Here is a 55,635-nt window from a genome sequence, read left to right on the forward strand (position 1 = left end):
GTGGCTCCCCCCACCCCGCTCGCGACGCCGGTGGACCCCGTGGCGCCGGTGGATCCCGCCGCGCCGCCCGTGGCGCCCGCTGTGCCCGTCGACGTCGCCTTGGGGTCGAACTCGTCGGTGGCCTCGTTGAGCGCGCCGCCTTGGACGATCGGCTTGTTCCGGCTGTACGGATACGACGGGTACAGCTCTTCTATCTGCTTGGCGCTCAACCGGCTCGACGCCAGTGCGCGGTCCACCTCGTCCTGCATATTGCCGCGCAGGTCCCAGGCCATGGCCTTGAGCCAGGCGACCGAGTCGACCGGGGTCCACTTCTCGGGCTTGTATCCGTCGTTCTTGAAGTCCAGCGCCGCGTATTCCACCGACAGCGCCTTGCCCTCGTGATCCTTGAGGTAGGCGTTGACGCCGTCGGAGTAGGCCCGCAGATACTTCTTCGTCGACGGCGACAGCTTGGTGTCGTATTCCTGCTGCGCCACCCGGCGCCAGCCCATGGTGCGCAGGAACGCGTCGGTCTCCACCTGGCCGGAACCGAACATCTCGGAGAGCCGACCGGCCGTCATGTGACGGCGGACGTCCATCTCCCAGAAGCGGTCCTGGGCCTGGACGAAGCCCTGGGCGCGGAACAGGTCCTCGGGTGAGTCGCCGTAGATCTGGGGTATGCCATTACCGTCGCGCTTGACCTGGACGGGATCGGAAAGCCCCTTGAGCTGCAGCGACCCCGTGGTCTCCGGGAAAGAGGCCCGCACGGTACTGATACTCCAGTACGTGCCGAAGCCGAGACCCCCCACGAGCAGCAGCACGACTGCGATCACGATCAGGCGGAGACGTCGGCCCTTCTTCTTGGGAGAAGAGCCGGTTTTGTTGGCGGGCATCGCTGTCCTTCGAGGGGCAGGGTGATCCTGGAGTGCTGGAGCAACCATAGGCGCAGGGCTGTCACCGCCCCTACGCGGAGTCATGACTGACGCCGTCCACCGGCCACCGGACCGGGCCTCCCGCACGTCGCCCGCACCTCCGCGGGCGGCCCGTGTGGAAGGCCCGCGTCAAGAACCCGTAAAATGTTAGGTAAGGCAATGAAGTTCCGGTCGGCCGGGAACCGTTCATCTCGTCCCCGAAGGTCCTCCCGCCGCTCATGTGAGAAAGGTTCGGCCCCTGACTGTCCACCACCTCAATGAACTGCTGCTGGTCTGCTCTCTCGTCCTGCTCGTCGCGGTGGCGGCCGTAAGGATCTCCTCGCGCAGCGGGCTGCCCACCCTGCTGCTGTACCTGGGGATGGGCGTCGCCCTCGGCTCGGACGGGCTCGGCGTCACTTTCAACAACGCCGAACTGACGCAGGTCATCGGCTACGCCGCGCTGGTGGTGATCCTGGCCGAGGGCGGCCTGGGCACCAAGTGGCGCGAAATCAAACCCGCGCTGCCGACGGCCGCCGTGCTGTCGACCGCGGGCGTCGCGGTGAGCGTGGGGGTCACCGCGGCGGCGGCGCACCATGTGGTGGGGCTGGACTGGCGGCAGGCGCTGATCATCGGCGCGGTGGTGTCCTCCACGGACGCGGCCGCGGTCTTCTCCGTGCTGCGCAAGGTGCCGCTGCCCAAGCGGCTCACCGGCATCCTGGAGGCCGAATCGGGCTTCAACGACGCCCCGGTGGTGATCCTGGTCGTCGCCTTCTCCAGCCAGGGTCCGATCGACCACTGGTACGTCGTGATCGGCGAGATTGCCCTGGAGCTGGCGATCGGCGCCGTCGTCGGACTGGCGATCGGCTGGCTCGGCTCGTACGGCCTGCGCCGGGTGGCACTCCCCGCCTCGGGTCTGTACCCGATCGCGGTGATGGCCATCGCGGTCGTCGCGTACGCGGGCGGGGCGCTGGCACACGGCTCCGGCTTCCTCGCCGTCTACCTCGCCGCGCTCGTCATGGGCAACGCGAAGCTGCCCCACTGGCCGGCCACCCGCGGTTTCGCCGAGGGGCTCGGCTGGATCGCCCAGATCGGCATGTTCGTCCTGCTCGGACTGCTGGTGACGCCGCACGAACTGGCCGACGACATCTGGCCGGCCATCGTCGTCGGCCTGGTGCTGACCGTGGTCGCCCGGCCGGTGTCGGTGATGGTCAGCACGATGCCGTTCCGGGTGGCGTGGCGGGAGAAGGCCCTGTTGTCCTGGGCCGGGCTGCGCGGCGCGGTGCCCATCGTGCTCGCCACCATCCCCATGGTCGGCGCGGTGCCCGACAGTCGCCGGGTCTTCAACATCGTCTTCGTCCTGGTGATCGTCTACACCTTGGTCCAAGGGCCGACGCTGCCCTGGCTGGCCACCCGGCTGCGGCTGGAGGAGACCGAGGGCACCTCGGACCTGGGCATCGAATCGGCGCCGCTGGAGCGGCTGCGCGGGCATCTGCTGTCGGTGTCGATCCCCAAGGACTCCCGGATGCACGGGGTGGAGGTCGCCGAGCTGCGGCTGCCGCCCGGGGCCGCGGTCACCCTCGTCGTCCGGGACGGCTCCAGCTTCGTCCCCCTGCCCTCGACCGTGCTGCGGCGCGGCGACGAGCTCCTGGTCGTGGCCACCGACCCGGTGCGGGACGCGGCCGAGCAGCGGCTGCGGGCGGTCGGCCGGGGCGGCAAGCTGGCGGGCTGGCTGGGCACCGGGGCGGCTGGCGGCGATGGCTGAGGACAATGGCTGACGGCGTGGCGTAGGTCACCGTATGCCGTACCGCAGTGGACTGGCGGGCCGGAATACTGCACTATGGAGCGTCGTTAGCACTCAATGAGTGAGAGTGCCAGGAGGAAGTACGTGCCGACCTACCAGTACCAGTGCACCGAGTGCGGCGAGGGCCTCGAGGCGGTGCAGAAGTTCACCGACGACGCGCTCACGGAATGCCCCCAGTGCCAGGGGCGCCTGAAGAAGGTGTTCTCCGCGGTCGGCATCGTCTTCAAGGGCTCCGGCTTCTACCGGAACGACAGCCGCTCCTCGTCCAGTGGTTCGAGCGGCAGCTCGGCGAAGCCCGCCGCGAAGAGCGACAGCGGCTCGTCGTCGGACAAGACCTCGTCGTCTTCGTCCTCCTCGGACACCTCCTCGGGGTCGTCTTCTTCCTCTTCTTCTTCGTCGGCGTCTTCTTCGTCGTCGTCATCGTCGAGCAGCACCAGCTCGGCCGCCTGACCTCGTACGCATCGCGCCCCCGCCCACTTCCCGAGGGAAGCGGGCGGGGGCGCGATGTGTTCCGGCGTCGCCGGCCGGGGCTGGCTAGGGTGATCGCATGGCCGAGACGAGCAGCGCACACGCAGACATAGGCGTCATCGGAGGGTCGGGGTTCTACGCCTTCCTCGACGACGTGACCGAGATCACCATGGAGACTCCCTATGGGGATCCGAGCGATTCGCTCTTCCTCGGCGACATCGCGGGGCGGCGGGTCGCCTTCCTGCCCCGGCACGGCCGCAAGCACCATCTGCCGCCGCACCGGATCAACTACCGCGCCAACCTGTGGGCCCTGCGCGCGGCCGGGGTGCGGCAGGTGTTCGGGCCGTGCGCCGTGGGCGGACTGCGGCCGGAGTACGGGCCGGGGACGCTGCTGGTGCCGGACCAGCTGGTGGACCGCACCAAGGCACGCACCCAGACCTTCTTCGACGGTGAGCCGCTTCCGGACGGGCAGGTGCCGAACGTGGTGCACACGACCTTCGCCGACCCGTACTGCCCGGTGGGACGGCGGGCCGCGGTGGCGGCGGCACGCGGACGCGGCTGGGAGCCGGTGGACGGCGGGACGATGTGCGTGGTCGAGGGGCCTCGCTTCTCCACGCGGGCGGAATCGCGCTGGCACGCCGCCCAGGGCTGGTCGGTGGTCGGGATGACCGGACATCCGGAAGCGGTGCTCGCCCGCGAACTGGAGCTGTGCTACACGTCGTTGACGCTGGTCACCGACCTGGACGCGGGGGTGGAGACGGGTGAGGGCGTCTCGCACGCCGAGGTGCTGAAGGTGTTCGGCGAGAACGTCGGGCGGCTGCGCGAGGTGCTCTTCGACGCGGTGAGCGGCCTTCCGGACAACGCCGACCGGGACTGCCTGTGCGCGCACGGGCACGAGGGCTGGGAACTGGGGATAGAGCTGCCGTAGCGGGCGGGCTGGGACGGGTGCGCGCTCGTGTGGGGGACGGAGTTGTCCACAAGGCGGCGGCCGTCCACAGGCCCCGGCGGGATCAGGCGGGGCCGGGCATGGTGAGGGGCCAGAAGCTCCCGGCTCCTCACGGCAGGCGGTGTTGTGCCATGTCCCACCTGTTCTCCCCGTCCCCCGCGTCCTCGTTCCCGACTCCGTCCCCCGCGTCCCCGTCCCCCGCGTCCTCGTCCCCCACATCCCCGCTCCGCGCGCCTTCTCCGCCGTCCCGCGCCACTCCCCCGGCCCGCGCGGTGCCGCCCTTCGGCCCGGTGCGGGTGGCGCGCGACGGGGGATACCGGCTGCGGCGGTCCGTGCGGCGACGGCGGCGCTCCATGGCGGCCGGGCTGGCGCTGACGGCCGCCGCGCTCGCCGCCGCGGCATCGTCCGGTCAGGGCTCCGCGCGCCCGGAGCCCTCCCCCGCCACCGCGGCCGGGAGCCGGTACGAGCCGTCGCGCCCCGCCACGGTGTCCGCGCCGGTCCGGATCGCCGACACGGCGGCGGTGCGGCTGCTGCACCCCGGCGACCGGGTGGACGTGCTGGCCGCGCCCGCGTCCGGCGCCGTCCGGCACCACGGCTCCGGCGCCCCGGCGCGGGTGGTCGCGCGCGGGGTCCGGGTGGCCTCCGTCCCCGGCCTCCGGGGCGGTGATCCGCCGGCGGCCGAGGTGGACGAGCCGGATGCCGGGGCGCTGGTGGTGCTCACGGTGCCGCGTCCGGCCGCCGCCGCACTCGCCGGGGCCGAGGCCACCTCACGTCTGGCGGTGGCCCTGTGCCGCTCCTGACACGCATGCCTCACCTCATGGGCCGAATCGACGCCGGTGTAGGTTGCGGAACCGTCCGCTCCTGCACCGTGGCGGCGAGAGAAAGGCAGTGGGTTGAGCACAGAGAAGGTGCCCGAGGAGAAGCAGAGCGTCATGGAGGGCTTCAAAGCCTTCCTGATGCGCGGCAATGTGATCGACCTCGCGGTCGCGGTGGTCGTCGGGGCCGCCTTCACCGCCGTCGTGAACTCCATAGTGAAGGGCTTGATCAATCCCATAGTCGGCGCCTTCGGCACGAAGGACCTGGAGAAGTACCGCTCCTGCCTCGAGGCGCCCTGCGAGACGAACGCGGCGGGCGAGGTGGTGAAGGGCATCCCGATCCTCTGGGGCAGCGTGCTGTCCGCCGTGCTGACCTTCCTCATCACCGCGGCGGTGGTGTACTTCCTGATGGTGTTGCCGATGTCGCGCTATCTGGCGCGCAAGGCCGCCCGGGAGCAGCAGGCGGAGGAGGAGCAGGCCGAGACGGAGGCCGAGGAGATCATGCTGCTCCGCGAGATCCGGGACGAGCTGGTGGCCCGCCGCGAAGGCGGCCCCAGCACCTGATCGAGCGCCTGCTCGGTCAGATGTGGTGGGGCGGCTTCTCGTCGAGGAAGCGGGCCAGATCCGCGGCGCTGTCGGCGCTGTGTCCGCCGGGGGTCCGCTCGCCCCACCCGCGGTCGGTGTCGTCCGAGGACGGCTGCGCCAGAGGGTCGTCGAAGGTCAGCGCGGCGGCCGGATCGCGCGGTCCAGGGGCAGGGGCGGTGCTCATGGCTCAAGAGTACGGCCGCGGCAGCGGTTCGGTGTACCGGCCGAGCTCGTCGTGCCACCACAGGTCCCGGCCCGGCTTCCAGGACACCGGGCGGCCGAGGCGATGCACGACCAGCACGTTCCGGATGCCGGGGCAGCCGGTGAGCGCCCGGTCGACGAGCTGCTTGAGCGGGTGCTGCTCGCCGCAGCGCTGTTCCCCGTCCGCGGTGATGACGATCTTGGCGTCCATCTCCCTGATCCGGTCGCGCAGTTCGTGCGGGCGCAGTCCCACCGGCAGGCTGCCGCGTACGACGTCGAGGCGGCCGCAGGCGAGGGTGGCGATCACGGATTCGGGCACGAGCGGCAGATGGACCGCCACCCGGTCACCGGCCCGGACCCCGAGCCGGGTGAGGGCGGCGGCGGCCCTGGCGGCCTGGTCGAGCAGTTCGGCGTGGGTCAGCTCCTCGGTGCAGTCGGGCTCGCTGATCCACCGGAGGGCCACCCGGGAGGTCTGCCGCGTGGCGGCGGCCAGGGTCGGGAGCTCCTCCGTCCGGGAGGCACGAGGCACGGCGGTATTCCTTGAGGCGGGGACGAACGGCATACCGCACAGCCTGCTGGCACGTCATCAACATCTGATGAACGACCGCTATACGAGGCGGAGATGGCCCGGCGCACGCCGCCCGGAGGCGCTCGCGAGAGCCCTCGTTCCGGGGCCGGTCACGCCTCGGTGCCCGACCATGACACGAGCCACCGTGCTACGCATGGCGTTCATGGATGCCGAGCGAACCACCCATGACTCCCCGCACCCCGGCCGGGCCGACGCACTGACGGATGTACCCGGGCTGCGCGTCGGCCATGCGCAGCGCACCGGAGGCGGATGGCTGACGGGAACGACCGTCGTGCTGGCCCCGGAGGGCGGCGCGGTCGCCGCCGTCGATGTGCGCGGCGGGGGCCCGGGGACCCGGGAGACCGACGCCCTCGATCCGCGCAATCTCGTCCAGCGCGTGGACGCCGTCGTGCTGACCGGCGGCAGCGCCTTCGGCCTGGACAGCGCCTCCGGGGTGGCCGGCTGGCTGGAGGAACACGGCCGCGGCTTCCGGGTGGGCCCCGACCCGGCGCAGGTCGTCCCGGTCGTCCCGGCGGCCGCCCTCTTCGACCTCGGCCGGGGCGGCCACTGGCGGGCCCGGCCGGGTGCCGACCTGGGCCGGGAGGCCGCCGAGGCGGCGGCCCGCTCGGAGCCGGGCGCGCCGGTGGCGCAGGGCAACACGGGTGCGGGTGCGGGCGCGGTGGCCGGTGGACTCAAGGGCGGCATGGGATCGGCGTCGCTGGTGCTGCCGTCCGGTGTCACGGTGGCCGCGCTGGTGGCGGTCAACGCGGTCGGATCGGTGGTCGACCCGCGGACCGGAGCGCTGTACGGGCAGGGGTATGGGCCGTCCGGTGACGCCGGGGCCCACCTCCCCGGTGGCGAGGAGCGCGCGGAGGCGGCGCGCCGCCTGGCCGCCGCGCGGGCCGAGTCGGAGCGGCGTCAGGCCGCGTCGGTGCGGCCTCCGCTGAACACGACTCTGGCCGTGGTCGCCACCGACGCCGCGCTCACCCGGGCCCAGGCGCACAAGCTCGCGGGCACGGCGCACGACGGTCTGGCCCGGGCGATCCGGCCGGTGCATCTGATGTCCGACGGTGACACCGTCTTCGCCCTGGCCACCGGTGATCGCCCGCTGGTGCCGGAGGAGAGCGGGGACGGTACGGAGGATCCGGCGTTCGGGGTGCACCGGGAGGCCGGGGCGCTGAACGAGGTGCTGGCGGCGGGGGCGGACGCGCTCACCCGGGCCGTGGTCAAGGCGGTGCTGGCGGCGGAGGGCGTGGACGGCCCGGGCGGGGTCTTCCCCGCGTACCGGGATCTGTTCGGCGGACCGTTCTGAGCGGACGGCTGTCGGGTGGGTGAGAGGGTCCCGAGTCGGGCCGAGAAGGGCTGGGAGGAAGGGGGATCACCATGGATGCGGATCTGCTGGTTGTCGGCGGCGGTCCGGCGGGCTGTGCGGCCGTCGTGATGGCGGCGAGCCTCGGGATGCGGTCCGTCCTCGTCGAGTCGGGCGACGTGCTGTGCGGTGCGCTGCGGCGTATCCCGGTGGTGAGCAACGTCCTGGGCTTCACCACCGGCCCGGGGATGGCGACGGCGATCGAGGCCGACGTGGAGCGGTGTGACCTCTGCCGGGTCGCACTCGGGCGGCGGGCCACGCGGATCGGCGCGTTCGAGGACCGGGTGGAGGTGACGGTCGAAGGCCCGGGGGCGGCCGGGGCGCGGCTGACCGCGCCGTATGCCGTCGTCGCCACCGGGGTGGGGCCGCTGGCGCCCGCCGCCGGCGGATGGCTCGCGGGAGCGGAGGGCCGGGAGCTGCCCCAGCTGTGGGAGGCGGAGGCCGCGGAGATCACCGGCCGCACGGTTCTGGTCCTCGGCGCGGACCGCCCACTGGGCACCCTCACCCGCGCCCATCCGGGCCTGCGAACCCGGTTCCTGGTCGCCCATCCGCCCGAGGACACCTACAAGACCGAGGAGCTCGGGCAGGACGCCCGGGTGGAGCTGGTGGCCGTGCGGCGGCTGGAGCTGGGGCCGCCGTCCGCGCCGCAGCGGGCCGAGGCGCTGACTGTCGGGGGCGGGCGGCGTGCCCTCACGGCCGACCTGGTGTTCCTCAATCTGGGCAGCGCCCCGGCGCCGCCCGCCGGGTCCCTCGTCACCGGCGGGTCCGGTTACTGTCCGCCCGGGCGTCAGCCCCCGCGCATCCGTACGGCCGGTGATCTGCGCTCCGCCCGCTTCCAGCGGATCACGATCGCGATGGGATCAGGCGGCGAGGCCGCGCTCAGCGCCTACTACGCTGCGCGGGGCCTCGCCACGGATGGGATGGGGGATGGCTGAGATGGGGTCAGACCGCGACCGCCACCTTCTCCTCGTCCCCGGCGGCGCCCTTCGCGGAGGCGTCACCACCGGCCGTGGCCGTGGCACCGGCCTCCGACTTCTTCCGCAGCCCCTTGAGGAAGACCACCAGCCCGGCCGTCACCGCCGTGCCCGCCACGATGGCCAGCAGATAGAGGAACGGCTGGCCGATCAGCGGGACCACGAAGATGCCGCCGTGCGGGGCGCGCAGCGTGCAGCCGAAGGCCATCGACAGCGCACCGGTGATCGCGCCGCCCACCATCGAGGAGGGGATCACCCGCAGCGGGTCGGCCGCCGCGAACGGAATGGCGCCCTCGCTGATGAAGGAGGCGCCCAGCACCCAGGCGGCCTTGCCGTTGTCCCGCTCGGTCTTGGTGAACAGCTTTCCGCGCACGGTGGTGGCCAGCGCCATCGCCAGCGGCGGGACCATACCGGCCGCCATCACCGCGGCCATGATCTTGAGGCTGCCGTCGCTCGGGTTGGACACCGCGATGCCGCCGGTGGCGAAGGCGTACGCGACCTTGTTGACCGGGCCGCCGAGGTCGAAGCACATCATCAGGCCGAGGATCACGCCGAGGCCGATGGCGTTGGCGCCGGAGAGCCCGTTGAGCCAGTCGGTCATCGCCCCCTGGGCGGAGGCGATGGGCTTGCCGATCACCACGAACATCAGGAAGCCGACGATCGCCGAGGAGATCAGCGGGATCACCACGACCGGCATGATGCCGCGCAGCGCCGCCGGGACCTTGAACCGCTGGATGCCCATGACGACCGCGCCCGCGATCAGACCCGCGGCCAGACCGCCCAGGAAGCCCGCCTTGATCGTGGTGGCGATGAAGCCGCCGACGAAACCGGGCACGAGCCCGGGCCGGTCGGCCATGCCGTAGGCAATGTATCCGGCCAGGACCGGCACCAGGAAGGTGAAGGCCGCACCGCCGATCTGGAAGAGCAGCGCCGCCCAGCTGGCGGTCTCGGTCCACACGAAGTGGTCCGCGACCGACTTGGCGTTGGCGATCTCGTAGCCGCCGATCGCGAAGGCGAGCGCGATGAGCAGACCGCCCGCGGCGACGAACGGGACCATGTAGCTGACGCCCGTCATCAGCCACTTGCGCAGCCGGGTACCGAAGTGGTCGCCGCCCGCGTCCATCGGGGCGGAGCCGTCCGAGGTGTCATCGGCCGCGTCCGCCGGTGCGCTCGTCTCGCCGCGCGCCGCCTTGTCGCGCGCCTCGGCCACCAGCTCGGCCGGGCGGTTGATGCCCGCCTTGACCCCGACGTCCACCGTCGGCTTCCCGGCGAACCGCTCCTTGTCCCGGACCTCCACATCGTGCGCGAAGATCACCGCGTCGGCGGCGGCGATGGTGGCGGCGGGCAGCTTCTCGAACCCGGCCGAGCCCTGGGTCTCCACGACCAGCTCGACACCGGCCTCACGGGCGGCGTTCTCCAGCGACTCGGCGGCCATGTAGGTGTGCGCGATGCCGGTGGGGCACGAGGTGACGGCGACGATCCGGAAGGGCGCCGCCGCGGCCGCCGGTGCGGGCGCGGCCCCGACGGCCTCGGAGGCCCCGGTCGGCTCCGCCGGGCCGTTCGCCGCGTCCTTCGGCTCCTCGGCCGAGGGCTCATTCGCGGCGCTGTCCGGGGCCGCGGAGGGTTCCTCGTCACCGCGGATCAGGGCGGCCGCCCGGGCCGGGTCGTCGGCGGCCCGCAGGGCGCCGGTGAACTCGGCGTTCATCAAAGAACGGGCGAGGCTGGACAGGATCGTCAGGTGATCGCTGTCGGCACCCGCGGGGGCCGCGATCAGGAAGATCAGGTCGGCCGGTCCGTCCGGCGCGCCGAAGTCGATCCGGGGCGCGCTGCGCCCGAAGGCCAGCGTCGGCTCGGTGACATGCTCGCTGCGGCAGTGGGGTATGCCGATGCCGCCGTCCAGGCCGGTCGGCATCTGCTCCTCACGGGCCGCCACGTCGGCGAGGAAGCCGTCGAGGTCGGTGACCCGGCCCGTCGCGACCATGCGCTCGGCGAGCGACCGGGCGGCGGCTTCCTTGGTGTCGGCGGACAGGTCAAGGTCGACCAGATCCGCGGTGATCAGCTCACTCATCTCGCGGCTCCCTTGGGTGCGATACCGCCCTGGGGCAGGCGGGCGGAGGGGGTAGGGACTGGGGGTGGGAGTGGGTCGGGCCGGTCACGCGGGCTCCTTGAGCACGCGATCCAGCGGGACGTCCGACGTCGTGGTGACGGCGGACGGGTCCAGGTCGGCCGGGGTCGGCATCGCACTGCCCGGCAGTTGTACGGCGGCCGCGCCATGGGCCACGGCCGAGGCGAGCGCGGCGGCTCCGGTGCCGCCCGCGGCGAGGAATCCGGCGAGCGAGGCATCGCCCGCACCGACATTACTGCGCACGGTCGCGACCTTGGCCGTACCGAAGTAGGCACCGGTTCCGTCGACCAGCAGCTGGCCATCGGCGCCGAGGCTGGCCAGGACGGCGCGGGCACCCAGCTCGCGCAGTTCCTCGGCGGCCTTGACCGCCTCGCCCACGGTGGCGATCGGGCGGCCGACGGCCTGGGCGAGTTCCTCGGCGTTGGGCTTCACCACATCGGGGCGCTCGCGCAGGGCCGCGGTCAGGGAGGGTCCTGAGGTGTCCAGGGCGATCCTGGCGCCCGCCCGGTGGGCCCGGGCGACCAGCTCGGCGTACCACTCGGGGGCGAGGCCGCGCGGAAGGCTGCCGCAGCAGGCGATCCAGTCGGCGTCGGCGACCCGGGTCCGCACCGCCTCCAGCAGGGCCTCGGCCTCGGTGTCGCTCAGCTCGGGCCCGCTCGCGTTGAGCTTGGTGAGGGTGCCGTCCGGCTCGGCGACGGAGATGTTGACCCGGGTCGAGCCGCGCACCGGCACGCCCGCCGCCTCGATGCCCAGTTCCTCGAGCAGCCGCGCCAGCAGCGCGCCCTCGGGTCCGCCGAGCGGCAGCACCGCCACGGTGCGGTGTCCGGCGGCGGCCACGGCGCGCGAGACGTTGACGCCCTTGCCGCCGGGGTCGACCCGGTCGGTGGTGGCCCGCAGCACGGCGCCGCGCTCCAGCGCCGGGATCTCGTACGTACGGTCCAGGCTGGGATTGGGGGTGACGGTGAGGATCATGCGCGTACTACTTCCGTGCCCTGCTTTTCGATGGCGAGGGCGTCCTGTGGGGTGAGACCGGCGTCCGTGATCAACAGGTCGACATCGTCGAGGCCGCCGAAGCGGGCGAAGTGCTCCTGGCCGTACTTGCCGGAGTCGGCGAGCAGCACGACCCGGCGGGCGGAGCCGATCATGGCGCGCTTGACGGCGGCCTCCGCGAGGTCGGGGGTGGTCAGCCCGCTGTCCGGGGAGAAGCCGTTGGTGGCGAGGAAGACCACATCGGCCCTGATCTCGCCGTAGCCGCGCAGTGCCCAGGCGTCGACGGCGGCCCGGGTGCGGTGGCGGACCCGGCCGCCGACCAGGTGCAGGGCGATGCCGGGGTGGTCGGCGAGGCGGGCCGCGATCGGCAGCGCGTGGGTGACCACGGTGAGCCCGGCTTCCAGGGGGATGGCGGCGGCGAACCGGGCCGCCGTCGACCCGGCGTCGATGATCACGCTGCCGTCGGCGGGGAGTTCGGCGAGGGCGGCACGCGCGATGCGGTCCTTCTCGTCGGCGGCGGTGCTCTCGCGCTCGGCGAGGTCGGGCTCGAAATCGAGACGTCCTGCCGGGATCGCGCCCCCGTGCACGCGGCGCACCAGACCGGCCCGGTCGAGGGCCCGCAGATCACGCCGTACGGTCTCGGCGGTGACCTGGAACTCCTCGGCGAGGGACAGGACATCCACCCGTCCGCTGTCGCGGGCGAGCCGGAGGATCTCCTGCTGACGCTCCGGTGCGTACATGTGGGTTTACGTCCCTTCCATGCCCGAACCTGTGATTTCGCGGCCAGATTACGTCGCCACTTCCGGAAAGTAAACAGACTCGGGCACGAAACAAACCCGACCGGACAGACTCGGGCCAGATTCGAAAGCCTGGGCCAGATTCCCGGCGCGCCCCGCCAGGATCAGACATGTCCGAGGGCATCACAGCACATCTGGGCATCCCTCATCTTCATCGCATTCTTCGCGTACGGGAGCGGACGTGACACTCGACGGCAAGGCGGCCCTGATCACCGAAGGCAGCCGCGGCATCGGCCGGGCCATCGCCCTCCGGCTCGCCGAGGACGGCGCCGATGTCGCCCTGACCTACCACCATCAGGCCGGCCGTGCGGCGGACCTCGTCGAACGGATCAAGGCGCTGGGCCGCCGGGCCCTGGCCGTCCGGGCGGACAGCGCGGGCCCGGTGGCGGTGCGGGCCCGGCGGCGGTGCGGGCCCGGTGGCGGTGCGGGCGGCCGTGGCCGGGGCCGCCGCCGAGTTCGGGCGCCTGGACATCGTGGTCAACACCCGCGGGCGTGGAAGCGTTCGGCCCGATCACCGAGCTGTCACTGGAGGACGTGGACCGCGTCTTGGATGCCAACGTCCGGGCACCCTTCCTGACCGCCTAGTAGGCGGCCGCGCGGGATCACCGTCAACCTGATCCACCCCGGCCCGATCGACACCGGCATGAACCCCGCCGACGGCGAGAGCGCCGTCCTGCAAAGCGGCTTGACCGCGCTCGGCCGCTACGGACTGCCGTCGGAGGTGGCCGCGACCGTCGCCCATCTCGCGGGCGAGAGCGGCCACTACATCAGCGGGGCGTCGATTCGCCGTGGACGGCGGCTTCGCCGCCTGAGCAGCCTGACGCGAGCCGCACCGCGAGCCGTCTGATCAGTAGCCACCCGACCGCGAGCCACCGACCGCGAGCCGTCCGATCAGGCGAGGAAGAGCCCCGGCGCTCGGGGGAGGCGCCGGGGCTTGGTCTATGGGGTCTGTGACGTACGGTCGGGTCCATGCGGCGCGGCAGCTCAGGCCGCGGCGTCGAAGCCGGTCTGACGGGCCATCTTCTTCAGTTCCAGCAGCGCGTGCTTCTCGATCTGACGGATGCGCTCACGCGTGAGCCCATGCTGCTTGCCGACCTCGGTGAGCGTGCGCTCCCGTCCGTCGTCGATGCCGTACCGCGCCTTGATGATGGAGGCGGTCCGGTCATCGAGGCGGCCGATGAGGTCTTCCAGCTCCTCGCTGCGCAGCAGCGTCATCACCGACTGCTCGGGCGAGACGGCCGAGGTGTCCTCCAGCAGGTCGCCGAACTGGGTCTCGCCCTCGTCGTCGACCGACATGTTGAGGCTCACCGGGTCGCGCGCCCAGTCCAGCACGTCCGAGACCCGCTCCGGCGTGGAGCCCAGCTCCTCGGCGATCTCCGAGTGCTCCGGGTCGCGGCCGTGCTCACGGTTGAACTCACGCTGCACCCGGCGGATCCGGCCCAGCTCCTCGACCAGGTGGACGGGCAGCCGGATCGTGCGGGACTGATCGGCGATCGAGCGCGTGATGGCCTGGCGGATCCACCACGTGGCATACGTCGAGAACTTGAAGCCCTTGGTGTAGTCGAACTTCTCCACAGCGCGCACCAGGCCCGCGTTGCCCTCCTGGATCAGGTCGAGCAAGGGCAGACCACTGCGCGGATAACGGCGGGCCACGGCCACGACCAGGCGCAGATTCGAGCGGATGAAGACATCCTTCGCGCGGGCGCCCTCGGCGGCGATGGCCTTGAGCTCCTCTCGGCTCGCGCCGGCGGCTCCGGCGTCCTCGACCTCTCCGTCCAGAATCTGCTGGGCATATACACCCGCCTCGACAGCCTGGGACAGCTCGACCTCCTTCGCCGCGTCCAGCAACGGGGTACGAGCGATCTCGTCGAGATACATGCCGACCAGGTCGCGATCGGCGATCTCCCCGCCTGTGGCGCGAACACTGTTGGCCCCCTCAGCACCACCGGTGGTGGCCTGATTGCGGGCGACGGCACGGGTTGCCATGCGTGCTCCCTTACAGATGGATCGGGCGCGGACTATGAACGGACCTTCCCTGGGCGGGTGCCCCGTCCGATGGAAACAACGACTGGAATCCGGACAGAATTCCCAAGCCGCGCCCACCTTTTTACGATCATGCAGTACCCTGTGCCGCCACAGGGGGTTCAGTGCGAGGCGACAGCGTCGAGAAACGCAGGTCAGGGGCGCCGATCGCGCCGGAGCGGCCGCCTTCCCCCGCCTTCCCACCTCGCCTCCCCTCCCACAAGACGGATCCCATGGCCTTCTGGTTGCCCGGACCGGTTGCCGGAGGCCCGGGGCGGGTGTGCGCTTGAGGGGAGGAGGTCCTGCCATGAGTCCTGTCATGAAGGCGTCCCCGGCCCGGGGGCGCCACCGGCCGCATCTCCCCGCCACCCGGCTCCACGCCTCCGCGTCCTGGGTGGTCCCCGTCGTGCTGGGTGTCCTCAGCGGCGGCTACGCGATGTTCATCGGTCACAACCAGGGCGCGACGGTGCTCGCCGCCGGGCTCCTCGGCCTGGTCGGGGCCGTCGTCGTCGGCGTGGCCTGCTATCTGGTCGGGCGGATCCAGGGACGGCTGCTGCCGGAGGTCAGGGCGGGGCTGTACGGAGCGCTCCTCGGCTGCGTGATCGGCTTCCTGTACTGCCTGAGCGGGGCGACCGTGGCCCGGGCGTCCGTCATCGCCCTCGCGGTGGCGCTGGCGATGGCGGCGGCGTCGTTCTACGTCTTCCACGCCCGGGAGGAATGAGCGGACCGAACGGGCGGAGCGCCGGGCGGAGCCGCCCGCCCGGCCTCAGCCGAGCTGCAGCGACCGCTTCGCCAGCCCCATCCAGAAGCCGTCGATCACGCTCCGCTGGCTGTCCAGCTCCGACTCCGCCGCGCCCAGCGTGACGAACAGCGGGGCGAAGTGCTCGGTGCGCGGGTGGGCGAGGGAGCCGCTGGGGGATGCGTGCTCGAAGTCCAGCAAGGCGTCGATGTCCTGCCCGGCGAGGGCGCGCCGCCCCCAGTCGTCGAACTCGGTCGACCAGCCGGGCGGCGTCGGGCCGGCGTGGCGCAGCGCGGCCAGGTTGTGGGTGAAGAAGCCGCTGCCGACGATCAGCACCCCCTCGTCGCGCAGCGGGGCGAGCTTGCGGCCGATGTCCATCAGCTTCCGCGGGTCCAGGGTCGGCATCGAGACCTGGAGGACGGGAATGTCGGCGTCCGGGTACATCTCGACGAGCGGTACGTAGGCGCCGTGATCGAGCCCCCGGCCGGGGATGTCCTGGACGGGAGTGCCCGCGGTACGCAGCGTCTTGCGGACGCGCTCGGCCAGCTCGGGCGCGCCGGGCGCGGCGTAGCGGACCCGGTAGTAGTGCTCGGGGAAGCCCCAGAAGTCGTAGACCAGCGGAACCGTTTCGGTGGCGCCGATGGCGAGCGGGGCTTCCTCCCAGTGCGCGGAGATCATCAAAATGGCGGTGGGACGGGGCAGGTCCGCCGCCCAGGCGGCGAGCTGTCCGGGCCAGACCGGATCATCGGCGAGCGGCGGAGCACCATGGCTGAGATAGAGGGCGGGCATGCGCGACACGGCGGCGGCTCCTCGGCCAGACGAACATCAGAAAGCTTGAAGTCTCAAGCAACAGTCGACTTCACGGTATAGCACACTTGTTTAAAATTCAAGAAGTAGTCTTTACACTGAACGATGTGGACGCCATGAACTCCCCCGCAGACGCAGACACAGACGCAGAAACAGACACCGGAACAGGCACCGACACCGACGAGCCCCGCTGGCTGAACGATGACGAGCAGCGCGCCTGGCTCGCGTACGTCCAGGCCAGGATGTTGCTGGAAGACCATCTCGACCGTCAGCTGCAGCGCGACGCGGGCATGCCGCACATCTACTACAGCCTCCTGGTGAAGCTCTCCTGGGCGCCGCGCCACCAGATGCGGATGACGGAACTGGCCGAGGCCGCCAAGATCACCCGTTCCCGGCTCTCCCACGCCATCACCCGCATGGAGAAGGACGGCTGGGTGCGGCGCGAGGACTGCCCCTCCGACAAGCGCGGGCAGAACGCGGTCCTCACCGAGAAGGGATTCGACGTCCTCAAGCAGACCGCGCCCGGCCATGTCCACGCCGTCCGCTCGGCGATCTTCGACCGGCTCACCTCGGAGCAGATCGCCCAGTTCGGCGACGTCTGCCAGATCATCGCCGACGGGCTCCAGCCCGAGGGCGCCGATCTCCCCTGGCTGCGCTGACCCAAAGGCGCACCTGGGCCCCGCTCCACCGGGCGAATGCCGGGGAGCGGGGCCCATGCGTCCGTACGCGTCGTCAGTGCGCCATGACCGGCACGGCGTCCTCCACCGCCCCGTCGGCCGAACCGGCGATCGCGCCGCCGCCGTCCTGCCTCCCGGCGCTGATCAGCGTCGTGGCGATCGCCGCGGCCAGCAGCAGGATGGCGACCGCCCAGGCGATGGCCGCGGTGTAGCCGTGCACCATCGACTGCAGCTGCAGCAGCTTCGGCGACGAGGCCGTGGCCATGTGGCCCTTGGCGTAGGCCGTGGTGGCGCTGGCGGCGATGGTGTTGAGCAGCGCGGTGCCGATCGCACCGCCCACCTGCTGCGAGGTGTTGACCATCGCGGAGGCGACGCCCGCGTCACGCGGCTCGACACCATGGGTGGCCAGGCTCATCGCGGGCATGAACGCCGTGCCCATGCCGAGGCCGAGCAGCATGATCGCGGGCAGGATCAGCGCCGGGTACGAGCTGTCCAGGTCGATCTGGGTCAGCAGCAGCATGCCGGACGCGGCGACCAGGAAGCCCGGGCCCATCAGCAGCCGCGGCGGAACCCGGGTCATCAGCCGGGCGCCGATCTGCGTCGATCCGGTGATCATGCCCGCGACCATCGGCAGGAAGGCCAGACCGGTCTGGACCGGGCTGTACCCCTTGACGATCTGCATGTAGTAGGTGAGGAAGAGGAACAGACCGAACATGCCGATGATGGCGAGGCCCAGCGAGGCGTAGACCCCGCCGCGGTTGCGGTCGGTGACGACGCGCAGCGGCAGCAGCGGCGTCTTGACCCGGGACTCGACGATCACGAAGGCGGTCAGCAGCACGGCGGCCGCGACGTACAGCGCGACGGTCGGGCCCGCGGTCCAGCCGTCGGACTCGGCGCGGGTGAAGGCGTAGACCAGCGCGACCAGGCCCGAGGTGGCCAGCAGCACACCGGGGACGTCCAGCTTGGAGGGGTTACGGCTCTCGCTGGGCTCGCGGATCACGGAGATCGCGCCGACCGCGGCGACGATGGCGAACGGGATGTTGACGAAGAACGTCCAGCGCCAGTCCAGGTATTCGGTGAGGACACCGCCGAGGATGAGGCCCACGGCACCGCCGCCGCCCGCGATGGCGCCGAAGACACCGAACGCCTTGGCCCGCTCCTTGGGGTCGGTGAACATCACGGCGAGCAGCGAGAGCGCGGAGGGCGCGAGCAGCGCGCCGAAGACGCCCTGCAGGGCGCGGGCGCCGAGCAGCATGCCGCTGCCCACCGCGGCGCCGCCGAGCGCCGAGGCCGCGGCGAAGCCGATGAGCCCGATGATGAAGGTCTGCTTACGGCCCCACAGGTCCGCGATCCGGCCGCCGAACAGCAGCAGGCCGCCGAAGGCGAGGGCGTAGGCGGTGATGACCCACTGCTTGTTGCCGTCGGAGATGTGCAGGTCGGCCTGGGCCGAGGGCAGGGCGATGTTCACGATGGTCGCGTCGAGGACGACCATCAGCTGCGCGAGGGCGATGAATATCAGCGCTTTCCAGCGCCGGGGGTCGGCGTATGGGGCCTTGTTCAGGGCCGTTTCAGGCATGGGTGGGCCTACCTAGCGGTGCGGAGAGTGATAAACGGGACGTTTGACACCCGGCTCGGGCCGGGCGGAGTCAGGGAATGAGCAGAAGGAATGAGAGCCGGGACGAGGTGAAAGCTGACGATGTGCGGCGTCGCACACAAGGAAGACCGGTGGACGCGCGGAAGTAAGCGGTGTTCGGTGAGCGGCCGGGTGCGAGCTACGTCACGGCCGGTGCTGCAGATCCTCCAAGGTGACGGCAGAACCGGGAAGTTCGGAGCGCGCCGGGGCCGACAGACCGTCCAGGAACAGCTGCAGATGCCGGTGCACGAAGGCGTCGAAGTCCACACAGCCGCTGCCGGGCAGCGGCCGGGTGAGCTGGGTGAGCGCGACCATGAGATCGCCGACGTCGATGTCGGCGCGCAGGCGGCCGGCCGCTCGGGCGGCCCCCATCAGGGCGTCGATACCGGCGTCCAGACGGTCGCGGGCGGCGATGTGGTCAGGGTGCTCCTTGTCGATGCCGTCGGAGAGCAGGGGGCACAGCGCGCCGATCCGCTCGTCCGCGGCCGCGTGGACGAAGCGCCCCAGCGCCAGGAAGGCGTCGGGCTCCTCGGCCAGGGCCGATTCGGCTTGTTCGGCGACGCGGGACATCACCGACAGGGTCACCTGATGGATCAGTTCACGGCGGTCCGCGAAGTGCCGGTAAATGGTGGCATTGCCGACTCCCGCCCGTCGAGCGATTTCATCGAGCGGGACCTCGGCCCCGTACTCGACGAGCACCTCGCGGGCGGCGCCGACGATCCGCTCCCGGTTGCGCAGGGCGTCGGCGCGCAGTCGGGGCGGTGCGTGCCGTGCGCGCTCCGCGGCCTGTGCGGCGGTGGCTCCGGTCATGACAGCTCCCCTTTCTGTGTCCGATCGTCCCGGCATCGGATGATTCGAGGCGAACGATTCGAGGTTCAATATTTCCGGGGAGTCAGTCCCCGTTTGTTCGGTCACCGGTTTAAACGGGGAACCAGTCCTCGGAATTTCACAGTCCGCAGGTGACCCGCGTCACACCTGATGCGTGCCCGTTTCGCCCGCCCGGCCCAGTCGATTCGCCCGCCCGGACGCACCCCACGGGCGCCCCGGCACGCTCCGGCACACCGTGGGCGGCGATGAAGCAGACCCCCGAGGGCCCCCGCCCTCGAATACGCAGGCTCCGCCGAGGCAGCGCGTTCATCGCCGCGACCGTGCTCACGGTCGCGGTGGTCGCCCCGGCGGCGATGCCGCGTCCGGGGAAACCGGCCGCCGCCGAGCGGGCCCCGGCGCCGGTGACCACGGCGAAGGCCGGATCACTGGCACCCTGCTCCCTCGCCCCCGAACCCGGGCTGCAGATGTCCGAGGGCATCCCCACCAACCGCGGCTACAGCCGCAGTACGGGAACGGTCGACGCCCTCAACCTGATGATCGACTTTCCGGATGTGCGCGGCAAGGGCACGGCCCGCGAGCGCTTCGAGGAGTTCTTCCCGCAGACCTCACGGTGGTTCGCCCGCAGTTCCTACGGACGGCTCGACTACCGGCCCGCGATGCCGATCGGCCACTGGCTGCGCATGCCGCACTCGTTCCGCTCGTACGGCATAAAGCGCGGCAGCCCCTTCGAACCCGGCTACCGCAAGCTGGTCGCCGACATAGCGAGGACGGCCGACGCGAAGGTGGACTTCCGCCGCTACGACCTGGTGAACGTCCTGGTCACGCCGAACGCCGGGCCGCCCGCCGCGCATGCGGTGCTCTCCGTGACGTACGCCGACAACCAGCGCGCCCCGGTCGCGGACGGGGTTCCGCTGGCCAATGTCTCCTTTGTCTACAGCCGTCAGGACGACGGCTCCGGTTCCCTCCGGAAGACCGGCTTCCGGGTCCTTCCGCACGAGAACGGCCATGTCTTCGGACTCCCCGATCTCTACACCCGCGGCGGCGGCGACAACGTCGGCCACTGGGACGTGATGTCCGAGGACTGGGGCGCCGGCAACGACCTGCTGGCCTGGCACAAGTGGAAGCTCGGCTGGCTCGGCATCAGCCAGGTCCACTGCGCCGCCCGCCCCGGCACCACGGTGCACGTGCTGTCGCCGCTGCACCGGCCGGAGGGCACCAAGCTCGTCTTCGTCCCGGTCTCGGACTCCGCCGGATACGCCCTGGAGGCGCGCACCGGCGGCGGCAACGACGAGGCGGTGTGCAAGCCCGGCGTCCTGGTGACCTGGGTGGACACCGGTATCGACTCGGGCGGCGGCCCGGTCACCGTCCTGGACAGCTCCCCCGGCGGCCACGGCTGCACCCAGGAGCGCAACGTCCACCCGGGGCTCAGCGACGCGGCCTTCGGCCCCGGCGAGACGTACGAGGGGGGCGCGGGCGGCGTGCGCGTACGGTTCCGCGTCACCGGCCGGGACGCGGACGGCTCCTACCGCGTCGAGGTCACGCGCCGCGCCAGTACCGGCGCCCGAGGCTGATCAGCAGCAGCTGCTTACGGGCGGTGTCGGCGATCCGCTCGCGCTCCCGCTCGTCGTCCTGGGCCTCCATGAGCGCGGTCGCCGTCGTCACCATGCGGTCGACGTACAGCTCGGCCAGCATCGCCACGTCCTCCGGCGGCCAGCCCGCCGGGGTGAGCCGGGGCGCGAAGGCTGCGGCGACCTCGTCGACCAGCAGGCCCAGCTCGGCGGCGATCGCCGCCCGCACCGGCCGCACGCCGCCGTGCCGTTCGCGCGCGATGAAGCGGATGTGGGTGGGGTGGTGGCGCACATGCTCGGCGACCACTTCCATCACCGCGTCGATCCGCTCCTCATCCCCGTCCCGCTCGGCGAGGATGGCGCGGACCATGCCCTGGAGACTGCCCAGGGACTCCTCGACCAGGGCCACGCCCAGGTCCGCCATGTCCCGGAAGTGCCGGTAGAAGGCGGCCGGGGCCATGCCCACCACCCGGGTCAGCTCCCGCAGGCCCAGGCTGCTGAGGCTCTGGTCCTCCAGCAGCCCCAGCGCCGCGTCGAGCAGCGCGCGGCGCGATTTCTGCTTCCGTGCCTCGCGGATCCCGCATGTGTGACTCATATCATTCCAGTAAACAGGTGTTCGCCGACATTGGCCAGGCCTCTCCGGGGGTACCTTAGATGTCAGTGAACAGTTGTGAATCCAGTTGTTCACTTAATGAGTATCCCGCTCAGGATCCACCACCACGAGAGGCTCACATGCTCTTCATCGTCGCGGCTCTCGCCCTGATGGGGGTTCTGCTGGGCGCGGCGGCACACACCCCGCTCCCGGTCTTCCTCGCCGCCTCCGGCGTCATCGGCGCATGGCTGCTCATCTTCTTCATCCGTGAACGCACCGGACACAAGGGGAGCTGACCCATGGCACTCACCGCACCCAGCCGCACGTCGCCGGTCCGCGCGCGCCGGGACGCCGACGGCATGGCCGTCGCCTCCTTCGTGCTCGGCCTGATCGGCGCCCTCCTGTTCAACGCGGTCTTCGGGCCCTGCGCCATCGTCCTCGGAACGCTGGCGATCGCCCGGGGGACCCAGCGCCGGGGCCGCGCGCTGCTCGGCATCGCGCTCGGCATCGCCGACGTGATCCTGCTGATCGTCCTGATGACCCTGGACCACTCCGTCTTCTGGCAGTTCGGCAGCTGAGCCCACCGCCCCGGCGGCCCTTCCACTCAGTGGAAGGGCCGTTGCCCGTGCGTGACCCCCGTCACCACGCTGCTGTGCATGACCGCATTCGCACGGAACCAGTGGTACGTCGCCGCCTACGGCCGGGAGATCGGCCGCGAGCTGCTGGCGCGCACCATCCTGAACGAGCCCATCGCCTTCTACCGCACCGAGCCGGACGGCCCGGAGGGCGGCACGGTCGTCGCGCTCGCCGACCGCTGTGTGCACCGCCGCTATCCGCTCTCGGCCGGCCGCCTCGACGGCGACAAGGTCGTCTGCGGCTACCACGGCTTCACCTACGACACCGCCGGCACCTGTGTGTTCGTGCCCGGCCAGAAGCGCGTCCCGCGCACCGCCCGGGTGGCCTCGTACCCCGTCGTCGAGCAGGACTCGCTGGTGTGGGTGTGGATCGGCGATCCGGCGCTCGCCGACCCGGCCGCGATCCCCCGCGCCCCCTGGCTCGCCGATCCGCGCTGGACGACGGTCGGCGGCATGGAGCCGATCGACGCCGGATACGGGCTGCTCGTGGACAATCTGATGGACCTCTCCCACGAGACGTATCTGCACGGCGGCTACATCGGCACCCCCGAAGTCGCGGAGACGCCCATCACCACCGAGGTCGACGAGGGCGCGGGCATCGTGCGGGTCAGCCGCCACATGGACGACGCCGAATGCCCTCCCTTCTACGCCCGCTCCACCGGCATCGAGGGCCGCATCACCCGCTGGCAGGACATCGAATACCACGCGCCCTGTCTGTATCTGCTGCACAGCCGCATCGCCCCGGTCGGGGTGCTGCCGGAGGCCGACGGCTCCGATCCGGACGCCTTCCACGTGGAGATCACGTACGCCATCACGCCCTCCACCGACCGCACGGTGTACGACTTCTGGGCCGTCTCCCGGGACTTCGCCCAGGACGACGAGGAAGTGACCACCTTCCTGCACGACTTCAACCGCACCGTGGTGACCCAGGACGTGGACGCGCTGAACCTGCTCCAGAAGGCGCTGGACACCGAGCGCGAGGGCTACCAGGAGCTGAGCATCAACATCGACACCGGCGGCCTGGCCGCGCGCCGCATCCTCGCCCGCCTCGCCGCCGAGGACGAGCAGCGCACCACCCCGGCGCCCGTCCGGGCGACACCTGGCCCGGCGACACCCGGCCCGGCGGCCACGGCCGCGCCATGAGCGGCGCCCCCAGCGCCGAGGTCTACCGGATCGACTGGCTGCCCGGCACCGATGTCCTGCACGGCGTCTGCCACTGCGGCGCCGAGCGCACCGCACAGGACCCGGTCGAGCTGTGGCAGTGGATGCTCGCGCACCCCGAAGGACACACCCCGCACCTGCCCGAACCCGGCCCCGCGCAGAAAGGTACCGCCGCGTGAGCAGCGCCACCGAAGGCCACGAGTACGACGAGACCCTGCTGGTGGCCGCCCGGGCCGACGCCGCGCAGGACGTGGTGACGCTCACGCTCCGTCATCCGGCGGGGCGTGAGCTGCCCGGCTGGGAGCCCGGCGCCCATGTCGACCTCGTCCTCGAAGACGGACTGGTCCGGCAGTACTCGCTGTGCGGGGACCCGGCGGACGGGGCGTCCTGGCGGATCGCGGTGCTGCGCGCACCCGACGGACGGGGCGGTTCCGCCCGGGTCCACGACACGCTCACCGAGGGCGCGCGGGTGCGGGTGCGCGGGCCGCGCAACCACTTCGCGCTGCGCCCCGCCGCCCGCTATCTGTTCGTCGCGGGCGGCATCGGCATCACCCCGATCCTCCCGATGACGGCCGCCGCCGAGGCCGCGGGCGCCGACTGGACGCTGCTGTACGGCGGGCGCACCCGCGCCTCCATGGCGTTCGCGGACCAACTCGCCGACGCCTACGGCGGAAAGGTGCGGCTGGTGCCGCAGGACGAGGCGGGGCTGCTCGACCTCGCCGCGTATCTCGCCGAACCCGATCCCGGCACCCTGGTCTACTGCTGCGGCCCGGAGCCGCTGCTGCGGGCCGCCGAGGAGCGGTGCCGCGCCTGGCCGCCGGGCGCGCTGCGCACCGAGCGGTTCCAGCCCCGCCCGGCGGACGCGGAGTCCGCCGGCTCCGGCGGCTCCGGCGGCTCCGGCGGCTCCGGCGGCTTCGAAGTGGTCCTCGACCGGTCCGGACGGTCCCTCACCGTCGAACCCGGACAGAGCGTGCTGCGCACCCTGGAGGCGGCGGGGGTGCCTGTTTTGTACTCCTGCGAGGAGGGCACGTGTGGTACGTGTGAGACGGATGTCATCGAGGGCGAGGTGGAGCACCGCGACTCCGTACTCACCGACGAGGAACGGGCGTCGGGCGAGACGATGATGATCTGCGTCTCACGCTGCCGGGGCCCGAAGCTGGTGCTGGACCTGTGACAGGCCCTGCGAAACGGCGCTGAACGACCGTCGCCGCCTCTCGAACGAACGGGACCGGGTGACCCACCCACTGGACAAACAGGTTGGTTAGGCTAACCTAAGTACGCCTTCGGGGTGCCGTCCCCTGGGCACCGTCCCCGTACGTCTTGAGAAAAGGCACCACCATGCGGTCCACGCGCCACGCCAGAGAACTTCCGCTCTCCCGTCGCGGTCTCCTCGCCGCGGGCGGCGCCACCGGTCTCGGAGCCCTCGTCACCGCCTGCGGCGGCAAGGGCGGTTCGGGCTCCGGCGACGGAAAGGGCGGCGGTTCCTGGTCGTTCACCGACGACCGCCAGAAGAAGATCACCACCGATGGCACCCCCCAGCACATCGTCGCCTACGTCGCCGCCGCGGCCGCCCTGTACGACTTCGGGATCGACAAGCAGATCACCGGCGTCTTCGGCCCCACCAAGCTGAAGAACGGCAAGCCCGACCCGCAGGCCGGGGACATCGACGTCGACCGGCTCACCAGCCTCGGCCAGACCTGGGGCCAGTTCAACGTCGAGAAGTACGCCTCGCTCAGCCCCGATCTGCTGATCACCAACATGTTCGACCCGGGCGCGCTCTTCTACATCCCGGACGACAGCAAGAAGAAGATCCTCCAACTGGCCCCCAGCTGCGCCATCACCACCGGCCGGGTCTCCATGCTGGAGCCCATCAAGCGCTACGCGGCGCTGGCCGAGGCGCTGGGCGCCGACCTCAAGGCCAAGAAGGTCACCGACGCCAAGGCCCGCTTCGAGAAGGCGTCCGAGGAACTGCGCAAGACCGTCAAGTCGCACAAGATCCGGGTCATGGCCTGCTCCGCGAGCGCCGACCTCTTCTATGTCTCCAACCCGGAGGTCAACGCCGACCTGATCTACTTCCAGGAGCTGGGCGTCGACCTCGTACAGCCGCGAAAGACCGACAAGGGCGGCTACTTCGAGAGCCTGAGCTGGGAGAACGCCGACAAGTACGACGCGGATGTGCTGTTCCTGGACAACCGCACCGCGACCCTCCAGCCGGGCGCCCTGACGTCCAAGCCGACGTGGTCGAAACTGCCCGCCGTCAAGGCGGACCAGATCACGCCCTGGAGCAGCGAGCCCCGCTTCTCCTACGCCGGCGCGGCCCCGCTCGTCGAATCCCTCACCAAGGCCATCCAGGACGCGAAGAAGGTCAGCTGACCCGGGCCGACCGGCCACCGGCGCCGGCCGGCCGCCGGCGCCGCCCCCAGGCAAGCGAAGGGAAGACGTCGCTCCCATGACCACCGCAGCCACCGCCACCCGCCCCTCCCCCACCGCCGTACCGTTCCGCTTCTTCGACGCGCACGTCGTACGGACCCGGGCGCTCGGACCGTCCATGTCCCGGATCACCTTCGGCGGCACCGGCCTCGGCGCCTTCACCACCGGCGGCCGCGACCAGCGCTTCAAGCTGTTCCTCCCGCACCCCGGCCAGCCCGCCCCGGTCGTGCCGGTCGAGGACGGCGAGGGCTGGTTCGCCAGCTGGCGGGCGATGGACCCGGCCGTACGCGGCATCATGCGCTCGTACACCGTGCGCGAGCAGCGCCGCGAACCCGACGAGATCGACGTCGACTTCGCGCTGCACCACGACGGCGGCCCGGCCGCCCGCTGGGCCGCGCGCGCCGAGAGCGGCGACCGCGTCACCCTGCTGGGCCCGGTCGTCGAGGACAACGGCGGGGTCGACTTCCGGCCGCCGCCCGGCACCGACTGGGTGCTGATCTCCGGCGACGAGACCGCGCTGCCCGCCATCGCCGGGATCCTCGACTGGCTGCCCGCCGGCACCCCGGCGAAGGTGTGGATCGAGGTCCAGCACGCCGCGGACATACAGGAGCTGCGCACCGCGGCCGACGCCGAGATCACCTGGCTGGTCCGGGACGGCGCCGCCCCCGGCTCCCCGCGCTCCGCCCTGCTGCTGGACGCCGTACGCGCCACCCCGCTGCCCTCCGGCGCCCCGTACGCCTGGATCGCGGGCGAGGCCGGGACCGTCAAGGAGATGCGCCGCCACCTGGTGCGGACACGCGGATTCGAGCGCAAGGCCGTGACCTTCACCGGCTACTGGCGGCTCGGCTCCTGTGAGGAGCAGCTCGTCGAGGAGGCCGTGAGCGGCAGCGGCCCGAAGTCCGACGACTGACCGGCGTCCCCCGCCCCGACCGCTCACCGCGTCCGCACGACTCGACTGGCCGACGGATCCCGATCGCCGTGGCGCGCCACCGCGCGCCCGGCGCCCCGGCCGGTGCTCGCGCATGCCCGCACTCACCCCACCTCCTCACCACCCCACCCCCCACAGGCACGCCCGCGGGCGCGCGCACACCCGCGCGCCCGCATGCTCCAGGAAGGACAGACCGTGAGTTTCCTCGCGCAGACCGCTGAGGACCCGTCGCCGGAGTCGATACCCGGGGCGGCGGATGGCAGGGCCCACCTGTTCAACGACCGTACGGCGGAGAGCTACCGGCGCTCCGTGACCGACGGCGTCGGCCTGGTGGCCTCCACCGTCGCCCGCACCGACCGCCCGTTCACCGGCGTGACCCCCGGTGAGCTGGCCCCGGAGATCTCCGGCATCGACCTGGAACAGCCGCTGGGCGACCCGAGCGCCGCGCTGAAGGAGCTGGAGCGCGTCTACCTCAAGGACGCCGTCTACTTCCACCACCCGCGCTACCTGGCCCACCTCAACTGCCCCGTGGTCATCCCGGCGCTGGTCGGCGAGGCGGTCCTGTCGGCCGTCAACTCCTCCCTCGACACCTGGGACCAGAGCGCGGGCGGCACCCTGATCGAGCGGCGGCTGATCGACTGGACCGCCGAGCGCATCGGCCTCGGCGAGGCCGCCGACGGCATCTTCACCAGCGGCGGCACCCAGTCCAACCTCCACGCGCTGCTGCTGGCCCGCGACGAGGCGTGCAAGCTGGTGGAGAAGGAGGCCGCCGCGGACGGGAAGGCCGTCGCCAAGTCCGAGATCCTGCCGCGGCTGCGCATTCTCACCTCCCAGGCCAGCCACTTCTCCGTGCAGAAGGCCGCCGCCATCCTGGGACTCGGCTACGAAGCCGTCATCGCGGTCCCCTGCGACCAGGACCGGCGCATGCGCACCGTCGCCCTGGCCCGCGAACTCGACCGCTGCCTCAGTGAGGACCTGGTGGTCATGGCCGTCGTCGCGACCGCCGGAACCACCGACTTCGGCTCCATCGACCCGCTGCCGGAGATCGCCGAGCTGTGCTCCCGGCACGGCTCCTGGCTGCACGTGGACGCCGCGTACGGCTGTGGGCTGCTGGCCTCCCCCACCCGCCGCCATCTGCTCGACGGCATCGAGCGCGCCGACTCGGTCACCGTGGACTACCACAAGTCGTTCTTCCAGCCGGTCAGCTCCAGCGCCGTCCTGGTCCGCGACCGCGCCACGCTCGGCCACGCCACGTACCACGCGGACTACCTCAACCCCGAGCGCAGCGTGGACATGCTCATCCCCAACCAGGTCGACAAGTCCATCCAGACCACCCGCCGCTTCGACGCGCTCAAACTGTGGCTCACCCTGCGCGTCATGGGCGCGGACGCGGTCGGGGCGCTGTTCGACGAGGTCGTGGACCGGGCCGCCGACGCCTGGGGCGTGCTGGACACCGACCCGCGGTTCGAGGTCGTCACCGAGCCGCAGCTGTCCACACTCGTCTTCCGCTACGTGCCGGGCGACGACTCCGACCCGGACCTGGTCGACCGCGCCAATCTGCACGCCCGCGAGGCCCTGGCCGCCTCGGGCGAGGCGGTGGTGGCGGGAACGGTCGTGGACGGCCGCCACTACCTGAAGTTCACCCTGCTCAACCCGGAGACGTCGCTGCGCGACATCGCGTTCGTCCTCGACCTCCTCGCCGAGCACGCCGGTCAGTACCTGGCCCTGCGCATCGAGCCCGAACTCAGCCACTCCCGCGCCAGCTGAGCCGCTGACCGCACGTCCCCCTCGGAGAACCCCCCGTGTCCACCCCGCACCTCTACGACTTCGTCGCCGTGGGCCTCGGCCCCTACAACCTGGGCCTCGCCTGCCTCACCGAGCCCATCGACGGACTCGACGGCCTGTTCCTGGAGAGCAAACCCGACTTCGACTGGCATCCGGGCATGCTGCTGGACGGTGTCACCCTCCAGACCCCGTTCATGGCCGACCTCGTCACCCTGGCCGACCCCACCTCCCCGTACTCCTTCCTCAACTACCTGAAGGAATCCGGGCGGCTGTACTCGTTCTACATCCGCGAGATCTTCTATCCGCTGCGCGCCGAGTACAACACGTACTGCCGCTGGGCGGCGGGCAAGCTGCGCAGCGTCCGCTTCGGCCACGAGGTCACCAGCGTCCACTACGACGACACCGACGGCCTCTACACCGTGCGCTCCCGGCGCCCCTCCGGCGAGACCACCGAGCACCGCGCCCGCCATCTGGTGCTCGGCACCGGCACCCCGCCCTTCATCCCCGAGAGCTGCCGGGGGCTCGGCGGCGACCTGCTGCACAACGGGCGCTACCTGGAGCACAAGGCGGCGCTCCAGGCCAAGGAGTCCATCACGATCGTCGGCAGCGGCCAGAGCGCGGCCGAGATCTACCAGGACCTACTGGCCGGCATCGGCGACCACCGCTACCGCCTCACCTGGGTGACCCGCTCCCCGCGCTTCTTCCCGCTCGAATACACCAAGCTCACCCTGGAGATGACCTCACCGGAGTACGTGGACTACTTCCACGCCCTCCCCGAGGACACCCGCTACCGGCTGGAGTCCGAGCAGAAGGGCCTGTTCAAGGGCATCGACGCCGATCTGATCAACTCCATCTACGACCTGCTCTACCAGCGGTCCGTGGACGGCCCGGTGCCCACCCGGCTGCTGACCAACACCGCGCTCGACCATGCCTCGTACGACGAAGCCACCGGTACGTACACCCTCGGGCTGCGCCACGAGGAGCAGGAGCGCGACTTCACCCTCACCACCGAGGGCCTGGTCCTCGCCACCGGCTACCGCTACGAGGTGCCCGCCTTCCTGGAGCCGGTGCGCGACCGCATCCGCTGGGACGGCCACGGCCGCTTCGACGTCGCCCGCAACTACAGCATCGACACCACGGGGCGCGGCATCTTCCTCCAGAACGGTGCCACCCACGCGCACAGCCTCACCTCCCCCGACCTGGGCATGGGCCCGTACCGCAACTCCTGGATCATCCGCGAGCTGCTGGGCCGCGAGTACTACCCGGTCGAGAAGTCCATCGCCTTCCAGGAGTTCGGCGCGCCGGAGGGGTCCCTGGCATGACCCTGTTCAAGCGTGACGACGACCGCCTCGGCGGCTTCGCCCTGCGCACCCTCGACCCGCAGGCCGACGCCCCGCTGCTGCACCGCTGGGTGACCCACCCCAAGGCGTCGTACTGGATGATGCGCGACGCGAGCCTCGCCGACGTCGAGGCCGAGTACCGCAGGATCGCCGACCACCCGCACCACGAGGCCTTCATCGGCCTGCACGAGGGCGAACCCGCCTTCCTCGCCGAGCGCTACCACCCGGCCGAGGTCGAGCTGGTGGGGCTGTACGAGCCCCGGAAGGGCGACATCGGCATGCACTTCCTGTGCGCGCCGACCGACACCCCGGTGCACGGCTTCACCCTCGCCGTGATCACCACCGTCATGGAGTTCTGCTTCGAGGACCCCGCCGTGCGGCGCGTCGTCGTCGAGCCCGACGTCCGCAACGCGGCGGTGCACGCGCTGAACGCAGCGGTCGGCTTCGACGTCGTCGAGAAGATCGCCAAACCGGAGAAGGACGCCTACCTCAGTACCTGCACGCGCGAACGCTTCGTCGCCGCCCGCGCCGCCCGCGCCGCCCGCGCCGCCCGCGCCGCCCAAGGAGTATCCCGATGAGCCCCCGCGACGCCGTCGCCCATCTCACCCCCGACCTGTGGGAGCGGGCGGGCCGCCTCCTCACCGCCAAAGCACTCGCCGAATTCACGCACGAGCGCCTGCTGAAGCCCGCACTCGGCGACGACGGCCGGTACGCCGTCCACAGCGACGACAGCGCGGTCACCTACCGCTTCGCCGCCCGCGTCCTCACCCTCGACCACTGGCTGGTCGACGCGGACAGCATCACCCGCCACGACCGCGACGGCACCGAGCGCCCGCTGGACGCCCTCGACTTCTTCCTCGAACTGCGCGGCGCCCTCGGCCTCAGCGACGACATCCTCCCCGTCTACCTCGAAGAGATCAGCTCCACCCTCTCCGGTACGGCCTACAAGCTGGCCGCCGCGCCAGCCGACGCGGCCCAGCTCGCCAAGTCCGGCTTCCAGGAGATCGAGACGGGGATGACCGAGGGCCACCCCTGCTTCGTCGCCAACAACGGCCGCCTCGGCTTCGGCATCCACGAATACCTCTCGTACGCCCCGGAGACCGCGAGCCCCGTCCAGCTGGTCTGGCTGGCCGCCCACCGCGACCACTCCACCTTCACCGCCTCCTTTGACCTCGACTACGACGCACTGGTCCGCGCCGAGCTGAGCGAGGAGACCCGGACCCGCTTCGCGGACACGCTCAGCGGCCTCGGCCTCGACATCGCCGACTACCACCTGCTGCCGGTGCACCCCTGGCAGTGGTGGAACAAGCTGTCCGTCAGCTTCGCCGCCGAGGTCGCGCAAGCGCGCCTGGTCTGGCTCGGCCCCGGCGAGGACGCATACCTCGCGCAGCAGTCCATCCGTACCTTCTTCAACACCAGCGACCCGTCCAAGCACTATGTGAAGACCGCCCTGTCGGTCCTCAACATGGGCTTCATGCGGGGCTTGTCGGCCGCCTACATGGAGGCCACCCCGGCCATCAACGACTGGCTCGCCGGACTGATCTCCTCCGACGAGATCTTCCGGGCCGCCCGTTTCTCGATCATCCGCGAGCGCGCCGCGATCGGCTACCACCACCGCCAGTACGAGGCGGCCACCAACCGGTACTCCCCGTACCGGAAGATGCTCGCCGCCCTGTGGCGCGAAAGCCCCGTACCATCGCTGGAGCCCGGCCAGCGCCTCGCCACCATGGCCTCCCTCCTCCACCGCGACCCGGGCGGCGGCTCCTTCGTCAGCGCCCTCATCGAGGAGTCCGGCCTCACCCCGGCGGCCTGGCTCCGCCGCTACCTGGACGCCTACCTCATCCCGGTGCTGCACAGCTTCTACGCGTACGACCTGGTGTTCATGCCGCACGGCGAAAACGTCATCCTGGTCATCGAAGGCGGCGCCGTCCAGCGGGTGATCTTCAAGGACATCGCCGAGGAGATCGCCGTCATGGACCCGGACGCGGTCCTCCCCCCGGCCGTCGAGCGCATCCGCGCGGACGTCCCCGAGGACAAGAAGCTGCTGTCCGTCTTCACCGACGTCTTCGACTGCTTCCTGCGTTTCCTCAACGGCATCCTCGTCACCGACGGGCTGGTCGAGGAGGACACCTTCTGGCAGACGGTCGCCGACACCGTCCTGGCCTACCAGCGGTCCGTCCCCCACCTCGCGGACAAGTTCACGCAGTACGACATGTTCGCCGAGGACTTCGCGCTGTCCTGCCTCAACCGGCTCCAGCTGCGCAACAACCGCGAGATGGTCGACCTCCAGGACCCGGCGGGCGCGCTCCAGCTGATCGGCACCCTGAAGAACCCGATCGCGCCGTTCCGTACGACGCAGACCTGAGCCCTGGAGCGCCGGGCACCGCCGCGGAGGCGCAGCGGCGCCCGGCGTGGGAAGGGCGAGCGTTGATCGTCGCGTCCTGGGTATGAGGCCGGGCTTGGCGTAGCGCGCGGCCTCGGGCCGCCCACCACCGAAGCAGTGAGCGGCCCGGTTCCTACGATCTCGACATGGGGTCAGCCGAGGGTGATCGAACGGGCGAAGGTGGCGTCGATCTCCTGGGCGATTTCGTTGAGTACGTCGGCGGGGACGTCGCTGTCGACGTTCAGGACGGCGAGCGTCTCACCGCCCGGCACGGATCGGGAGACCTGCATGCCTGCGATGTTGATGCCCGACTCGCCGAGTACGTGGCCGACGGTGCCGACGATGCCGGGCCGGTCCTCGTACCGCAAGAAGATCAGGTGGTCGCTGACCGGGAGGTCGATGGTGTGCCGGCCCACCGACACGATCTTCTGGATGTTCCTGGGGCCGGCCAGGGTGCCGGAGATGGCGACCTGCTCACCGCTGTTCAGGGTGCCGCGGACGGTCACCATATGGTGGTGGTCGGGGGACTTCGAGCTGGTGGTGTGGCGCACAGCGACCCTGCGTTCCTGCGCGAGCAGCGGTGCGTTGACGTAGGAAACCGCCTGGTCGACGACGCTCTCGAAGACGCCCTTGAGCGCGGAGAGTTCCAGCACCTTGACGTTGTGCCGGGTGATGTCGCCGTACACCTCGACATCGAGCCGGACCGCGACCTCGCCGGCCAGGGCGGTGAAGATCCGGCCGAGGTTCGCGGCGAGCGGCACGCAGGGGCGGACATCCTCGGCGATGACGCCGCCTTCGACATTGACCGCGTCCGGGACCAGCTCTCCCGCGAGCGCCAGCCGCACGGACTCGGCGACGGCGATGCCCGCCTTCTCCTGGGCCTCATCGGTCGAGGCACCCAGGTGGGGGGTGGCCACGACGTTGTCGAACTCGAAGAGCGGGGAGTCGGTGCACGGCTCCTGGAGGAAGACGTCCAGTCCCGCGGCGGCGACGCGGCCCTCCTTGAGCGCGCTGGCCAGGGCCTGCTCGTCGACGATCCCGCCGCGCGCGGCGTTGACGATCCGCACCTCGGGCTTGACCTTGTGCAGTGCCTCGTCGCCGATCAGGCCGACGGTCTCAGGCGTCTTCGGGAGGTGGACCGTGATGAAGTCGGAGACCTCCAGCAGCTCATCGAGCGAGAGGAGCTTGACGCCCAGCCGCGCGGCGCGCGCGGGCTGCACGTACGGGTCGTACGCGACGATCTTCATCCCGAAGGCGGACATGCGCTGGGCCACCAGGACGCCGATGCGGCCGAGGCCGACGACGCCGAGGGTCTTCTCGCTCAGCTCCACACCGGTGTACTCGCTGCGCTTCCACTCGCCGTTCTTCAGCGCGGCGTTCGCCTGCGGAATGTTGCGGGCGGTGGCGACCAGCAGGCCGCAGGCCAGCTCGGCGGCGGTGACGATGTTGGACGTCGGCGCGTTGACGACCATGACGCCCGCCTTGGTGGCGGCCGAGACGTCGACGTTGTCGAGGCCGACCCCGGCGCGGGCGACGAGCTTCAGCTTCTTGGCGGCGGCGATGGCCTCCGCATCGACCTTGGTCGCGCTTCGCACCAGGATCGCGTCGACATCCGCGATCGCGGGGAGGAGTTCGGCTCGATCGGCGCCGTTGCAGAGCCGGATCTCGAAGTCCGGGCCCAGGGCGCCGACCGTGGCGGGCGACAGCTTTTCAGCCAGGAGTACGACAGGTTTCGGGCTCACGGTGAATGCAAATCCCTACGGGTTCGTTGAGGAACGGCCGCCTCGGCGGCCGCGTACGGCGGCGGCTTCGACGCATGGGCGGCAGGGAGGACGAAGGAAAGCTCGTCCCCCCTGCGGCAGGACCATCGGTCAGGCAGACACCGACGCGGGCTGTGTCTCGCGTACCGGCGGCGCGAGGCGGCCGGTACGGTGCAGTCCGTACAGGGCGGCGGCACAGGCCAGGCCGAGTGCGCAGAGCACGATCCACGGGAGCGCGGAGACACCGGCCGCGCGGGCGGCGTCCAGAGAGGCCCCGGTCAGCAGGTTCCCGAGTGTGATGCCGACACCGCAGATGGTGTTGTAGAGCCCGTAGTGCGTGGCGACGAGGCGGTCACCGGAGAGCCGGACGATGGTGTCCATCTCGAACGGGTAGGCGATCATCGTCCCCACCGCCAGGAGCAGAGCGGAGAGCGCGGGCGGCACGGCCGCGAGCAGCCACAGCCCCACTCCGCCCGCCGGCACGGGCACGGCCGTCGGCACCAGCAGGGGCAGGAACGCCACGCCCATGGTGAACAGCCCCCAGGCAAGGGCCCGGCCCGGCTCCATGCGGGCCTTGCACCACGCGGTCACCTTGGTCTGGAAGAGGATCGTGCTCAAGCCCGAAACAGCGAAGAGCATCGCAACCGCCGCTGTCCCGGACGTTCCGTCGCCGCCCAGGCGCCGCACTTCCAGCGGCAGAGCGAGATAGACCTGGAACTGCATGACGTAGAAGCCGATCATGGCGACCGAGAACAGCAGGAACGGCCGGTTGGCCACGATGGTGCGCCACTGGGACAGCACGCCGTCCTGCCGGCCGCTTCCCTTGGTGGTCGGCGCGTCGTCTGCCCGGCGGGCGGGCAGACTGCGCATCTGGACGATACTCAGCAGCGCGAAGATGGCGGCCGACACCAGGCAGGCGACGCGGAAGTCGACACCGGTGAGCACCATGCCGACGAGGGGCCCGAGCAGGATGCCGGCCTGGTAGAAGATGTTGAACAGCCCGAACGCTTCGACCCTGCGCTCCCCGGCGTCCGCCGCCAGATAGGCCCTCACCGCCGGGTTGAACAGGGCGCCCGCCAGCCCGGTCGCCGCGGATGCGGCGAGCAGCGCGGGCAGCGCGTCCACCAGTCCGAGGGTCGCGAAGCCGACGATACGGAGCATCAGCCCGGCGATGATCAGAGGTTTGTAGCCGAGCCGGTCGGCCAGGGTTCCGCCGACCAGGAACATGCCCTGCTGGCTGAAGTTACGTATGCCGAGCACGAGTCCGACGGCCCAGCCGGCCAGCCCGACCGTGCCGGACAGGTGCGCGGCCAAGTACGGCATCAGCATGTAGAAGCCGAGATTGATGGAGAACTGATTCACCATCAACAACTGGACACTGCGCGGATAGGAGCGCATCTGCGCCAGGGTTCCCCCGGAACGTGACTGCCGGCCCATCACCGGTCTCCCTCCACCTGGGGGTCGAACTCAGGGAGCTGGGCGGCGTCGTGCTCCTGCACCGGATCGGACAGGGTGAGCGGGTCGACCACGGTGGTGCACCGGGTCCAGCGGCTGACTTCCTTCTCGTCCAGGCGGCCGATGGTTTCCGGTTCGACGGGCGGCGGAGAGCCGAGCAGACCGTGGGCGGCGCAGTAGTCGTCGTCGTAGACCGTGCCGAGATAGCGTTGCGGGCCGTCGGGGAAGATCGCCGCGATCTTCGTGTCCGCGGGCAGGGTGCGGGCCAGCCAGCCCGCCACCAGGGCGACCGCGCCGACGCTCCAGCCGCCGGTGGCGTAGTGGGAGGCGGCGAGCCGGCGGCAGGTCCACACCGCGTCGGCCGGCGCCACCCAGTGCACCTCGCTGAAGTTGTCGTAGGCGACGTTGCGGGGGTAGATGCTCGAACCCAGGCCGCGCATCAGCCGGGTGCGGGCGGGCTGCCCGAAGATGGTCGAGCCGATGGTGTCGACGCCGACGAGCTTCAGCTCCGGATACAGGGCCTGCAGCACCCGGGAGACGCCGGCGGAGTGGCCGCCGGTACCCACGCTGCACACCAGCACGTCGATGTGGCCCAGTTCGGAGGCCAGCTCCAGCGCGAGCGGGGTGTAGGCGGTGGTGTTGTCGGGATTGTTGTACTGGTCGGGACACCACGAGCCGGGGTGCTGAGCCATGAGCTGAGCCACTCGCTCGCGCCGTGCCTGCTGCCAGCCGCCGGTGGGGTGGGATTCGGAGACGACGTCGACCTGGGCTCCGTAGGTGCTCAGCAGCTGGGTCATGGACCGCTCCAGCCCCGGGTCGGTGACCAGGGTGACGGGGTGGCCGTAGACCATTCCGGCCAGGGCAAGTCCCAGGCCGAGGGTGCCGCTGGTGGACTCGATGATCCTGGCGCCGGGGCGCAGATCGCCACGGGCGCGGGCTCGCTCGACCATGTACAGGCCGGGCCGGTCCTTGATCCCGCCGGGGTTGAAACCCTCCAGCTTCGCCCAGAACCCGCGGTCAGCGGGGGTGAGGGAATCGGAGATCCGGAGAACCGGGGTGTCGCCCACGAGCCCGGACAGGGCCGAGCGGGCAGGGGGTGTGATCTCGGTCGTGGTCTGCGGGTGCATCTTCCGCTCTCATCGGTGGTGTGACGGGGATTCATCGGGCGTGCCGTCCGGCCCAGGAAGAGGCATCCGCCTCGGGGCCTGGTGGCAGCACGCGCGGCCCGTGCAGGCCGCGAAGGCCCGTCTAGATCCGCCACCGGCAGACGACGGCGAGTGTGGCGCGGCCTGAACGCCGTAGCCGTGGTCTGCTTCCTCCGTGTCGAGCGACCCACTGCCGCCCGGCCACGGTGGCAGTCACCCCGGCCGCCATTCCGGCGAAGACGGCCAAAGCCGCGGCGTCGGTGAACAACTGCCGTACCCGCGGGGTCACTTGGCTGACCACGTATGGGGCGCAATGCGCACCGGAGTGTGAATGCCGTCCGTGGGGCACCGCACGCCCGGTGTCCGCCGACGCGAGCGGGACGAGATCGGCCGAGGCCGAGGGCCGGCCCTGCGGGTGGCTGTCGTCAGCGTGCGTGGCGGAACAGCCGAACGCCCATAACAGCAAGACTCCGAGAAGGAAGACCAGCAGCCGCAGCAGCCGAGCCCTGGTAGCCGGGCGGCTGATATGAGCGCGGGAAAGGGGGTGTAACGACACGGGTCCTCCGGGGAGCGGCCGCCGCTCCCACGGCGCGGGGAGGGAGCGGCGAATCGGAATCAGCAGGCATCCGAGCAGGCAGGCGCCGAGGAGCGGTCCGTTCAAACGCGAGGAAGCGTTGCCACGGACGTCCAGGGAGCCGGGAACTGACCGCACGTGGCCGACCCGTCCCGCAGGGCGGTGCTGTCATCTCGCAGGAGAGCGGCGGCCAGTCGGTACGCCGGAATCTAGACCTGCTGCACCACGGAGACTCTCGAATCCGTCAGCGAAGGAACGGCCGACTTCGACCGGAAGCGATCGGACTTCCCCAAGGCAAACGGGCGCGTCGTTGACACACAGCCCCGTGTGGACAGATGGGGAGCGGCCAGGTAGAGGTCTTGCTGGGGCTGGCCGGAGACGCAGTCTTCAACCGGGTGGGACGAGCCGTCACCCTCGTGCTGGCCGTCGGCTGCCGCAACGTCAGGCGACGCGCTCGCGGCAGCGCTGCCTCCTCCGGCCCCGCTCGTGTGACCTTCCTGCATCACGGCCGACGCGTGTGTGGGCGCGATCGCACCGCCCCCGGCGTGCCCCTGGGCGCTCTCAGCGCTCGCGCCGTGCGTGACCAGAACGCCGAGCACCAGCACGGCCAGCCACAGCAGACGCAACGGCCCCGCGGAGCGGGACCACAGCATGCCGGAGCGCGACCAAGCCGTAACCATGCCGTGATGTAACCACTGCCCGGCGGCGCGGCGCAAACCTCCCTCGGAAACACCGACATGCGCCCGCCTCTCCGCCCGCTACCATTACTATTAAAGAGCTTAGTAGGTCACCCCGGCGCCCGACCCGCGCAGCTCGATCCGGGCCGCTTCGGTACCGTCGGAGAGCGGAACGCCACGGAGGGAGTCACGACGTGCGTGTGAGCCGATACGTACGAACAGGAGGTGCCCTCGGGCATCTGCTGCTCGTCGTCGTGCTCGCGTTGGGCGTCTTCGTGATGCACTCGATGGGCCATCCCGACACTGCCTCCTACCCGAGCATGGGAACGGCTCACGCATCGGCCACGACCGCCCACACAGGCGGCGGCATGTCCTCGCCGCAGGCCGTTGCCGTCTCCTCGCCCTCTTCGGATTCCCATCAGGACAGCAAGGCGTCCTCCCATTCCCCGGCCATGGGGATGGACATGGCTTCGCTGTGCGTGGCCGTGCTCGGCACGTGGATTCTCGCCGGTCTTCTCCGCGCGGTTCTGAGCCGCAGGACGGACTGGCCGGCGCGGCTTCGCGATGCCGCCATGGCGCCCCTGCGCCCCAATCCCCCACCACGCAGACCGCCTGGCCTGGCTCAACTGTCAGTCCTGCGGATCTAGGCCGAACGCCACCGTGGGCGGCTTGCGCTGCCCCCACCCCGTTCGCCGGCTTTTCCGCAGAACAGACACCGTGAGGTTTTCGACATGACCGCCATCAAGCGCAGCACGCTCCGTCCGCGCGCCCGCCGCATCGCTCTGGTCAGCACCGTCGCCGCCGCAGGCCTGGTCCTCGCCGCCTGTGGCAACGACGACGACATGAGCGGTATGGACCACGGGAGCAAGGGCAAGAGCTCCGCCTCGGCGAGTGCGACCACCGGGGAGAACCCCGCACCGGGCGCGTTCAACGACGCGGACGTGAAGTTCGCGCAGATGATGATCCCGCACCATGAGCAGGCCGTCGAGATGTCAAAGCTCGCCGACGACCACGCCGAGGACGCCAAGATCAAGACCCTCGCCGGGGACATCGAGAAGGCCCAGGACCCCGAGATCAAGAAGATGAAGTCCTGGCTCAAGGCCTGGGGCAAGCCCGAGTCCGGCAGCAGCATGCCCGGCATGGACCACGGCTCCGGCAGCTCCGACAACTCGGGTATGGCCGGGATGATGTCCGACAAGGACATGAAGGAACTGAAGGCCGCCAAGGGCACGGACTTCGACAAGAAGTTCGCGCAGATGATGATCGACCACCACAACGGGGCGATCGACATGGCCAAGGACGAGCAGAAGAACGGCAAGAACGCCACCGCGAAGAAGCTCGCCGACGATGTCGTCAAGAGCCAGAGCACCGAGGTCAAGCAGCTGCAGGGCATCCTCGACAAGCTCTGATCCGATCACACCCTGACCGCTCCGGGCTCAGCCGGTCACTCCGGGGAGCCCGGAGCGGCCCCCCCAACTCCTTACTGGGCCGCTCCCGGTCATGCCTTGGCCCGCCCTCACGATTCCCGAGGACTCATGAAAATGCACCGCGCCGTCCAGGTGGCCACCGCCGTCACCCTCGGCCTCGGCCTGGCGGCATGCTCCAGTGATGACGGTGATACGGACGCGTCGGCTGCCGTCACGACCGTCAGCCATATCCATGGCTCCCCGCCTCCGGCGCGGGCGACGACGCGGCCCAAGTGATCGACACCCGTGGCCGCGTGATCGCGGCGTCCGCCAACGTAGCCGGAGAACCGGCACTGTTCCACGCGAGCGCGGCCGCCCCGGGAAGCGAGCCATCGGTCCACACCGTTCGTGGCATTCCCCTGGGCGGCCAGGGGACGTACCGCGTCGCCGCCGTGTCAGCGGGGCCGGCGCATGCCCCTGAAACCGTGTACGTCGGACTTGCCACGGCCCCGGTCGAACACAACGTCGCCCGGCTCACCGCCGAACTGGCCTTCGGCCTCCCGGTCCTCACCGCCCTGATCGCCGCCGCCGGATGGCACATCACCGGTCGGGCTCTGGGGCCGGTGGAACAATTGCGCGGCCAAGCAGCCGAGATCACCGCCACCGACCTGCACCGGCGACTCGACCTGCCACCGCGTACGGACGAGATACAGCGCCTCGGCGCCACTCTCAACGATCTGCTCGCCAGACTCGACGAAGCGACCACTCGGCAGCGGCAGTTCGTGGCGGACGCCGCGCATGAACTGCGCAGCCGGTGGCCGCCGTACGGGCGGAAATCGAGACCGCCACCCGGCACCCCCGCGCCGACTTCTCGGCCCGGCTGCCCGAGTTGCTCGAGGAGACGGTCCGGCTCGGCCGGCTCATCGACGACCTCGTGCGGCTGGCCCGTCTGGATGCCACCGCAGGCGTGCCGCGCGAGACGGAGATCGACCTGGACGACCTGGCGAGGGCAGAGGTCGGGCGGCTGCATTCCCGCCCCGGTGTGGCCGTCGCCTGCGCCCGCGTTCGCCCCGCACGCGTGCGCGGAGACCCCGACGCCCTGTCCCGAGCCATACGCAACCTGCTCGACAACGCCGTCCGGTACGCCCGCCACCACGTGGAGGTCGGCCTCGACGTCACGGAAAGCGAGGCGGTCCTGTGCGTCCGCGATGACGGCGTCGGCATTCCGCCCGCCGACCGTGACCGGGTCTTCGACCGGTTCACCCGGCTCGACGACGCCCGCAGCCGGGACGCCGGCGGCTCCGGACTGGGACTGGCGATCGTGCGGGAGGTGGCCACTCATCACGGCGGCCGCGCGTGTGTGGAGGACGGCGGTCCGGGAGCCCGGCTGGCACTGCACCTGCCCCTTTCGCAAGGTTGACGTGGTTTGCGTCATGCCGTGGGCTGATTCTGCTTGTGAGGGCGAGGTGCTCGCCGACCGGGCAGGACCGGGGCACGACGGGCCCTGGGGCGAACGCCGGCTGCACGGCGGAGGCCCGCTGACCGGACCGCCGACCAGATGGGGCATCTGGTCAGAGTGGTCCGGAGCCGCCGGGGGCGGGCGGCGGATCGACGGACGAATCCGGCGAAGGCGCGGCGGGCAGGTGAACCACCAGGCGGGCTCCGCCGAGGCCGCCGTCGTCCGGGGCGGGGTCCTGGTCGGCGTAGGCGGTGCCGCCGTGGGCGGTGACGACCTTGCCGACGATGGCGAGGCCGAGGCCCGAGCCGCCGGCCTCGCGGGAGCGCGCCTCGTCGAGACGGGTGAAACGCTGGAAGACCCGGGTCCGGTCCGCGGCCGGGATACCCGATCCGTCATCGCTGACGGTGAGTTCCACGGTGCCGCCGCTCTCGCCCAGGGCCACGCGGACGTGCCGTTCGGCATGGCGACGGGCGTTGTCCAGGAGATTGCGCACAACGCAGCGCAGCGCTTCGGCGTCACCCCGTACGCGGCCGCCCGAGACCCTCCGGGCGTCGATCTCCGCCCGGGCCAGGGAGCGCTGCCGACGTATCTCGGCCAGCACCACCTCATCCAGGTCGACGACGCGCGCGGCCTGTGATCGCGGCCGGGCGGGATCCTCGCTGCGGGCCAGCGCGAGGAGGCCCTCGACGAGGTCGTGCAGCCGCTCCACGTCTTCCAGCAGGGCGGCGGCCACCTGCGGGTCACGGTCCGGATCGGGGTAACTGGACATGACCTCCAGCTGGGCGCGCAGCGCGGTCAGCGGGCTCCGCAGTTCATGCGCGGCGTCGGCGACGAAGCGGCGTTGCGCGACGGAGGCCTCGTCGAGGCGGGCGAGCATGTCGTTGAGGGTGACGCCCAACGCGTGGATCTCGTCCTGACAATCGGGCAGGTCCAGGCGGCGGTGCAGATCGGTCGCGGTGATGTCCGCGGCCTGGCCGCGCAGTGTTTCCACCGGGCGCAGAGTGCGGCCGGCCGTGACCGAGATCGTCCATGCCACCAGCGCCGTCAGCGCCGGGACACCGATCACCAGGCCGGTGGTCAGGCTGGACAGGGTGTGCTCGGCCTGGGCCAGGGACACCGCCACGACGATGGTGGCGGGCCGGTCCCCGATACGGGTCGGCCGGGCCAGTACGCGGAAGTCCCCTCCGTCGCCGATCTCGAGGTCGTGGAGAGTCGTGGCACGGCCCTCCACGACCTGCGGGGGAAGGGGGTTCGGAAACCCGCTGGGACTGCCCGGGCCCGTGTCGTAATCGGAACTGGCCCGTACCTTCCCCGAGGCATCGAGCACCTCGACCACGTCGGCGTCCCCTCCGCTGGACGGTATGAGGGAACGCAACTGGTCGTGCCTGATGAAAGCCGAGACGTCGGACAGCCGCTGGCGCCCTGTGGTGTCCAGATCGCGCCACATCGAATACTTGAGGCCGAGCAGCAGCCCGAGACCGGCCGCGACCATCGCGATGGCGACGACCGTCGTGGCCCACATGGTGACCCGCCTCCGCAGGCTCAGCTTTCTCGTCAACCGTCGCACCCAGGCGAAGGGCAGGCGGTCGGCGAGACTGTGCCGGGACACTCAGCCGCCCTTCCCGTCCAGCCGGTAGCCGACGCCCCGTACGGTTTCGACGGCGGACCGGCCGTACGGGGTGTCGATCTTGCGCCGGAGGTAGCCGACGTAGACCTCGACGATGTTCGGGTCGCCTTCGAACCACGCGTCCCAGACCTGAGCGAGCAGGTCGGTCTTGCTCACCACCGTGTCGGGGTGGCGCAACAGGAACTCCAGCAGTCCGAACTCGCGCGGCGTCAGGTCGAGGGTCTCCTCACCACGACCGCACCGGTGGGCGGCCGGGTCCAGCCAGAGATCGCCCGCACGGAGAACCGGCGGCCGCTGCGGAGCGCTGCGGCGCAGCAGCGCGCGGATCCGGGCCAGCAGCACCACGAAGGAGAAAGGCTTGGTCAGATAGTCGTCGGCACCCAGATCGAGCGCGTCCGCCTCGTCGTACTCCCCGTCCTTGGCCGTCAGGATCAGAACGGGAGTGGCGATCTCCGCGGCGCGCAGCGTGCGGCAGACGTCGTAGCCGTTACGCCCCGGAAGCATCAGGTCGAGCACGATCACGGCGTAGTCGTGGTGCCTGACCAGACGGAGGGCCTTCTCACCGTCCTCGGCGATGTCGACGTCGAACCCCTCGGCGCGCAGCCCACGGTCCACCGCGGCGGCGATGTTCTGCTCGTCCTCGACCACCAGCACCCGCACGCGCATCACCTCGTGGCCGATCGGTCGGACCCGCGGGAAGGCTGATCCTCACCTGCGAGTCTAGGGGCCGACGCGCTGGTCGGCCGCGCGCTCTCAGCGGGCGCTCAGGGTCTCCTCAGCGCTCACTCAGGGTTCTCAGTGCCCGCACAGGCCGTACACGGCACAGTGGAAAGTGCCTGCTTACGACGCAGGCGTCGAGTTCAACGGACATGCCGTCAAACCGACGAAAGGCGTCAACGTGGCTCCGACTTCCGCGCCGCAGCGAACGTATGAGCGCTCGCCCAGCACCGCGCCGAAGCCCGCCCCGCAACTCTCCGAGCTCCGCGTCTCCCGCCCGGCTCCCGTCGGACGCTGGGCCCTGATCATCGCCGGGGGCTACGCGGCGGGCCTCACGGCCTCCGCCTTCGGCGTTCCCGCCCCCTACCTCCTGGCCTCCCTGCTGGTCGGCGCCGCCCTGGCGCTGTGCGGGGTGGTCCGCGACCGGCTGCCGACGCCAGCGGGCCGCGCCTCACAGGCGCTGGTCGGCGCTCTCATGGGCAGCTACCTCACCCCGGCCGCCCTCGTCTCCGCCGCCCCCGTCGCGCTGCCCATGACCGTGGTCACCGCGGCCACCATCGCGCTGAGCATCGGGATCGCCTGGCTTCTGGCCCGCCGTGGCCACATCAGCCGGCCCAGCGCCGTCCTCGGCATGGTGCCCGGCGGTTCCGCCGCGATCGTCACCTGCGCCGACGAGCTGAACGCCGACGTACGGCTCGTCGCGTTCACCCAGTACCTGCGCGTCGGCCTCGTCGCCACCACCGCCCCACTGGCCGCCCACTGGATGACCTCCGGCCGGCCATCGGCCGCATCGGGCCACCCAGGCGGGGGCGGGATCACCGGAACCGGCCTCATTCACCTCGTGGCGGGGGCGGACCAGCTCAGTGGGCTGCTCGCCCTCGCGGCCGTCTGCGCCGTCGGCTCCTGGGCCGGCCGACGGCTGCGACTGCCCACACCCATGCTGATCGGCCCCATGCTGGTGGCCCTGGCCGCCACTCTCAGCGGTGCCGTGCCCGGCTTCGCACCCGTGGGAGTGCTGCAGAACATCGTCTTCGTCCTCGTCGGCCTGGACGTCGGCGTACGTTTCACCCGCCAGACGCTCCGCAGCATGCGGCGCCTCCTGCCACCGATCCTGGTCTGCATGACGGTCGTCAGCCTCGGCTGCGCCGGACTGGCGTGGGTCTTCGCCGGCCTGACCGGCACACCGTTCACCGACGCCTATCTCGCCACGACACCCGGAGGAATCAACGCGGTCCTCGCCACGGCCGTCTCCTCGCACGCGGACGTCGCCCTGGTCTCCACCGTCCAGAGCCTGCGCTTGCTGGTGGTCGTCCTGGTGACCCCGCTGATCATCCGCCAGTTGGCCGCGAGCCGACCGCAACCGCTGTCCCGCGTGGGTGGGACATGGCGCGGACCTGACCGGCTGACGCGCTGACCCACACCGACTGACCGACCGCCCAGCCGTCGAAAGGGGTTCCCGTGGAAGCCTCGTGTCCCGCCTCAAGCCGGCGATGGGCCGCACTCGTCGATCGCGGAAACGGATGCGTCGAGACATGCGACATCGTGGAGTGGCGACGCGAGGACGAGGAACTCGTCGGCTACATATGCGGCACGGGCGGCGCGGCCCAAGGGGACACGGCCCGCGTCGTCCGTGCTGACCGCCACCCGGGATTCCTGACGTACCAACGACGGCCCCAGGTGGTCGGTGCTCTGCCCGGGATGGGACGGACGGTCTGCTACCGCCTCGACGCACCGCCCGATGGCGCCCCTGGTGCCCCTGACGCCCCCTGGCTCCGATGGCCTCGAAACGCCGTCCGGTGCTCGCCTGGCTCGTGTACGACGACGGAACGGTCACGCCGTGCGACGTGGACCACGACGGCCTCGTCTACTGCAGCACCGACACCCCGGAACTCGTTGACATCGAGCCACCTGACCCGGCGCTCGGCTGACCGCCTGGCGTCGTCAGGTCAGCCGAGCGCCTCCCCCAGCAGGCGGCCGTCTCGGCGGTCCGCGGACGTACCCGCGCTCAGCTCGCCCAGATGCCGGTGATGTCCGACGCGGTGACGGCGTGCCCGGCGTGCGAGGTGCCGTACATGTCCTCGATGGTGCGCAGCACGTCGTCATGGTCGTACCTGGTCGCCGATCTGCTGCCCGCGGTCACCGGCTGGCCGTACAGCACCGTGGCGATCTTGTTCTTGCTGTGCTGGTTGTCCTCGTCGAAATGATGTACGGAGCGCTGGGGCTGCCGATGATCTGGTCGTACGCGCGGTTCTCCATGACGACGACGACCACGTGGTCGGGTGTGGGCACATGTCCGGCCCTGTGCCCGGTTCCCGTGGCTCCCGTCCACGGCGCGGCCACCGCCGCGGCGGCGCCAAGGGTGTAAGCGAGCTGCCGGACGGTACTCCGGGGGCGTGTTCGGGACGAGGCGATCACGGAGGCCTCCGGTCACAGCAGAGCCGGAAGAGAGGCCGGTTTTTATTCTTCATGCTTTCGTTCCGTCTCGTGCTCGAGGCCCGCGCTCGGTCGGCACCGAGTAATCCGTGTGGACGACTCCGGCGCGTGCGAGTGGCCACGAGATGCCATGGTGGCGATATGACCAGGGACGACGTGGCGATGTCGCACGAATCGAAGCCGCTTCTCGCATAGGGGATCGCCTCGTGAAACCCCGGCCGTCGGCCATCACCGTCGAGGACAGTCCTGCCCTTCGATGCCACCGGTTGCGCGCGGCAGCCCGTGACGCGGCGCCCGCTGTGCTGGGCTTCGCCGTGGTGCGGGCCGTCGGGGTGGCGGTGCTCCTGTACTGGGGCCACCGGCGTGGAGATCCAGCGCTGGGAAGATTGGCGACGATCTGGGACGCCGAGCGGTACGGGAACATCGCGGTGAACGGATACGACCGCGGCCTGCCCGTACTCGCGACCAGTCCGCAAGTCGGGAACGCTTACTCCAACCTGGCGTTCTTCCCGTTGTATCCGGCCCTGATCCGGCTCGTGCACGCCCTGACGTCGCTGCCTGTCCCGCATGCCGCTCTTCTGGTCTCCTGGCTCGCGTCCCTGATTGCGGCCTGGGGGATCTTCGCCGTCGCTGCCTGGAGCTACGGAAAGCACACCGGAGTGCTGGCCGCGGTGCTCTGGGGAGCGCTGCCGCATGCCGTGGTGGAGAGCATGGCCTACACGGAGGCACTGTTCACAGCCTTGGCCGCATGGTCACTGTATGCGGCGCTGACCCAGCGCTGGATATGGGCCGGCGTCCTGTGCGCACTGGCGGGGCTGACCCGGCCCAGCGCGGTGGCTCTGGTGGTCGCGATCGACGGGGCGGCAGCCGTCGCCCTGATGCGAATCCGCAGACGTCCGGAACGGCAGCCGGTGGAAACACGGTGGCGGCCTTGCCTGGGTGCGGTGATCGCCCCGCTGGGCTGGCTGGGGTTTGTCACATGGGTGGGCACCCGGCTCGGCCGCTGGGACGGATACCTCGCCGTCCAGAAACTGTGGCGTTCCCAATTCGACTGGGGGGTCACCACAGTTCGCCAGCTGGTCCGGGTCTTCCTTCATACCCCGTCTGTGCCGTTCGCCTGGATGGTCGTGGCACTCGTGCTGTGCGCCGCCATAGCCCTCGGAGCCGTGACAGTGGCGCACGGCCAGCCGCTGCCGCTCGTGGTGTACAGCGTGGGCCTGTTGGTGATCGCTGTCGGGGACTCGGCGTTCTTCGGCGCCCGGGCCCGGTTCCTCGTGCCCGCCTTTCCCTTGCTGCTGCCGTTGGCGATCGGGCTGGCCCGAGTTCGCTCCGGCAGCGTGCGCGTCCTCCTGCTCGGCTCGACGACTGCCCTGTCCGCGTTGTACGGCGCATACCTGGTCTTCGCCGTCGATCACGCACCGTAGCAAGCGGTCACTGTTCCCTGATTCTGCGCTCCGGTGGCCAGGGCGGCCACGGGCAGGACCAGCCGTTCGGAGGGCGTCCGCAGGGGGTGGACCAGCTCGCCCAGCGCGGCAAACGCCGGGATTTTGAGCATTCCGGTCACCGCGAAGGTGCCGAGCGCCGCGACGGTACCGGCCGCGAGGAGGAGCGCGGAGACGGTGAGGGTCCACAGGGCGGCCACCGGCGAACACTGGTCGAGGATCCGGCGGGCCAGGGGAGGCGACGCGCAGGGCAGGAGGAGCGGGATCAGCAGGAGCATGGTCGTCACAGACCCTCCTCCAGCAGTCGCCGCAGGACCTGCTCGTCCTCCGGGCCGAGCTGGGCGACGAAGCGGGCCAGAGCACTCTCCCGGTCGCTGTCGCGGTCGAGCTCGCCGTGCATGCGCAGAGCGGTCAGGCCGTGCGGGTCCTGTATGGGGCGGTAGGCGTAGCCGCGGCCCTGCCGCTCCCGCTCCAGGGTCCCCTTCTCATGCAGGCGGGAAAGGATCGTCGTCACGGTCGTCCGCGCCAGGCCGGAGGCGAGTTCGGCCTGAACCTGGGCCGGGGTGAGCGGCATGTCCGAAGCCCACAGGGCGGCCATCACGGCCGCCTCCAGCTCACCCGCGGGTCGGCGCTCGTCCTTCGCGTCGGTCATGGGAACAATTCTCACCCCGCCATCGTCTACAGTGACGTAGACCGTCTACAGGATTGTAGTCAGTCGGGGTATGCATCCGGTGTCCGCGGGGAAAGGACTCATGCCGATGACCACACCCGTGGTCCTATCGTCGCAGCTCGCTGTGAACCCGCTCGACGCGCACTCGTTGCTGGCAGCCTTCGGCGTGCTGGGTGTCGGCGCGGCGATGTTCGCCGAGACGGGACTGCTGATCGGCTCCTTCCTGCCGGGCGACTCCCTGTTGTTCACGGCGGGCCTGCTCTGCACGGGCACGGGGGAGCATGGCGTACGGCTGTCCCTGGGGCCCCTTCTGGTCGCCGCGGCGTTCGGCGCGCTGGCCGGTGCGCAGTGCGGCTATCTCATCGGGCGCCGGGCGGGCGGCACCCTGCTCGCGCACAGGCGGTCCACCCGGCTCCGCGAGGGTGCGAAGCGGGCCGAGGTGCTGCTGGCGCGGTACGGGCATGCGAAGGCCATCGTCCTGGCGCGATTCGTGCCGGTGGTGCGGACCGTCCTCAATCCGCTGGCAGGGGCGCTGGACGTGCCCGTCCGGGTGTTCACCCTCTGGCAAGTGGTCGGCGGCCTGGTGTGGAGCGTCGGCCTGTCCCTGGCGGGATATGCGTTGGGCTCCGAGATCCCGAACGTGGACCGCTATCTGCTGCCGCTGGTGGCGCTGATCGTGGTGGTTTCGCTGATTCCGCTCGCCGCCGAGCTGTACCGCAGCCGCAGGCAGGCCAGGGCGAAGGAGGCGCGCGGATGACCTCCGCGTTCGGCGGAGCGTCGATCGACGGCTCCGCGTGCACGGATGTGGTGGACTTGGCGGGGCGCTCTCCCGGCTGGCTGGACACTGCGGTGGCGGCGTGGTCGGCGTACGGGCTGGCGGTGTTCGCCCTGCTGATGGTCCTGGGCCGGCGGCAGGCCCGGCGGACAGGAGCGGTGACGGCGGTCACGGCGTTGGCCGCGCCGGTGGTCGTGGTCCTGGCGTACGGCGTGGATGCCGTCCTGAAGCTGGTGGTGCGTGAGGACAGGCCGTGCCGGAACCTGCACATGAGGACGCTGGAGGCGTGCCCGGCGCCGGGTGACCGGTCCTTCCCCAGCAATCATTCGGCGATCGCGGCGGCGACCGCCGTGGCGCTGGTGTTCGTCTCACGTCGCCTGGGAGCGGTCGCGGCCTTGGCCGCGCTCGCCATGGCGGCCTCCCGGGCCTGGGTCGGCGCGCACTACCCGCACGACGTCGCGGCCGGCGTGCTCGTGGGCGGGCTCGCGGCCTTCGCTGCGATGAGCCTTTTGCGGCGGTGGGCGCAGACGCTTGCCCGTCGCCTGAGCGCCACTGTGCTGCGTCCGCTCCTGGCTGCCCCGTGAACCGCAGGGACGCCACAGGGCTGGCGTGCAGCGCGGGCCTCGGCGCCTGGACGGCGCTGGGAGTGCTGACCATGGTGGTCGTGGGCGGCGATGGTGCTCCGCTGTGGCTGGACGACGGCCTTCTCTCGTGGTCCGTCGGCCACCGCCCCGATGCGGCGCTGGCCCTGGCACGCGGGCTGACTGCCACCGGAACCGGTGTCATCCCGTACGTCCTCGCCGTGCTGGCCGGCGTTGTGGCTGGGCGGACGCTGCGGCACAGGCTTTTCGCCGTCGCGCTTTGCCTCGCCTGCCTCGGCTCAGGACAGGCACTTCGGTACGGCGCGATGGAGCTCATCCACCGGGCCCGCCCGCCGCGGGATGACTGGACCACGCACGCGAGCGGCTGGGCGTTCCCGTCGGGGCACACCACCACGGCTGCACTGACCGCCGGGCTACTGATCGTGGCGCTGAGCCTGCGCGCCCCGCGCGGCGGGACGGCACTCAGCGTCGCCGTCGGCTGCTGGGGCCTGCTGGTCGGGCTCACCCGCGTCTACCTCGGGGTGCACTGGTTCACCGACGTCGTCGGCGGCTGGCTGTTCGCCTTCGGCTGGCTCGGAGTGTGCCTGTGCGCCGCGGCCCAGTGGCTGCCCGCATCCTTCCTCAGCGACTCGACCCACCCGGCCGCACGGCCGGCGGAGGAGGACCATGCGCCTTAGAATCCTGGTCGTCGAGGACGATCACGCCCTGCGTGACGTTCTGCGCCGCGGCCTGTACGACGAGGACTTCGACCCCGTCCCAGCCGCCGACGGCGCCACCGCCCTGCGGCTGGCCACGGCGGACATCGGGGCAGCCGTACTGGACATCGGTCTGCCTGACGCGGACGGACGGGATGTGTGCCAGGCCCTCCGCGCGAACGGGTTCCTCGCCCCGGTGATCTTCCTGACCGCGCGGCACCACATCACCGACCGGCTGTCCGGGTTCTCCGCGGGAGGCGACGACTACTTGCCGAAGCCGTTCCACCTCGCCGAACTCACCGCCAGGCTGCGAGCCGCACTCAAGCGGTCCTCTCCACGTTCCACGGCCGCAGTCGGAGACATGACGCTGGACGCGGTCCGGCACAGAGTGATCGTTCGTGGCACCCCCGTCGCCCTGTCCCCGACAGAGTTCCGACTGCTGGCGGTGCTCGTCGCCGCAGGCGGAGACCTCGTGCGCCGCCGCGACCTGACCAGGGCTGGCTGGCCCGAGGGCGCGCAGGTCAGCGACAACACCCTCGACCAGTACCTGACCCGCCTGCGCCGCAAGCTGCGCGACGTCGGCAGCACGCTGACCATCGGCACGGCACGCGGGATCGGCCACCGGCTGTCATGAACTCTTTCCCGGGCCACCTGGCTCCACGCACTCTGCGGGGCCGGCTCTCGCTCGTCGCACTGACCACCGCCGCCCTGCTGATGACGGTCCTGACCGTGGTGTTCAACACCACGGTCGACCGAAACCTGCAGCGCCAGGCGGACGACGAGCTGCGCACCCGCGCGGACGCGGTGGCCACGACCGTCGAGACCAACGGTTCGCGGGTGCGCGTGCTGGAGGCCGCCAACGACCAGCTCCTCGACACCAATGTCTGGATCTACGCCGGCACCCACCTGCTCGAACAGCCGACCCCCGCCGCGGCCGACAGCCCGCTGACCCGGGCCGCTGCCCGGCTCGCCGCACAGGGCGGCAGTGCCTGCGCGACCGTCCAGGCGAACCGCCCCCGTGCCGTCCGTCTGTGTTCCCGGCCCGTATCCCGCCGTCGTAACGCCGCCACGGTGGTCACGGCCTTGGGCCTCGCCCCGTACCGGAACTCGGCCGATACCCTGCTGCTGGGATCGCTCGTCCTGGACGGTGTGATGCTGATCTGCACCTATGCGCTGACCCGCCTCTCGGTAGGCCGGGCACTGCGCCCCGTGCGGGCCATGACCGAGCAGGCCACCCAGAGGAGTGCGGTGGCAGCCGTGGACCGCTTCGGCGTCGAGAAGCACCCCGCCGAACTCGCAGCCCTGGGCAGCTCCCTTGACTCACTGCTGGACCGCATACGCGCGGTGCTGCGTCACGAGCAGCAGCTGACCGGCGAGTTGTCCACGAACTGCGCACCCCGCTCACCCGGGTCATCATGGAACTCGACTGGTGGCAGGGACGCCCCCGCTCCGCCGAGGAGACCCGCGCCAGTCACCAGGTGATAGCCGAGGCCACCCAATCCATGCTCACGATCTGCGACACGTTGCTGCACGACGCCCGCGAAAATGCGCGGAACCCTTCAACGGTCCCAGGTACGACCGGTGTCGTCCCCGTTCTGCGCCGTCTTGCCCAGCAGCTCGACGCACCGCACCAGGCGAAGGCCACGGTGGAGGCGGCCTGTCCACAGCTGAAGGCAGGTGTCACGCCGGCTCTGCTCGAACGCATCATCAACCCGCTGCTCATCAACGCCGTCCGATACGCCCACTCGCGCGTGACCGTGTCCACGCACCGCAGGCCCGGCTCTGTTCTGATCGACGTCGTCGACGACGGGCCCGGTGTACCCGAGGCGTTCGCCGACGAGTTGTTCCAGCCAGGTCGACGCGCCGACGCCACGGACGGGCACGACGGCGCGGGACTGGGGCTGCCGCTCGCGCGGCGCCTGGCCCACGCCGTCGGCGGCGAGGTGTCCTACGATCCCGGGTACACGCCAGGGGCCCGGTTCACGGTCACCCTGCCTGCCGGGTGAGGGGCTGCTCCTGCTCGGAGAGCGTCACCTCGTTCTTCTTCTCCTGCACGTGGGCGTAGGCCATCAGGCCGAACAGGACGGCCAGCAGGACGGCCGAGGAGCCGGCGGTGCCGAGGTTCAGGCCACCCTTGGCGACCGGCTTGGTGAGGAAGTCACCGGCGGTGGCGCCGAGCGGGCGGGTGAGGACGAAGGCGATCCAGAACAACAGCACGTTCGGCACCACCGGCACCTTCATCAGCGCCACGAGGACGGCGAGTGCCCCGGAGACGAGGAGAGCGCCGCCCAGGTAGCCGAGGCCGGAACTGTCGGACAGAAAGTCGCCCATGGAGGTGCCGAGCGTGTTGGAGACCAGGATCGCCGACCAGAACAGGGCCTCGCCGCGGAACGTGACGATGTCGCGGATCTGGAAGGTCATTCCGGATACCTTCCAGACCGCGAAGATGACCAGCAGGATCGAGATCAGGATCGCCGCGCCGGTCGGGTAGCCCAGGCCCAGGCCCTGCGGGCCCCAGCCGAGCGAGGTGGCGCCGTTCGACAAGAACTTGGCGCTGGCATCACGGTTCATGAAGTCGGACATCGTGGTGCCGGCCATGCTGGTCGACAAGATCACGGTCCAGTAGAAGAACGGGTTGTAGTGCCGCGATCGAAGCTGGACGACCAGAGTCACCACGAAGATCAAGAACAGGGCGATCGTGGTGAGGAAGTAACCCAGCTTCAGCGTCTGCGCGAAGAGGTCACCGGCCGTCTCTCCCAGCGTTGTCGCGGCGATCTTCATGACCCAGAAGGCCAGAGTGACCTCCGGCAGCTTCTTCATCACCGTCTTGGTTCTGCTCGCCGCGGACTGGTGCGTGCTCGCGACGTCGAGGTCAGTGAGGAGTTCGGGGTTCTCCAAAGTCGGACACTCCTTGTCGAGTGGGGGTACGACGACAGGGCGCTCGCCCCCAGTGGGGTGGGCGCCCTGCTGCCTCCGCCAACCGCGGGCGGCGGGCGGCGGGCGGCGGGCGAGGCATGCGACCCTGCCAGATGCCGCCTGAACGCATCCTGAACGCCTTTTGCGCTGGTCAGGCTGCTTGACGTGCCACGCTCTCCGGCTCGGCGACGTCCCTGCGGGTGACAATCAGGTACACCACCAGGCCGAGGATGACCGCCAGGAAGAGCGCGCTGGTGACGACGGTGCCGAGGCCAAGACCGCCGGCTGCGTTCGGCTGGGAGAGGTAGTCGCCGATCGAGGCGCCGAGGGGGCGGGTGAGAACGTAGGCGATCCAGAAGCTCCATACCGCGTCCAGGCCCAGCGCGAAGTGGGCTACCGCCACCGCCGCGATGGCGAGGGCGAACAGGACCGCGGAGAGCCAGTAGCCGAGGTTCATGCGCTCGGAGACCAGGTCACCGGCCGCCGTGCCGAGGGCGAAGGTGAACAGCACCGCCAGCCAGTAGAACGACTCGCGGCTGGTGGTGTCGATGCTGTGGATGGACAGGGTGCGCTCGCGCCGGTACCAGACCACGAAAACGACCGCGAGGACGAGCGCGAACACCGTGGTGCTCGTCTCCAACGGCACACCCATGTTGTCGGTGAGATTGTCGCTGATCAGGGTGCCGACCACGCTGATCAGGGCGACGGCCAGCCAGTACACACCCGCGCGATAGGAAGTCGTACGGAACTGGACGACGAGCACGGCCGCCAGCAGCACGCTCATCAGCACCGAGACGCCGGTCAGGCCCAGCCCGGCCTTCTCGTTGAGCAGATCGGCAGCGGTCTCGCCGACTGTGGTGCAGAGCACCTTGATGATCCAGAAGTAGGCGGTGACCTCAGGCACCTTGTTCCAGCGCAGACGATGTCCGTGCCGGGCGGGCGTGGTGCCGCCCGGTGCGGCTTGGGGAGTCTCAGACAGTTCATACGTCATGAGGCCCGACCGTGCCATCGGCTACCTGAAAACATCCTGACTACGCGAGGCGGTCAACCCCTTCCGCGCCTGTCACTCGGCCAGGATGAGCTCATGCATCCCTGCGTCGGCTCCCTGCACATAGTGGCGTTCTGCCCCCGGCTCCACGACCTCGCGACGGAAAAGGACGCCGTGACCGATCCGACCGCCCCTGCCCGCTGACCGACCCTGCGCTCGTATTGGGGGCATCTGGCGGAGTGTTCCAAGTCCTCATCGCCACAGAACGGAAAATTCGCCGCCGCGCACAGCCGAGCCCGTCACCGTCGGCACCTCACTGACGATGTTCATCCCACGCGAAACTGCACGTCAACCGGCTTCCCAGAGGAATCACAACAGCGAGGGCGAACCGCAGCGAGCGCATCCGCTACCCTGTGAGGGGTCAGTCGGGATCTCCGCTGCGCCCTGTTGCCAGGACCCCTTGGTGATCAGCGCGCAGGCCGCCTGACCAGCGGATTTGTGCAGCCGAGCCGAAGATCAGGAACCGGGTTTTCGACAAGGTTTTCCACAAGCCCCCGCCTCCGTAGCTCAGGGGATAGAGCACCGCTCTCCTAAAGCGGGTGTCGCAGGTTCGAATCCTGCCGGGGGCACCACGCATTACGCCGCTGACCTGGGGTTTGTCCCCCAGGGAGGCGCCTTATCCGGCCTCGGACTCCTCGTCCGAGGCCGTTTGCGTGAGCGGACGGGGAGTTGATCTCCCGAATTTCTCCCAACGGATCAGCATCATCCGGCACGGCCTCCGGGCCGGGCTCCTCCGTGCCGCCGGGCTTCGGCTCCGCGTCGGAAGCGGCGTCCTCGGAGGCAGCGCGTGCACGCGGCACCAGCCGGGCTGCAGCGGGCGTCTCGGCGGAGTGGGCCGCCCTGCACCAGGTCCCACCCCGCCGAGCGCACTACGCCGTGGCACGTGCTTCCTGCCAGCGAGTGGCGTTCGCCTTGTCGAGACGGTAAAACGCCTCAGCCGCGTAGATGGAGTCGGGTCGGCAGCACCGGACCGCGAGGACAGCCCAGAGTGACGTCCGGGCCGCCCTTCGGCCGTCGCTCACGAATTCTCTGCCTCGTCGGCATCCAGAATCTCAAGCGCGCGCGGCACGTCATCGCAGTCCCGCCAGCCGACTGGACGAGGGTCGCTGAAGGCAGTTGGCACGTCTACGTCCCCCCAGACCGGCAGTGGGTCGCTGAGAGCCGAAGGCACATCGGCGTCCTCCCAAGTCGTCGTAGGCGTCTCTGCCTGGCAGGGTGAGTTAGGGCGGTCAGGATTCATCTCTCTCCTCCAACTGTCGCGGCGTGCTTCTGACAGAGCTGGTTCACACCTTGAGATACAGAGCGAGCGCCACCCACACGGCTCACCTACACCTTCCCGCTCGTCATCGACGGGTTCATCGCCATCGGCGTCGGCGCCCTGCTCATGCTGCGCACCGCCCCACTGCGCTCCCGCATGTACGTGTGGGCACTCGTCGGCGCAGCCACCGTCACCAGCATCTGGGCCAACGCCCTGCACGCGGTACGCCTCAACCAGCAGACCCGCCAGGCCGACAGCCTGCGCCTCGACGACCTCACCGTCGGCGCCCTGTCCGCCATCGCCCCACTCGCCCTGGCCGGAGCCGTCCACCTCTACCTCGTCATCCAACGCCACCCAACTCCCCACCCACACCAGGTAGACGCCACGTCGAGCCACAATCGCCGCGCAGACGCCACATCGAGCCACATCGACGACACCAACACCCCGCAGCCGCCCTTGCCCCTGCGCCATGCACACGGCAGCCCTGAAGACTTGGCAGCCGATCCAGTCGACGGCACAGACGACCCTGCCGACGTGGCTTCTGCCACCGCCGACGTGCCGCGGTCCTCGCGAGCCTCGGCCGAGCCACAAGAAGACGAGGCCGACGACATCCCCGACAAGCTGCTCGCCATCGCCCGCACCACACCACTGGGGCGTGGCGGCCGCGCCTCGCGCCGCCACATCGAAGACGCCATCCGCGCCAAGAAGCTCACCATCGGCAGGAGGGAGGCAGACAAGATCAAGGGCATCCTGCAAGCCGAACTGGACGCGGCTACCGCCCCGACCCAGACCAACCGCGATGAGGTCCCTGTCGCCGCGCGCTGAGCCCGGCTACGCCCGCATCCCCACCCGCCTCGACTCGCATCACTCGTCCCCGCGCAGGTCAACGCGGAGACGAGTGAGTCGCCAGCAACGAGTCGAC

General features: G+C 70.7%; 54 protein-coding genes, 1 tRNA gene and 3 pseudogenes (1 of these 58 cut by a window edge). 37 read left to right on the top strand and 21 right to left on the bottom strand.

The window, feature by feature from the left end:
- Nucleotides 1-869, bottom strand: the 5' end (the start) of a protein-coding gene (locus ASC60_RS08925) for a penicillin acylase family protein (RefSeq protein ID WP_055548554.1). Its footprint begins 1,927 nt before the window's first position; the window shows 869 of its 2,796 coding nt (coding positions 1-869); it begins with the start codon at nucleotides 867-869; its stop codon lies off the left edge, out of view.
- Nucleotides 870-1,128: 259 nt separating this feature from the next.
- On the opposite strand from ASC60_RS08925, the gene ASC60_RS08930 reads away from it, so the two are divergent.
- The 5 genes from ASC60_RS08930 to mscL all read left to right on the top strand — a co-directional run bounded on the left by ASC60_RS08930 (nucleotide 1,129) and on the right by mscL (nucleotide 5,481).
- Nucleotides 1,129-2,649, top strand: coding sequence for a potassium/proton antiporter (locus ASC60_RS08930; RefSeq protein ID WP_055548556.1), 1,521 nt, complete (start codon nucleotides 1,129-1,131; stop codon nucleotides 2,647-2,649).
- A gap of 123 nt (nucleotides 2,650-2,772) precedes the next feature.
- A complete protein-coding gene (locus tag ASC60_RS38910; RefSeq protein ID WP_079038285.1) occupies nucleotides 2,773-3,138 on the top strand; it encodes an FmdB family zinc ribbon protein in 366 nt (121 codons plus the stop codon).
- 97 nt (nucleotides 3,139-3,235) lie between these two features.
- A complete protein-coding gene (locus ASC60_RS08940; RefSeq protein ID WP_055548559.1) occupies nucleotides 3,236-4,084 on the top strand; it encodes an S-methyl-5'-thioadenosine phosphorylase in 849 nt (282 codons plus the stop codon).
- 149 nt (nucleotides 4,085-4,233) lie between these two features.
- Nucleotides 4,234-4,902, top strand: coding sequence for an RcpC/CpaB family pilus assembly protein (locus tag ASC60_RS08945; protein WP_079038262.1), 669 nt, complete (start codon nucleotides 4,234-4,236; stop codon nucleotides 4,900-4,902).
- 132 nt (nucleotides 4,903-5,034) lie between these two features.
- Complete coding sequence (gene mscL / locus ASC60_RS08950; protein WP_055548561.1) at nucleotides 5,035-5,481, top strand: large conductance mechanosensitive channel protein MscL; 447 nt, start codon at nucleotides 5,035-5,037, stop codon at nucleotides 5,479-5,481.
- Nucleotides 5,482-5,497: 16 nt separating this feature from the next.
- On the opposite strand, the gene ASC60_RS08955 is transcribed toward mscL, so the two are convergent.
- Both ASC60_RS08955 and ASC60_RS08960 read right to left on the bottom strand, forming a co-directional pair.
- Nucleotides 5,498-5,686 carry a hypothetical protein gene (locus ASC60_RS08955; protein ID WP_055548563.1) on the bottom strand — a complete coding sequence of 63 codons (189 nt, stop codon included), beginning with the start codon at nucleotides 5,684-5,686 and terminating at the stop codon, nucleotides 5,498-5,500.
- 3 nt (nucleotides 5,687-5,689) lie between these two features.
- Nucleotides 5,690-6,232 (bottom strand): AMP-binding protein, encoded by a 543-nt coding sequence (locus ASC60_RS08960; RefSeq protein WP_234356848.1) that lies wholly within the window; start codon nucleotides 6,230-6,232, stop codon nucleotides 5,690-5,692.
- Nucleotides 6,233-6,434: 202 nt separating this feature from the next.
- Between ASC60_RS08960 and ASC60_RS08965 the strand changes: the two genes are divergently transcribed.
- Entirely contained in the window at nucleotides 6,435-7,583 is a 1,149-nt protein-coding gene (locus ASC60_RS08965) for a P1 family peptidase (RefSeq protein WP_055548817.1), read from the top strand.
- A 71-nt stretch (nucleotides 7,584-7,654) separates the two neighbouring features.
- Complete coding sequence (locus tag ASC60_RS08970) at nucleotides 7,655-8,575, top strand: FAD-dependent oxidoreductase (protein WP_055548565.1); 921 nt, start codon at nucleotides 7,655-7,657, stop codon at nucleotides 8,573-8,575.
- 7 nt (nucleotides 8,576-8,582) lie between these two features.
- Here ASC60_RS08970 and ASC60_RS08975 read toward each other — a convergent pair whose 3' ends face one another.
- The 3 genes from ASC60_RS08975 to ASC60_RS08985 form a co-directional block, all read right to left on the bottom strand.
- Nucleotides 8,583-10,682, bottom strand: coding sequence for a fructose-specific PTS transporter subunit EIIC (locus ASC60_RS08975; RefSeq protein ID WP_055548567.1), 2,100 nt, complete (start codon nucleotides 10,680-10,682; stop codon nucleotides 8,583-8,585).
- Nucleotides 10,683-10,766: 84 nt separating this feature from the next.
- Nucleotides 10,767-11,711: a 1-phosphofructokinase gene (pfkB, locus tag ASC60_RS08980; RefSeq protein WP_055548569.1), complete on the bottom strand. Its 945-nt coding sequence runs from the start codon at nucleotides 11,709-11,711 to the stop codon at nucleotides 10,767-10,769.
- Complete coding sequence (locus tag ASC60_RS08985; protein ID WP_055548571.1) at nucleotides 11,708-12,469, bottom strand: DeoR/GlpR family DNA-binding transcription regulator; 762 nt, start codon at nucleotides 12,467-12,469, stop codon at nucleotides 11,708-11,710. The genes pfkB and ASC60_RS08985 overlap by 4 nt, the downstream gene beginning before the upstream one ends.
- A 238-nt stretch (nucleotides 12,470-12,707) precedes the next feature.
- On the opposite strand from ASC60_RS08985, the pseudogene ASC60_RS43875 reads away from it, so the two are divergent.
- Nucleotides 12,708-13,338, top strand: a pseudogene (locus ASC60_RS43875) (SDR family oxidoreductase).
- A gap of 172 nt (nucleotides 13,339-13,510) precedes the next feature.
- Here the strand turns inward: ASC60_RS43875 and ASC60_RS08995 are convergent.
- Complete coding sequence (locus ASC60_RS08995; protein ID WP_055548573.1) at nucleotides 13,511-14,512, bottom strand: RNA polymerase sigma factor RpoD/SigA; 1,002 nt, start codon at nucleotides 14,510-14,512, stop codon at nucleotides 13,511-13,513.
- A gap of 343 nt (nucleotides 14,513-14,855) precedes the next feature.
- On the opposite strand from ASC60_RS08995, the gene ASC60_RS09000 reads away from it, so the two are divergent.
- Entirely contained in the window at nucleotides 14,856-15,269 is a 414-nt protein-coding gene (locus ASC60_RS09000) for a hypothetical protein (protein WP_234356850.1), read from the top strand.
- Between the two features lie 45 nt (nucleotides 15,270-15,314).
- On the opposite strand, the gene ASC60_RS09005 is transcribed toward ASC60_RS09000, so the two are convergent.
- Nucleotides 15,315-16,076 carry a dioxygenase gene (locus ASC60_RS09005; RefSeq protein ID WP_055548819.1) on the bottom strand — a complete coding sequence of 254 codons (762 nt, stop codon included), beginning with the start codon at nucleotides 16,074-16,076 and terminating at the stop codon, nucleotides 15,315-15,317.
- A gap of 134 nt (nucleotides 16,077-16,210) precedes the next feature.
- Between ASC60_RS09005 and ASC60_RS09010 the strand changes: the two genes are divergently transcribed.
- Complete coding sequence (locus ASC60_RS09010; protein ID WP_079038287.1) at nucleotides 16,211-16,753, top strand: MarR family winged helix-turn-helix transcriptional regulator; 543 nt, start codon at nucleotides 16,211-16,213, stop codon at nucleotides 16,751-16,753.
- Between the two features lie 73 nt (nucleotides 16,754-16,826).
- Here ASC60_RS09010 and ASC60_RS09015 read toward each other — a convergent pair whose 3' ends face one another.
- Both ASC60_RS09015 and ASC60_RS09020 read right to left on the bottom strand, forming a co-directional pair.
- Entirely contained in the window at nucleotides 16,827-18,347 is a 1,521-nt protein-coding gene (locus ASC60_RS09015) for an MFS transporter (protein ID WP_055548576.1), read from the bottom strand.
- 201 nt (nucleotides 18,348-18,548) lie between these two features.
- Nucleotides 18,549-19,214, bottom strand: coding sequence for a TetR/AcrR family transcriptional regulator (locus tag ASC60_RS09020; RefSeq protein WP_055548579.1), 666 nt, complete (start codon nucleotides 19,212-19,214; stop codon nucleotides 18,549-18,551).
- Nucleotides 19,215-19,477: 263 nt separating this feature from the next.
- Here ASC60_RS09020 and ASC60_RS09025 point away from each other — a divergent pair, with 263 nt between their 5' ends.
- Nucleotides 19,478-20,803: a M6 family metalloprotease domain-containing protein gene (locus ASC60_RS09025; protein WP_055548581.1), complete on the top strand. Its 1,326-nt coding sequence runs from the start codon at nucleotides 19,478-19,480 to the stop codon at nucleotides 20,801-20,803.
- Here ASC60_RS09025 and ASC60_RS09030 read toward each other — a convergent pair.
- On the bottom strand, nucleotides 20,769-21,395 hold the full coding sequence (locus tag ASC60_RS09030; RefSeq protein ID WP_055548583.1) for a TetR family transcriptional regulator: 627 nt from the start codon (nucleotides 21,393-21,395) through the stop codon (nucleotides 20,769-20,771). The genes ASC60_RS09025 and ASC60_RS09030 overlap by 35 nt on opposite strands.
- A 137-nt stretch (nucleotides 21,396-21,532) precedes the next feature.
- On the opposite strand from ASC60_RS09030, the gene ASC60_RS42120 reads away from it, so the two are divergent.
- From ASC60_RS42120 to ASC60_RS09080, 11 genes are all read left to right on the top strand, one after another.
- Entirely contained in the window at nucleotides 21,533-21,688 is a 156-nt protein-coding gene (locus ASC60_RS42120) for a hypothetical protein (protein WP_199830898.1), read from the top strand.
- A gap of 3 nt (nucleotides 21,689-21,691) precedes the next feature.
- A complete protein-coding gene (locus ASC60_RS09035; protein ID WP_055548585.1) occupies nucleotides 21,692-21,970 on the top strand; it encodes a DUF4190 domain-containing protein in 279 nt (92 codons plus the stop codon).
- A 78-nt stretch (nucleotides 21,971-22,048) separates the two neighbouring features.
- Entirely contained in the window at nucleotides 22,049-23,170 is a 1,122-nt protein-coding gene (locus tag ASC60_RS09040) for an aromatic ring-hydroxylating dioxygenase subunit alpha (protein WP_055548823.1), read from the top strand.
- Nucleotides 23,167-23,367 carry a hypothetical protein gene (locus ASC60_RS09045; protein WP_055548587.1) on the top strand — a complete coding sequence of 67 codons (201 nt, stop codon included), beginning with the start codon at nucleotides 23,167-23,169 and terminating at the stop codon, nucleotides 23,365-23,367. Before ASC60_RS09040 ends, ASC60_RS09045 begins: the two co-directional genes overlap by 4 nt.
- The gene (locus tag ASC60_RS09050; protein ID WP_055548589.1) at nucleotides 23,364-24,362 is read left to right on the top strand and encodes a PDR/VanB family oxidoreductase; all 999 of its coding nucleotides are present in this window, start codon (nucleotides 23,364-23,366) and stop codon (nucleotides 24,360-24,362) included. The genes ASC60_RS09045 and ASC60_RS09050 overlap by 4 nt, the downstream gene beginning before the upstream one ends.
- A gap of 164 nt (nucleotides 24,363-24,526) precedes the next feature.
- Nucleotides 24,527-25,561, top strand: coding sequence for an ABC transporter substrate-binding protein (locus ASC60_RS09055; protein WP_055548590.1), 1,035 nt, complete (start codon nucleotides 24,527-24,529; stop codon nucleotides 25,559-25,561).
- Between the two features lie 76 nt (nucleotides 25,562-25,637).
- Complete coding sequence (locus ASC60_RS09060; protein WP_055548592.1) at nucleotides 25,638-26,528, top strand: siderophore-interacting protein; 891 nt, start codon at nucleotides 25,638-25,640, stop codon at nucleotides 26,526-26,528.
- 213 nt (nucleotides 26,529-26,741) lie between these two features.
- Nucleotides 26,742-28,313, top strand: a complete 1,572-nt coding sequence (locus ASC60_RS09065) for an aspartate aminotransferase family protein (RefSeq protein ID WP_055548594.1) — start codon at nucleotides 26,742-26,744, stop codon at nucleotides 28,311-28,313.
- Between the two features lie 35 nt (nucleotides 28,314-28,348).
- Nucleotides 28,349-29,653 (top strand): lysine N(6)-hydroxylase/L-ornithine N(5)-oxygenase family protein, encoded by a 1,305-nt coding sequence (locus ASC60_RS09070; protein WP_055548596.1) that lies wholly within the window; start codon nucleotides 28,349-28,351, stop codon nucleotides 29,651-29,653.
- On the top strand, nucleotides 29,650-30,249 hold the full coding sequence (locus ASC60_RS09075) for a GNAT family N-acetyltransferase (RefSeq protein ID WP_055548598.1): 600 nt from the start codon (nucleotides 29,650-29,652) through the stop codon (nucleotides 30,247-30,249). Before ASC60_RS09070 ends, ASC60_RS09075 begins: the two co-directional genes overlap by 4 nt.
- Nucleotides 30,246-32,036 carry an IucA/IucC family siderophore biosynthesis protein gene (locus tag ASC60_RS09080; RefSeq protein WP_055548600.1) on the top strand — a complete coding sequence of 597 codons (1,791 nt, stop codon included), beginning with the start codon at nucleotides 30,246-30,248 and terminating at the stop codon, nucleotides 32,034-32,036. The genes ASC60_RS09075 and ASC60_RS09080 overlap by 4 nt, the downstream gene beginning before the upstream one ends.
- 170 nt (nucleotides 32,037-32,206) lie before the next feature.
- Here the strand turns inward: ASC60_RS09080 and serA are convergent, their stop codons facing one another.
- From serA to ASC60_RS09095, 3 genes are all read right to left on the bottom strand, one after another.
- A complete protein-coding gene (gene serA / locus ASC60_RS09085; RefSeq protein WP_055548602.1) occupies nucleotides 32,207-33,796 on the bottom strand; it encodes a phosphoglycerate dehydrogenase in 1,590 nt (529 codons plus the stop codon).
- A gap of 129 nt (nucleotides 33,797-33,925) precedes the next feature.
- Complete coding sequence (locus tag ASC60_RS09090) at nucleotides 33,926-35,251, bottom strand: MFS transporter (protein WP_055548604.1); 1,326 nt, start codon at nucleotides 35,249-35,251, stop codon at nucleotides 33,926-33,928.
- Nucleotides 35,251-36,396: a PLP-dependent cysteine synthase family protein gene (locus tag ASC60_RS09095; protein WP_055548606.1), complete on the bottom strand. Its 1,146-nt coding sequence runs from the start codon at nucleotides 36,394-36,396 to the stop codon at nucleotides 35,251-35,253. The genes ASC60_RS09090 and ASC60_RS09095 overlap by 1 nt, the downstream gene beginning before the upstream one ends.
- 1,556 nt (nucleotides 36,397-37,952) lie before the next feature.
- Here ASC60_RS09095 and ASC60_RS42705 point away from each other — a divergent pair.
- From ASC60_RS42705 to ASC60_RS09120, 5 genes and pseudogenes are all read left to right on the top strand, one after another.
- Nucleotides 37,953-38,312 (top strand): DUF6153 family protein, encoded by a 360-nt coding sequence (locus ASC60_RS42705; RefSeq protein ID WP_234356873.1) that lies wholly within the window; start codon nucleotides 37,953-37,955, stop codon nucleotides 38,310-38,312.
- A gap of 84 nt (nucleotides 38,313-38,396) precedes the next feature.
- Nucleotides 38,397-39,074, top strand: a complete 678-nt coding sequence (locus tag ASC60_RS09110; protein WP_055548612.1) for a DUF305 domain-containing protein — start codon at nucleotides 38,397-38,399, stop codon at nucleotides 39,072-39,074.
- Between the two features lie 126 nt (nucleotides 39,075-39,200).
- Nucleotides 39,201-39,368, top strand: coding sequence for a hypothetical protein (locus ASC60_RS41550; RefSeq protein ID WP_234356851.1), 168 nt, complete (start codon nucleotides 39,201-39,203; stop codon nucleotides 39,366-39,368).
- A 326-nt stretch (nucleotides 39,369-39,694) separates the two neighbouring features.
- Nucleotides 39,695-39,766: pseudogene (locus ASC60_RS43980) on the top strand (hypothetical protein); the annotation flags it as partial.
- 119 nt (nucleotides 39,767-39,885) lie between these two features.
- Nucleotides 39,886-40,491: a cell wall metabolism sensor histidine kinase WalK gene (locus ASC60_RS09120; RefSeq protein WP_055548616.1), complete on the top strand. Its 606-nt coding sequence runs from the start codon at nucleotides 39,886-39,888 to the stop codon at nucleotides 40,489-40,491.
- A gap of 151 nt (nucleotides 40,492-40,642) precedes the next feature.
- Here ASC60_RS09120 and ASC60_RS09125 read toward each other — a convergent pair whose 3' ends face one another.
- Together ASC60_RS09125 and ASC60_RS09130 are read right to left on the bottom strand one after the other, a co-directional pair.
- Nucleotides 40,643-42,139: an ATP-binding protein gene (locus ASC60_RS09125; RefSeq protein ID WP_159043223.1), complete on the bottom strand. Its 1,497-nt coding sequence runs from the start codon at nucleotides 42,137-42,139 to the stop codon at nucleotides 40,643-40,645.
- A complete protein-coding gene (locus ASC60_RS09130; RefSeq protein ID WP_055548825.1) occupies nucleotides 42,140-42,817 on the bottom strand; it encodes a response regulator transcription factor in 678 nt (225 codons plus the stop codon).
- Between the two features lie 238 nt (nucleotides 42,818-43,055).
- On the opposite strand from ASC60_RS09130, the gene ASC60_RS09135 reads away from it, so the two are divergent.
- Together ASC60_RS09135 and ASC60_RS41555 are read left to right on the top strand one after the other, a co-directional pair.
- Complete coding sequence (locus ASC60_RS09135) at nucleotides 43,056-44,288, top strand: AbrB family transcriptional regulator (RefSeq protein WP_055548620.1); 1,233 nt, start codon at nucleotides 43,056-43,058, stop codon at nucleotides 44,286-44,288.
- A gap of 361 nt (nucleotides 44,289-44,649) precedes the next feature.
- Nucleotides 44,650-44,802, top strand: a complete 153-nt coding sequence (locus ASC60_RS41555) for a hypothetical protein (protein WP_159043224.1) — start codon at nucleotides 44,650-44,652, stop codon at nucleotides 44,800-44,802.
- A gap of 77 nt (nucleotides 44,803-44,879) precedes the next feature.
- On the opposite strand, the gene ASC60_RS43985 is transcribed toward ASC60_RS41555, so the two are convergent.
- Nucleotides 44,880-45,032 carry a hypothetical protein gene (locus ASC60_RS43985; RefSeq protein ID WP_370592896.1) on the bottom strand — a complete coding sequence of 51 codons (153 nt, stop codon included), beginning with the start codon at nucleotides 45,030-45,032 and terminating at the stop codon, nucleotides 44,880-44,882.
- Between the two features lie 481 nt (nucleotides 45,033-45,513).
- Here ASC60_RS43985 and ASC60_RS09145 point away from each other — a divergent pair, with 481 nt between their 5' ends.
- Nucleotides 45,514-46,731 (top strand): glycosyltransferase family 39 protein, encoded by a 1,218-nt coding sequence (locus ASC60_RS09145; protein WP_159043225.1) that lies wholly within the window; start codon nucleotides 45,514-45,516, stop codon nucleotides 46,729-46,731.
- Here ASC60_RS09145 and ASC60_RS09150 read toward each other — a convergent pair.
- Together ASC60_RS09150 and ASC60_RS09155 are read right to left on the bottom strand one after the other, a co-directional pair.
- A complete protein-coding gene (locus ASC60_RS09150) occupies nucleotides 46,719-47,036 on the bottom strand; it encodes a hypothetical protein (RefSeq protein WP_055548625.1) in 318 nt (105 codons plus the stop codon). The two genes, ASC60_RS09145 and ASC60_RS09150, sit on opposite strands and share 13 nt — an antisense overlap.
- On the bottom strand, nucleotides 47,033-47,401 hold the full coding sequence (locus tag ASC60_RS09155; RefSeq protein WP_055548627.1) for a BlaI/MecI/CopY family transcriptional regulator: 369 nt from the start codon (nucleotides 47,399-47,401) through the stop codon (nucleotides 47,033-47,035). The genes ASC60_RS09150 and ASC60_RS09155 overlap by 4 nt, the downstream gene beginning before the upstream one ends.
- Nucleotides 47,402-47,507: 106 nt before the next feature.
- Between ASC60_RS09155 and ASC60_RS09160 the strand changes: the two genes are divergently transcribed.
- The 5 genes and pseudogenes from ASC60_RS09160 to ASC60_RS09180 all read left to right on the top strand — a co-directional run bounded on the left by ASC60_RS09160 (nucleotide 47,508) and on the right by ASC60_RS09180 (nucleotide 51,497).
- Nucleotides 47,508-48,176 (top strand): DedA family protein, encoded by a 669-nt coding sequence (locus ASC60_RS09160; RefSeq protein ID WP_055548629.1) that lies wholly within the window; start codon nucleotides 47,508-47,510, stop codon nucleotides 48,174-48,176.
- A complete protein-coding gene (locus ASC60_RS09165) occupies nucleotides 48,173-48,778 on the top strand; it encodes a phosphatase PAP2 family protein (protein WP_055548630.1) in 606 nt (201 codons plus the stop codon). The genes ASC60_RS09160 and ASC60_RS09165 overlap by 4 nt, the downstream gene beginning before the upstream one ends.
- Nucleotides 48,775-49,473 (top strand): phosphatase PAP2 family protein, encoded by a 699-nt coding sequence (locus tag ASC60_RS09170; RefSeq protein ID WP_055548632.1) that lies wholly within the window; start codon nucleotides 48,775-48,777, stop codon nucleotides 49,471-49,473. Before ASC60_RS09165 ends, ASC60_RS09170 begins: the two co-directional genes overlap by 4 nt.
- On the top strand, nucleotides 49,463-50,125 hold the full coding sequence (locus ASC60_RS09175; RefSeq protein WP_055548634.1) for a response regulator transcription factor: 663 nt from the start codon (nucleotides 49,463-49,465) through the stop codon (nucleotides 50,123-50,125). Before ASC60_RS09170 ends, ASC60_RS09175 begins: the two co-directional genes overlap by 11 nt.
- Nucleotides 50,122-51,497: pseudogene (locus ASC60_RS09180) on the top strand (sensor histidine kinase). The gene ASC60_RS09175 and the pseudogene ASC60_RS09180 overlap by 4 nt, the downstream one beginning before the upstream one ends.
- On the opposite strand, the gene ASC60_RS09185 reads toward ASC60_RS09180, so the two are convergent.
- Together ASC60_RS09185 and ASC60_RS09190 are read right to left on the bottom strand one after the other, a co-directional pair.
- A complete protein-coding gene (locus tag ASC60_RS09185; RefSeq protein ID WP_055548636.1) occupies nucleotides 51,478-52,389 on the bottom strand; it encodes a hypothetical protein in 912 nt (303 codons plus the stop codon). The pseudogene ASC60_RS09180 and the gene ASC60_RS09185 sit on opposite strands and share 20 nt — an antisense overlap.
- Before the next feature lie 169 nt (nucleotides 52,390-52,558).
- Entirely contained in the window at nucleotides 52,559-53,398 is an 840-nt protein-coding gene (locus tag ASC60_RS09190) for a hypothetical protein (RefSeq protein WP_055548638.1), read from the bottom strand.
- Nucleotides 53,399-53,951: 553 nt separating this feature from the next.
- Between ASC60_RS09190 and ASC60_RS09195 the strand changes: the two genes are divergently transcribed.
- Together ASC60_RS09195 and ASC60_RS38930 are read left to right on the top strand one after the other, a co-directional pair.
- Nucleotides 53,952-54,027: transfer RNA gene (locus ASC60_RS09195), tRNA-Arg, on the top strand.
- Nucleotides 54,028-54,800: 773 nt separating this feature from the next.
- On the top strand, nucleotides 54,801-55,538 hold the full coding sequence (locus tag ASC60_RS38930) for a hypothetical protein (protein WP_107097012.1): 738 nt from the start codon (nucleotides 54,801-54,803) through the stop codon (nucleotides 55,536-55,538).
- Nucleotides 55,539-55,635 lie beyond the last annotated feature (97 nt).

The organism is Streptomyces sp. NBRC 110028 (assembly GCF_001417735.1).
Classification (GTDB): Bacteria; Actinomycetota; Actinomycetes; order Streptomycetales; family Streptomycetaceae; genus Streptomyces.

Coding starts and splice junctions, on each gene's coding strand:
- ASC60_RS09055 (WP_055548590.1), top strand. CDS start 24,527: ATGCGGTCCACGCGCCACGCCAGAGAACTTCCGCTCTCCCGTCGCGGT.
- ASC60_RS09075 (WP_055548598.1), top strand. CDS start 29,650: ATGACCCTGTTCAAGCGTGACGACGACCGCCTCGGCGGCTTCGCCCTG.
- ASC60_RS09060 (WP_055548592.1), top strand. CDS start 25,638: ATGACCACCGCAGCCACCGCCACCCGCCCCTCCCCCACCGCCGTACCG.
- ASC60_RS09040 (WP_055548823.1), top strand. CDS start 22,049: ATGACCGCATTCGCACGGAACCAGTGGTACGTCGCCGCCTACGGCCGG.
- pfkB (WP_055548569.1), bottom strand. CDS start 11,711: ATGATCCTCACCGTCACCCCCAATCCCAGCCTGGACCGTACGTACGAG.
- ASC60_RS09035 (WP_055548585.1), top strand. CDS start 21,692: ATGGCACTCACCGCACCCAGCCGCACGTCGCCGGTCCGCGCGCGCCGG.
- ASC60_RS09045 (WP_055548587.1), top strand. CDS start 23,167: ATGAGCGGCGCCCCCAGCGCCGAGGTCTACCGGATCGACTGGCTGCCC.
- ASC60_RS08945 (WP_079038262.1), top strand. CDS start 4,234: ATGTCCCACCTGTTCTCCCCGTCCCCCGCGTCCTCGTTCCCGACTCCG.
- ASC60_RS09030 (WP_055548583.1), bottom strand. CDS start 21,395: ATGAGTCACACATGCGGGATCCGCGAGGCACGGAAGCAGAAATCGCGC.
- ASC60_RS09020 (WP_055548579.1), bottom strand. CDS start 19,214: ATGACCGGAGCCACCGCCGCACAGGCCGCGGAGCGCGCACGGCACGCA.
- ASC60_RS08995 (WP_055548573.1), bottom strand. CDS start 14,512: ATGGCAACCCGTGCCGTCGCCCGCAATCAGGCCACCACCGGTGGTGCT.
- ASC60_RS09080 (WP_055548600.1), top strand. CDS start 30,246: ATGAGCCCCCGCGACGCCGTCGCCCATCTCACCCCCGACCTGTGGGAG.
- ASC60_RS09160 (WP_055548629.1), top strand. CDS start 47,508: ATGACCACACCCGTGGTCCTATCGTCGCAGCTCGCTGTGAACCCGCTC.
- ASC60_RS08985 (WP_055548571.1), bottom strand. CDS start 12,469: ATGTACGCACCGGAGCGTCAGCAGGAGATCCTCCGGCTCGCCCGCGAC.
- ASC60_RS09025 (WP_055548581.1), top strand. CDS start 19,478: ATGAAGCAGACCCCCGAGGGCCCCCGCCCTCGAATACGCAGGCTCCGC.
- ASC60_RS42705 (WP_234356873.1), top strand. CDS start 37,953: ATGGGCCATCCCGACACTGCCTCCTACCCGAGCATGGGAACGGCTCAC.
- ASC60_RS08975 (WP_055548567.1), bottom strand. CDS start 10,682: ATGAGTGAGCTGATCACCGCGGATCTGGTCGACCTTGACCTGTCCGCC.
- ASC60_RS09005 (WP_055548819.1), bottom strand. CDS start 16,076: ATGCCCGCCCTCTATCTCAGCCATGGTGCTCCGCCGCTCGCCGATGAT.
- ASC60_RS09155 (WP_055548627.1), bottom strand. CDS start 47,401: ATGACCGACGCGAAGGACGAGCGCCGACCCGCGGGTGAGCTGGAGGCG.
- ASC60_RS09015 (WP_055548576.1), bottom strand. CDS start 18,347: ATGCCTGAAACGGCCCTGAACAAGGCCCCATACGCCGACCCCCGGCGC.
- ASC60_RS41555 (WP_159043224.1), top strand. CDS start 44,650: ATGGCCTCGAAACGCCGTCCGGTGCTCGCCTGGCTCGTGTACGACGAC.
- ASC60_RS09190 (WP_055548638.1), bottom strand. CDS start 53,398: ATGACGTATGAACTGTCTGAGACTCCCCAAGCCGCACCGGGCGGCACC.
- ASC60_RS09175 (WP_055548634.1), top strand. CDS start 49,463: ATGCGCCTTAGAATCCTGGTCGTCGAGGACGATCACGCCCTGCGTGAC.
- mscL (WP_055548561.1), top strand. CDS start 5,035: ATGGAGGGCTTCAAAGCCTTCCTGATGCGCGGCAATGTGATCGACCTC.
- ASC60_RS09095 (WP_055548606.1), bottom strand. CDS start 36,396: ATGCACCCGCAGACCACGACCGAGATCACACCCCCTGCCCGCTCGGCC.
- ASC60_RS08970 (WP_055548565.1), top strand. CDS start 7,655: ATGGATGCGGATCTGCTGGTTGTCGGCGGCGGTCCGGCGGGCTGTGCG.
- ASC60_RS09090 (WP_055548604.1), bottom strand. CDS start 35,251: ATGGGCCGGCAGTCACGTTCCGGGGGAACCCTGGCGCAGATGCGCTCC.
- ASC60_RS09000 (WP_234356850.1), top strand. CDS start 14,856: ATGAGTCCTGTCATGAAGGCGTCCCCGGCCCGGGGGCGCCACCGGCCG.
- ASC60_RS42120 (WP_199830898.1), top strand. CDS start 21,533: ATGCTCTTCATCGTCGCGGCTCTCGCCCTGATGGGGGTTCTGCTGGGC.
- ASC60_RS09165 (WP_055548630.1), top strand. CDS start 48,173: ATGACCTCCGCGTTCGGCGGAGCGTCGATCGACGGCTCCGCGTGCACG.
- ASC60_RS09010 (WP_079038287.1), top strand. CDS start 16,211: ATGAACTCCCCCGCAGACGCAGACACAGACGCAGAAACAGACACCGGA.
- ASC60_RS08965 (WP_055548817.1), top strand. CDS start 6,435: ATGGATGCCGAGCGAACCACCCATGACTCCCCGCACCCCGGCCGGGCC.
- ASC60_RS41550 (WP_234356851.1), top strand. CDS start 39,201: ATGAAAATGCACCGCGCCGTCCAGGTGGCCACCGCCGTCACCCTCGGC.
- ASC60_RS08955 (WP_055548563.1), bottom strand. CDS start 5,686: ATGAGCACCGCCCCTGCCCCTGGACCGCGCGATCCGGCCGCCGCGCTG.
- ASC60_RS08940 (WP_055548559.1), top strand. CDS start 3,236: ATGGCCGAGACGAGCAGCGCACACGCAGACATAGGCGTCATCGGAGGG.
- ASC60_RS09110 (WP_055548612.1), top strand. CDS start 38,397: ATGACCGCCATCAAGCGCAGCACGCTCCGTCCGCGCGCCCGCCGCATC.